Below are 57671 nucleotides of genomic sequence, written 5' to 3'. Positions count from 1 at the left end.
ATGATGTCATCTGCCACGGCTTCCCCAAGCATGAGGAACTGAAGGATGGAGATATTGTAACGATTGACATGGTAGTTAACTTAAACGGCTGGCTGGCTGATTCGGCCTGGTCCTATGGCGTTGGCACAATTAGTGAGCAGGCGGACAAATTGCTGACTACCACCAAAGAGTCAATGTTCAAAGGAATTGAGCAGGCGGTGGCCGGCAACCGGATCGGTGATGTCGCCCATGCCATCCAGGTATACGCGGAAGCTAACGGCTTCTCCGTGGTCCGTGATTTCATCGGGCACGGCATCGGCTCCGAAATGCATGAAAAACCGGATGTGCCTCACTATGGACCGGCTGGCAAAGGCCCGCGCATTAAGGAAGGTATGGTATTCACCATTGAACCTATGCTGAACACCGGGAGCTACAGGACCAAGATCGATGCGGACGGGTGGACAGCGCGTACCTTTGACGGCGGATTGTCGGCACAATATGAGCATACGCTGGCGGTAACTCCGCAGGGCACAATTATTTTGACAGAGCTGTAAGATCAGCTTCTGCCTGCAATATTATGAAGAATGTAAGGTAAAACCCGGACTATGGTCATGTTTTCATGCCGCAGTCCGGGTTTTTCTGTCTAACTGTGTCGGAATTCACGGCTTATCTCAGATCTATTGAATATAATGGAGACTTAAAAGCTGAAGAGAATAGAGGCTTGTGAAATGGCAACAGATAAACCGTGTAAGAATCTGCATCGCTCCCCCAGCCCGGCACAGTGCATGGAGCATTATGGCTGCATCTATGAGAATAATCATCTCATTACATTGCTGGTGGACCCGGAGAACGGCGGAATTGCTGATGCCAACCGGGCAGCATGCGAATTCTATGGCTACAGCATCCGGCAATTCAGACAGCTTCTGATCTGCGATCTGGCGGCTGACCGGAAATCGGGGGTTCAGGAATTTGTACAGAAGGCGCTGCCTGTGGGTAGTGAGGAGAAGAACCGGGTGTTCATCGACCGGCATGTCCTGGCCAGCGGGGAGCCCATTGATGTGGAGGTTCATACCGGCATGATGACGATGCTGGGCAAAAACTGTGTATACACCGTAATTCACGATATCAGCGAACGTGTCCGTTCGGAGCAGCGGCTTAGAGAAAGTGAAGAACGGTACAGAGATCTGGTCGAGCTGTGCCCGGAGGCTATTCTGGTCTACAGCGGCGGCACCATCCTGTTCGCCAATAAGCAGACAGAGCGGATGTTCGGCGCCAAGAAGCAGGAACTGATCGGCAAAAGGATTGAGGATTTCTTCAATGAGGTGTACTTCCAGAGTGCGGAGCATAACAAGCTCAAGACAACGGGTCTGCTGAAAGAACGCTTCCGCATTGAACAGCGGCTGATCAGGCGGCAGGACAACCGTATCTTTGATCTTGAAATTTCCGGAGTGCCGGTAATATATGAAGAAGCGAAGGCACTGCAGCTGGTGTTCAGGGATATCACCGAGAGTAAGAGGGAAGTGGAGCGGGCGGTCCGGCTTCAGGAGCACCGGCACGCGGTATCCTTTCCGCTGGACAGCAAGGCGGTCCTGGAGAAGCTGTACATTCCGGCCAGAACCTTAAGCGGCGATTTCTTCATCTTCCATAAAGTCAATGAGGAGCAGGTCATTGGCATTATCGGCGATGTGACCGGTAAGGGGATTACTGCAGCGCTGAATATCTCGGCCCTCCGCGTGCTGTTCATGGACAGCCTATCATGCACACAGGACCCCGTACAGGTACTGAACGATCTGAATTACAAAGCACTGCAGCATCTGGGCGAGGATTATATCGCGGGCTGCTGCTTCCTGCTCGACTTCGAAGCGGGACTGCTCAAGGCAGCCGGAGCCGGAATTAACGAGTTTCTCTATGTTCCCCGCGGCAGGGACTGCGAGAGGATTACCGTTAAAGGGGCTCCACTCGGCATGTTCGAGAGCAGTGAATTTGAGGAGAAGACCATCCCGTTTCGATCCGGGGACCGCTTTTGCTTCTATAGCGACGGGATGGAACTGCTGTTTGACAGTGATGAGCTGGGACGGGAGTATGGTTATCTGCTGGAGAGGTTTGCCGGGGCAGCGCTGCAGGATGACTGCACCTGGCTCGGTTTGAATATCAAGTGACGGACGGATATTCCTGCTGCAAGGCTGTGCTTTGACAGAAACATCAGCAGAGCGGTGATTACAGAACTTTTAAGGAGTGAGTCATGGGAGCTGTTCATAAGGAAGTGATGCTTCACGGGCTGGAGCGTCATCAGATGGTCATTGACGGCATCATTCAAGAGCTTGAATTAGAAGCCTATGCGTTTGATATCCGCCTGATTCTGATCGAAGCGGTAACCAATGCCTATTACCACGGGAACCTCAGTGATTGCAGCAAACCGATTACCATACGCTATCTGCTGATGGATCAGCTGCTGAAGCTGCAGATAGAGGATTCGGGGGCCGGGGATGGCAAGCTGGTGTTCCCGGAGGCGATCGGGAGCGATGAGTTATTGGAAGAAGGGGGAAGAGGATTGTACCTGATCCGCTGTTTCTCGGACAGTGCAGAGATGATACATCATACGATGTACATCAGCAAGAGTATCTGTCCCTCATAGATTTACAAAGGGGAGAATTCGGTGAAATTAAGTTTGAAAGTCAAAATGAGTATCCTGTTATTTCTGATTATCAGTGTGCCGCTGAGCATATCCGGCGTTGTATCCTTTCAACTGGCTTCCGGTGCCTTACAGAAGACGATTGAAGAGGAACTAAGGGGAACCACTAATTCCTCAGCCAGAGCGGTGGATGCCGAGCTTGAAGCGGCAGGCAATAGTCTGGGTATCGCCAGCAAGAACAACGTACTGGCTGAATTCGCCGCGGATCCTTCTGCCGCATCACTAAAAAGCACAGCATTTAATTATGTATCCGGTGTGCAGAAGGACAACGCCAAGCTGCTGGAATCGCTGATCATCGCGGATACAAACGGTAAGGCGCTGATTACCAGCAGCTCTGAATCGCCCGAGCTTGATGTGCTGGACCGTGAATACTTCCAGGAAGCGCTGCAAGGCAAAGACGCCGTCAGTGAAGTTATTCTGTCACGGGAGACGAATCAGTACATCATAGCGATTGCCAGACCACTGCAGGTAAATAATCAGATTACAGGTGTGTTAATCGGCACCGCCTTGTTTGAGAATATCGCTTCACCGGTAACCGAGGTGAAGATTGGAGAGCATGGCTACGGATATATGATTGACCGTACCGGCCTTATCGTCTCGCATCCTGAGCAGGACAAGGTCCTGAAGGAGAATCTGGACGGCAACAGCAATGCGGAATTGAATGAGCTGGTCCAGCTGATGAAAGCCGGAGAAACAGCCCACGGCTTCTACACCTATGAAGGCGTACATAAATATGTTTCCTTTCAGCCCGCAGGCAACTGGGTGGTAGCCACAACGGCAAATGTGCAGGATTATATGGCTCCGGCAGACGAAATCCGTAATACAACGCTGATTATTATTCTGGGCTTTATCGTCGTTGCCATGCTGGCTGCGTATTTCTTCACCACGCGTAATATTGTGAATCCGATCAAGAAGCTGGAGAGAGCCATGGGCCTGGCCGGGGACGGTGATCTGACCGTTCATACCTCAATCCGCTCCGGAGATGAGCTCCAGATGCTGAGTGAATCGTTCAATACCATGATTGACAAGCAGGAGGCCATTATCGAGAAGGTGAGAGCAGGTTCGGTATCCTTAACCTCCATGTCCGAGGAAATGGCAGCCTCCTCAGAGGAGATCAGCGCATCGATACAAGAAATCAGCTCCAGCACCCAGGAGATTGCTTCCGGTGCAGAGAACAACAATCAGTCGGTCGTCAATGCTTCCCAGGTGCTTGTACAGCTATCCAGTCTGGTGCAGCTGGCGCAGAGTAAAGCGTCGGCTACCTCCGGTAATGCGGACAACACGAATCAGGCGGCGCAGGAAGGCAGAGCCAGAGTGATTCATACGGTGGAAGCTATGGATACGATCCACAGCAGCACCAAAGAGACGGAAGAGCTGTTGCTGACGGTCAGCGGGTTGTCTGAGAAGGTATCTACAATAATCGGAACGATCAACAAGATTGCCCAGCAGACCAATCTGCTGGCGCTGAATGCTGCGATCGAAGCGGCCAGAGCCGGTGAGCATGGGCGGGGGTTCAGTGTTGTGGCTGGTGAAGTACGGAAGCTCTCTGATGAGACTCATGCACAGGCCGGCGAGATTACAGGTCTGGTCCGTGAGATGGTCTCGCGGATTACCCAGGCTGTAGATTCCATGAGAGGCGCTGCAGAGGCGGTGGAGAGCGGCGTGAGCATTGTGAATGAGACGGACCGCGCGTTCGTGCATATCATTCAGTCTGTTGAGATGATTACGGAGAATGTGCAGGAGATACTGGATATTACCAGGGATGAAGTAGCAACCTCCGATCAGATTATCAAGCTGATTGATTCCATGGGCACGATATCGGAGCTTGCAGCAGCGAACACAGAGAATGTATCCAGTGCAACGGAAGAGCAGGCGGCAACGGTCAATAATTTCGCGGCTTCTGCCCAGGAGATCAGTGCTATGGCCAATGAACTGGAGATTCTTGTTGAGAAATTTATAATCAGGGGTGAGTAGCTTGATCGAGATTAGGATTGAGATGCCGGAGCTGTTCTCGGTTGAGGAAGCCGGACATTTCAGAGAAGAAGTACGGAGTTACATCCTTGACGGCCATTCAAGCTTCCTGCTTGATTTCGGAGCCTGCCGTTTCATTGACAGCACAGGACTTGGAGTGATTGTCAGCTCGTACAAGAAATGTGTAGAGACAGGCGGTACTATAAGGCTGACGGGGATGAATGACAATGTCCGGAAGATTTTTGAGCTGACCCGCTTGACCAATGTATTTGAAATTATATAGATCTGTTGATTTGGCAAAAGGCAGGACCGTCCTTAGGACAGTCCTGCCTTTTGTCTGTGCTGCGGATGAATACCTGATTTCGTAATGCGGCGGGATGATGTTAATCGGTAATATTCCGGGTGTAATACTCGATGATATCCTTGCGGCGGATGATGCCGAGGAAGGTTCCGCTGCTGTCGACAACAGGCACGAAATTCTGGTCTGCAGCCAGTGTCAGCATATCCTCCATCTGGGCGTGAATCTCTACACTCTCGTTATGCACATGACGCTGAATGGTACTCACGGTCACTCCGGTCATATTCTCGAAACTCAGACCTTCGGTGTTCTTCAGTTTCCACAGCAGATCGCCTTCCGACAAGGTCCCAACATATTTGCCTTCTTCGTCAATAATCGGAATCGCGGAGTAATAATGATTCTCCAGCTGTTCCAGCGCTTCCCGCATGGAGATCGTGGAAGTGATATACGCCACCTGATCTTTGGGCAGCAAAAAAGAGGATATTTCCATAGGTTAGTCTCCTTTACAGTAGGATGTATACATAACGTTAGTTCAATTAAAACACATAACATGATGTAAGCGCATTAACAATTGGGTTACAACTTCGTAAGGGAAAGGGCTAAGAGCAAATAATAAAAGGATATGCAGCTCTCCCAAGGGGAAGATTCAACATATCCTTACCGGTGTCTTTGATATAAAAATGAACTTCAGGCGATTAGCCGTTCTGGCCGTTATCGTGGCTGAGCTGCCAGTAGATGCCGAATTTGTCCTTCAGGCTGCCGTAACATTGACTCCAAAAGGTCTTCTGTAATTCCATGCTGACCGTGCCGCCTTCTTTGAGCTTATGGAACCAGTCTTTGATCTTATCTTCATCCGTATCCATCAGCGTCAGGTTAATATTATTGCCTTCCACATACGGCATTCCGGGGAATACATCCGAGAACATTACTGTGCTGCCGGCAATCTTCAGGTTGGCATGCATCACCAGATGCTTGGCTTCTTCCGGCAGAGGGTGGGACGGGTTGGGCGGAGCTTCGCCGAAAGTCATCATATGCGGAGGTTCGGTCCCGAATACTTCAGCATAATATTCTACAGCTTCCCGGGTATTTCCGTTAAAATTCAGGTAAATATCGATTGCCATCTGCGTCACTCCTCTAGTGTTAATGTAAGGCAGGCACATTACTGTCATATTGTATCATGAGCCTGTCCATTTACAAATATACTTGGCAGACTCTAAGATAGGGAAGCCAAGCGCAGACATGAAAGTACAGGAGGACAATAATGTGAAAATATACGGCTGTGATTTCAGCGGGGCGAAGAACCCGGACGGCAAAATATACATTACCGAAGGGAACCTTGAGCAGGGGGAATTAACGGTTGAGCGGGTGTTCAGCTGTGAGGACCGGCTGGATCTGGCGTATTATATCCGCTCAAGCAAGGCCCCCTGGGGCCTCGACTTTCCTTTTTCCATACCGGACTATTATTTGCAGGAGCAGTATGACTCATCATGGGACAGATTTCTGCAGGGGGCTTATGACGATACCAGAGAGGACTTTAAGCAGCGGTTTGGGGTGATACACAGCGGCAGGAACAGCCGGGATCTGCGGGTGACAGACATTGCCCTGCAGGCCAAAAGTCCGGTCTCTTCGACGCCGATTGCCATGCACGGAATGCTGTACGGCGGGCGGAAGCTGCTGTTTAATTTGCGGGAGAAGGTATCCGTTTATCCCTTCGGTGAAGTCCGGGACAATGCTTCACGGCTGTATGAGGTTTACCCGAGCCACGGGTGGAAGGCACTGCAGCTCAAAAGCACCAGTCAGGACGCGCCCGGGGAGATTCCTGCCCGCTTCAACGCGCTTGTGGACGAAACGTTCGCGATAACGGTCACGGCGCAGGCTGCGCTTGGAACACTGGATGCCGGCGGGAAGCCCAATCCGCACGCCAGAGATTCTATGATGGCCTGCATACCGCTCGCGTATTGTATTTATAAATACGATCTGGAGAAGCACTGGCCTGTCCGGCCGCCATTTGCTACGGAAGGGGAATGGGCGGCCAGGGAGCGGGAGGGGCTTGCAGTCAGACTCTTTTGAAGCAATATTAAGCTTCAGAAGTTTCTATAGCTCCGGATAGAATGCCATCCACCCATGCATAGCAGCGTTCCAGCTGTTCTGTTGTGATAAGGTCAGAGCGGTGCTCGAACATGATCCTCACTCCGCTGTTCTCCTCTCGGATGATACGGAGATAGTCTTCGATGGGTGCCCAGCCGTCCGCGCGGCTTAATTCCGGCAGAGCCGGGTAATGGCTGTGCTGGACGGTGTCCTTGACCTGAACAGTCGACAGATGGATTAGTGCTGCGTATTTGGTGTATCTCCTCAGGAGCGCCCGGGCATCGAAATTGGGGTCAAACCTATCCTGCTGATACAGCCGGGCTGTATCTAGACACAGCTTAATATCAGGATACCTCACTAAAAGACGTTCCAGAAAATCCTCATTATAGACATAGCTGTTCAGTCCGTCGAATTCCAGAATAGGCTGGAAGTGATACTCGCGCCCTTTCCGGCTCAGCCAATCAAAGAGATACTCACTGTGCTGGATCAGCTCTTCCAGAGAGGTTTCACTCTCATAGATGTACTCCCTGCGGTCGCGAAACCGCCAATTGTGCCAGTCCACGTTGTCATCCAGAATGACCGGCTTCGGATAATGGAACAATACATCTCCGGACGGAGGGGGACCATATAGTCCAGCTCTTCCTGAATATGCTCAAAAGCCTCCGCGCGCTCCTGCGCATCCGGCGAGAGGAACAGGGCGTCCCGCAGCCGCGTAGCATCGGCGCGCAGCGGAAAGTGAACACCGGTGTGAAACTGGTGTTTCTGCGCCTCCGCGATCAGATTCCGGCAATCTTCCTCTGCCTTGAAGGAGCAGGCCTCGATGCCATAGAATCCGGCCTTGAAATCCTTATGGAATTTGCTGTAATCGAATCCACCATATTGACCAATCATAAATTGCTGCAAATGATTCACCCCTATCTTCGAAATCCTTCACTCTGTGAATAGTCCTGCACATAATACAACATTTTCCTCATCCTATCGGCCCAAATCCAAAATTGTTGTATAAAATGCAGGATTTCACTGTATCCAAGCGGCTTAGCGGGATTATTCTTGTATTTCATACAACAATCTTCCCGAACACCCGGCTACCAGTGGTTCAAAGTTGTAAAACGTACAACATTGTTGTCTACAGTGCTTTTTATTTAGGATGTATAATTCGCCATAATACAGTTTTTACCTGCAAAACAGTTATACTTGCGGATGTAAATTGCCGGCCGCTCTACCAGCAGCTTACTCATTGGAGATGGACAGCGGATAGGCAGTTACCTATACTGGAGGAAAGTGCCAGGGAGAGCAGAGGAGAATGATTGTGATGAGCAAGCGTATTGCCGATCAGCGGCTGATTCATCAGCGGATTCAGCAGCCTTCACCCCTTCAGCCCGGAGAAGTTGTGCGCGCGTTCGGGGCGATGCAGGCTCAGGATTACATGCAGGCCGTCTGGGCTGTAGGGCTGCGTACGCCATCAGCGGGATTGATCGAGGTTGAGCGGGCAATAGCAGACAGAAAGCTGCTGCTGACCTGGACGCTGCGCGGTACGCTTCATTTCGTGCCGCCCGAGAATACGAAGTGGATGCTTCAGCTCTGCGCTCCGCGCATTCTGCGTCAGGCTGCCGCCAGACTGACCCAGCTTGAGCTTGACGACAAGTTGCTGGAGCGTTGCCGGAAGATCATCTATACTGCACTGAAGGGCGGAAATCAGCTCACCCGCCCCGATCTGCTGAAGCTGCTGGAGGATCAGGGCATCAGCACCTCCGGCCAGCGCGGCTATCACATCCTGTGGCATAGCGCTTATAACGGTTTGATCTGCTTCGGTCCGCGGAGCGGCAAGCAGCAGACCTTCGTACTGCTGGATGAATGGGTAGAACACTCGCGCGAGCTTTCCTTCGAGGAGTCATTGAATGAACTGGCCGCGCTGTACTTCACGGCGCACGGGCCTGCGACTGTGCAGGACTTTGCCTGGTGGGCAGGACTGACGTTAACGGATGCTAGAGCAGGTCTTGAGGCCGTGAGATGCAGGCTGCAGTCGGAAGTGATTGACGGCAGCGAATACTTTATGCCAGAACCTGCAGCAATATCCGGCCCAGAACCTGCCGGTGTTCATCTGCTGGCCGGATTCGATGAATATATTCTCGGCTATAAAGACCGGAGTGCCGTGCTGGAGCCGGAGAGATTCCCGCTGATTGTGCCCGGCAATAACGGCATCTTCCTGGCGACGGTGGTGGCTGACGGCCGGGTAGCCGGAACCTGGAAGCGGACGATTAAGAGAAAAGGCGTCGAGCTGTTCATAACCCCCTTCGCTCCCCTGGAGCAAAAGGTGATAGAAGGAGTGCAGCGGGGCGCTGAGCGGTATGCACTGTTCCTGGGTCTGCCCTTAACCAAACTTGAATATCTCAAATTACCCGATTAACTGCAGCAGATTGATCACTACAACTATAACTATAACAATAACCGGACTAAGGAAGTGTTGATTATGGAAGACTACACCCCATTATTGGAACAGATACTTAAGCAGGAACAGGAGCTGCAGTTCAGCACATTCAGCAATCAGACAGCCATTCAAGTAGGCAGCGCAATCCTGGCCAGAGCCCAGGGCATGGACAAGCAGATTACGGTGGATATCCGTAAGAATGGAACGGTGCTGTTTCATGCCAAAATGGATGAGAACGGCCCCGGCAATGACCGCTGGATCGCCCGCAAAATCAATGTAGTGCATCATTTCGGACACAGCTCTTATTATATGAATGTGCTGTATAAATCATGGAATACCACGATTCAGGAGAATGCTTTTGTCGATCCGATGGAATACGCCGCCGAAGGCGGATGCTTCCCGCTTCTGATCCGGGGTGCCGGGGCAGTGGGAACCATATCCGTGTCCGGCCTTTCCGGTGAAGAGGATCATGAGATGATCGTTGCCGTGCTGGAGCAGCTGATTCATTAATGAGCTAATTCTATGAAGCAAAAGGCAGTGTCCGCGGGAAGAAGCGGAGCTGTCTTTTCTGTTTCCTGATGAAAATTAAGGGCGGATTGTCCCGCAAATTATTGGGCGAATTTCCCTAAATTATGCTATTCTAAGAGAGTTGCAGCAACCAGTCAGAATAAAGGAGACCTGCCGTATGACAGCTATCAGACAGTTAATGCCGGGAGAGGAGAAGCTGATCACTCCATTAATCCGCGAGGCGTTTGATATACATATTTCCGTCAACTACTCGGCGCAGGGGGTTATTGAATTCTACAGGTATATTGAACTTGCCGCCATCCGTAAGCGCATGCAGCAGGATCACGAGATATTCATCACCACCTCCGAGCAGGGAGTTACAGGAATCATAGAACTGCGCAACAACAATCACATCTCGCTGCTGTTTGTGAAGAATGTGTATAAAGGAACCGGTATCGGTAAAATCCTGCTGCAGCATGCGGTTGATAAAATGAAAGCAGACGGTGTCCGGCATATTACAGTGAATTCATCGCCGAATTCCACCAGCTTTTATGCTTCCCAAGGATTCGTGCCGCTTGGTGAAGAGGAAGAAGAGCGTGGGATACGTTCACTAAGCATGAGACTCGATCTGGAGGACTAACTGTATAGAAACCTCACACGGGATGTTCCATACGCCATGGAAGTGGACGTTGGGGCATCTTTTTGTGTGCCGTCAGCAGGAATAATCTGGAGTGTTATCGAATACTAGCGAATATCAACAAAATTCGACTTTTCAACTACATACATAAGCGGGGTATTGCACAATGAAAACATGGAAAAAGACCTTATTTCTCATCGTTACCTTTGGATTGATCTTTTTGCTTCCTTTATTAGGGAGTCTGGCGAAATGGCATGGCCTGCCGCCCGGTTATGGTGACTTTCCTGCACAAAAGGTAGAGGCTGACCCCGGGTTCAGCATGCTGTATTTCTCCCTGGCCTGTGTTGTAGCTCTGTTCATTACGCTGGTGCTGGTATTCCCCCGTCTGTTTGGCTTCAAGAAAACCGCGGAGGCTCCCCGGCAGGAGGGCTCAGTGACACCTTTTCCGGTCTGGTTCTGGTGGAGTCTGCCGGTCCTGGCGCTCAGCTGGTTTCTGATGTGGGCACGGATTAAGCTGTATGTTTCCTTGGAGTATTACACGTTTGTTCCGCTTTGGTGGTCATTCATACTGATCCTGGACGGACTGGTGTACAAAAGAAATAATGGGGCCTCGATTATCTCACGCAAGCCTAAGGTGATGCAGCTGCTGGCTGTGGTCTCCTGCTTCAGCTGGTTTGCCTTTGAATATCTCAATTTCTTCGTCCTCGAGAACTGGTATTATCCCAATAATGAAGTGTTCTCCAATTTCGGCAATGTGTTCTGGTTCTCCTTATCCTATACGACTGTTCTTCCGGCGATTTTCGAATGGTATTTACTCCTGAAGACCTTCCGGCTGTTCCGTACCCGGTATAGTAACGGTCCCAAACTGAAGGTATCCACAATTTTCCTGATCATCTATTATGTACTCGGCCTGATCCTGGCTTTTGGAATGGGCTATTATCCGTATCTGCTGTTCTGGGTACTGTGGGTCGCGCTTGTTCCCATGCTGTCTGCAGCGATGGCGCTTGCCGGCTACTGGACGCCCTTTACACCCATTAAGAACGGGGACTGGTCCAAGGTCATTCTGATTGCTCTGGCTACCGTGTTCAACGGATTCTTCTGGGAGCTCTGGAATTTCGGCAGTGAGTGGTTCCATGATGATGCTCCGACCAACCCGAATTATTGGAAATACTCCGTGCCTTATCTGGACAAGTTTCATATTTTCTCCGAGATGCCGCTTCTGGGATACTTCGGTTATTTATTCTTTGGGCTGAATTGCTGGATTATTTGGCTGATTGCCGCGTATGTGTTTAAATTCGACGCCGATATCGAAGTTACTGGAGAACAAAGCTAAAGGTGGAGTAGGAATGATTGTTAACGACAACTATCAGATACTGGAAACCATTTCAGATAATAATATAAAAGCGGTTTACAGGTGCAGCGAAGCTTCAACCGGAGCAACAGTCATTCTAAAAGTGTTGAAATCGGAATTTACCGGAACCGAAGCAGTCATCCGCTTCAAGCAGGAATATAAGCTGCTTACAGAGCTTAGCCATAGTGCGGAGGGGGTCATCCGGCCCCTGAAGCTGGAAGAGCGGAATGGCCTGTACATCATGGTGCTGGAGGATATCCACGGCCGTTCGCTCAAGAAGGTGCTGGCGGAAGAGAAGCCCGGGCAGGAGGCGCTGCTGAATCTGGCAATCAAGGTTGTGGATATTCTGGCTTCCATTCATGAGCAGAATGTGATCCATAAGGATATCAAGCCGTCCAACATTATCTGGAACCGGGAACAGGATATTGTCCAGGTGATTGATTTCGATCTCGCCGTGAAGCTGTCCAAGGAGAAACGGGAGTTCCAGAACAGCGGAGTGCTGGAAGGGAGCCTGCTGTATATCTCACCTGAACAGACCGGACGGATGAACCGCAATATTGATTACCGGAGTGATTATTATTCGCTGGGCGTCGTGCTCTACGAGATGATGACCGGCATTAAGCCCTATAATTCACAGGAGATGCTTGAGCAGATCTACTCCATTATTGCCAAGGAGGCGGTTCCTCCCTATAAGGCAAGCGGGGGCCGGGTATCCAGCGCTTTGTCGGCTATTATTATGAAGCTTATGGAGAAGTCTTCGGAGGACAGGTACCGCAGCGCTCACGGAATTAAGGCCGATTTGAAGAAATGTCTGGTCGGACATGAGGATTTCGTGATTGGTACTGAGGACCTGCTGAATACCTTCCGCATTCCGCAAAAGATTGTCGGCAGACAGCAGGAGCTGTCCCGCCTGGAGAATGCTTTCCGCAGCAGCCTCAAAGCGAGTTCGCAGCTGATGCTGGTATCCGGTGACGCAGGTGTAGGCAAAACGGCACTGGTCCATGAGCTGCACCAGACTATCAGCCAGGAGAAGGGGCTGTTCGCGGAAGGGAAGTTCGACCAGTATAACAAGAACATACCTTACAGCGCGCTGATCCAGGCTTTCCGCAGATTGATCAGCCAGCTGCTGGAGAGCCCGGATAAGGATTACAAGAGTTATATCGGCCGTTCGCTGAACAAGGCGCTGGCTGGAAACGGGAGTGTGATTACCGGGTTAATCCCTGAGCTTGCCGCCTGGATCGGTGTTCAGCCCGAGGTAGAGCCGCTGAATCCTGCCGAGGAGACGAACCGGTTCTTCCTGACCTTTGCCAAGTTTGTGGAAGGAATTACCCATAACGACAAACCGCTTGTACTGTTCCTGGACGATGTCCAGTGGGCGGATTACTCCAGCCTGCAGCTGGTGGAGAAGCTGGTGCTGGACAACCATCTGCAGAGGCTGTTTGTGATCTGTTCCTACCGGCAGAATGAAATATATGAAGGGCACCCTCTGTTTGCCTCAATCACCAAAATAGAGAAAAGCCGGGAGGTTGGACGTATCCACCTGCAGCCTCTGAATGAGGCGGATGTGCAAAGCCTTATCGCTGATACGCTCTACAGCAGCGAGGAGCGGGTGCAGCAGCTTACCGGGCTGATCTTCAAGCGCTCCAAGGGTAATTCCTTTTTCCTGACGGAGATTCTAAAGGATCTGCATAAGCGCGGGTATTTTGTTTTCGACAAGCAGGGCGGGGAATGGAAATGGGAGCTGGAACGGATTGAGGAGCTGCCGGTTAATGAGAATGTCGTTGATTTCCTGATGGGTCAGCTGCAGCATCTGCCGGCGGATGTCCGGAGTATCTTAATGTTAAGCTCAGCCATCGGCAATGTGTTCGATTATGGCATGCTGACACTGATTGGTGAAGAAACGCTGGAGGTAATTGCTGCTGCTATTGGCCGGGCGGTACAGGAGGAGTATATTCTCCCTGCGGACCACAAATATGCCATTTTCTCCGGTACGCTGAGTGAAGCAGGGGCGGAACCGTTACAAATGGGAGTCCGGCTGAAATTTGCCCATGACCGGATTCAGCAGGCCTTCTATCAGATGCTTGACGCTGAACGGGCAAAGAAGCTGCATCTCAGCATTGGACGGCTTTTGTTGAAGAATCTTGGCAACCGGGATGCCGAAGAAAGAATTATAGATATTGCGGCCCATATGAATAAAGGCCTTGAATTCATAAGCGAACACTCCGAAATTGAGGATGTGATCGCCCTTAATCTGCGTGCAGCGCAGAAAGCCAAGGCGGGTTACGGGTATGATTCGGCGTTCATCCTGCTAGAGGCGGCAATTACGCTGCTGCCGGAGAATTCTTGGCAGGCGGATAGGGAGCAGACTGCGGAGATCTACAGATTGTATGCGGAATGCGGCTATCTTACCCACCATGTAGAGCAGGCGGATCAGGCCTGTACCCTGTTGCAGAAACATACTACAGACCGAATCGCACTCGCGGAAATTTACGAAATGCAGGCCAACCATTATATGTATCTGGGGATGATGCCGGAATCGATCGCTGCAGGCAGACAAGGATTACAAGCGATGGGAATCCGGATTCCAGCTAAGGTGGGAATGGCCTCTGTACTGAAGGAGCTGCTGGTGATCAAGGCATCGCTGCGGGGAAGAACACCGGAAGGAATTTTTGCGTCCCCGGAAATGAAAGATCCGGAAATGAAGCTGGTTATGCGGCTGCTGATTAATTTTATCCCGCCATCTTTTATTTCAGGTGAGACTTCGCTGTTTGGTCTGGTCGTCCTCAAAAAGGTCGGCCTGACCCTGAAATACGGCAATTCCCCTGAGTCGGCACTTGCTTTTATCGGATATGCGATGCTCTTGTCCGGCTTCGGTGATACCAAGGGGGCATTTGAATTCGGGCGGCTGGGCATCAGAATTAATGACAAGTTCAATGACTTGCAGTGGAAAGGCGCGGCGCATGTGCTATATACGCTGTTCAGCCATTCCTGGACCGAGCCCTGGGATACCTTACAGGACTGGTTCGGCACCTCGATTGAAGCCAGTCTGCGGACCGGGGATCTGCTCTATCTCGCCCATTCCGCGTTCTATGTGAATCTCTGGAACCCGTCGATGGACATTGCGACCACGCTTCAGGAGAGCACCCGTACGATCTCTATGATTGAGAATACGAAGTATAAGGAATCGCTTGCCACAGCGCAGCTGGCCCGGCAGTATTTCCGCAGTCTTGCAGGCGAGCTGCCGGACCCGATTTCCTTCAACAGTGAGTCATTTAATGAAGTGGCCTATTTGAGCCAGCTGGAAGAAGCACGGTATTATTCGGGAATTGCCATCTATTATATATATAAAATGAAGCTGCTGTTCACCTATGAGAAGCATCATGAAGCGCTGGAGTATATCGAGAAGGCTTACCCGATTATCGGAACGCTTGCCGGTTCTGCTTTTATGGAGGAATTCGCCCTGTATACTTTCCTGAATCTGGCTTATGCCTATAAGGATTTAGGTGTGAACGGCAAACGTAAAGCCAAGTCCAGAATGCGCAAAGAGTACGGGAGGGTCCGTAAATGGGCCAGGAATGCGCCGGGAACCTTCCGCCAGCATGAATATCTGATGAAGGCCGAATGGGCGAGAATCGCGGGGAACGACAACCAGGCAAGCCACTATTATGATTTGGCGATAGAGACCAGTGAGCAGGGAAGCTTTGTACGGTATAAGGCACTCAGCAATGAGCTGGCCGCCCGGTTCTATTATCACAAGGAATTCAATGAGTTCGCCGCTTATTTGCTCAGACAATCCGTGTACTATTATTCGGTCTGGGGGGCCAAAGAGAAGATTAAATTCATTAACGACCGCTACTCTTCCATTGTCAAAAAAATTAATACGAAGGAATTCCTGCATGGCCGGACGGTTACGGACTACACCGAGAGCATCGACCTGAACTCAATGATCCTGGCCTCCCAGGCGATCTCCAAGGAAATCGAGCTGAACAATCTGCTGGAAGCGCTCATGGAAATAGTCATCAAGAATGCCGGAGCCCAGCGGGGCTGCATTCTGATGACCTCCCAGGCGAATCTTCTGGTGGAGGGTGAATATAAAGCCGATGTTGACAGAATCTCAGTGGCTGTTCATGAGTCGTCACGGCTGGATAATCTGCCGGTCTCAATTATCAGACAGGTGGAAGAGAGCCGGGAGAGCTTAATCTACAATGATGCTTTTTCGGAGACGCCGTTTGTGAACGATCCTTATATTGTGAAGCATCAGCCGAAATCGATGGTCTGTATGCCGCTGATCAACCAGAATAAGACGATTGCCATCATTTATCTGGAGAATAATCTGGTTACCGGTGTGTTCACCAAGGAACGGATGAGGATCATCAATCTATTATCCAGGGAAATGGTGTTCTCGCTTGAGAATGCCAGCCTCTATACAGAGCTGGAGCGTTCGGAAGAGAAGTACCGTGAATTGGTGAACAATCTGCAGGACGGAGTTTTTATTACCCAGGATAAGCGGTGCACATACGTCAATGAGGCCCTGGCGCAGATGCTGGGGTATGAGATGGACGAGATGCTGGATCAGCCCTTCGAGAACTTCATCAGCCCCTCCGAGAAGGCGAAGGTGATGCACTATTATTCCAGAAGGGTTGAAGGCAAGCAGGTACCTGATGAATATGAGACCAAGCTGGTTCACAAAGACAAGGCCCGTGAAGTCATCGTGATCCATAAGGTGGTCCGGATTATGTATATGGACAAACCGGCCATTCAGGGAACGGTCAAGGATATTACCGAGCGCAAGAAGGCGGAAGAAGAGCTGCGGCGGCATAAGGAGCATCTGGAGGAGCTCGTGGTGGAACGGACCAAGGAATTGGAGTTTAACAACGAGGAATTGAACAAATATATCGGTCTGATCGAGCAAATCTCGATTACCGACGAACTGACAGGACTGTATAACCGCAGATACTTCAATAAGCTGTTCCTGGACGAGGTAGACAAGGCAGCTGCAGACAAACGGCATTTGACCTACCTGATGCTCGATATTGACTATTTCAAAAAGTACAACGATACCTACGGCCATTACGAGGGAGATACCGTATTACGGAGAGTCGGCCAGCTGCTGAAAAATCTGGCTGAACGGGCGGACGGTGTCGCGTTCCGGCTGGGCGGAGAGGAGTTCGGCATAGTCGTGACCGGGTTCACCCCCCAGCAGTCGCGGGAATATGCCGAAGCGGTCAGAAGAGGCATCGCGGAGCTGCGGATTCAGCATGATCTTAGCCCGGAATACGGAAGAATTACCGTATCCATCGGCGTAGCAGCCGTTCTTGTAGACGGACTCCGCGAGGAGGATATCTATAAGCTGGGTGACGACGCACTGTATCAGTCCAAAGCGGAAGGCCGCAATTGTGTCACGCTGTTCGAGAGATAAGGGAGTGTAATCAGAGGCTGACCCGGTGTGCCAAGAAATGGCCGCCTGGGCCGGCTTTTTTATTATCGGATTCAAGGCTCAGGCTGCGGTGTCAAAATGTTCCTCCCCGGCATACAGTATCTGGACGAATGCCCAGCTGAGCCTGGGCTTACCAAACTTAAGCTTATAGGAGGAACATTAATATGCTGGATCCAGTATTGCAGGCCCCGGACGTGAAGCTCGCAGCCGATTCAAACCAGGTACTTAACTATAAAAGGGATGCCAATAATTATATTACACAGCTTTTTGGCGAGCAGCTTCCGGCGATCCGGAACGGGTTCTTCAATGCGCATATGAGCAAGGGGTTTATTGTTCAGCCGCACTGGCACACGAATGTGACGGAGATGGTGTTCGTCATCAGCGGCGAGCTGATTACCTCAGTGTTCGATCCGTTCACCCAGAAGCTGATGACCTATCATCTGAAGCCCGGACAGGTGTCCATCTTCCCCAAGGGCTGGTTCCACTGGATTCTGGCCGAGAGTGACCAGGTCCATTTCCTGACCATCTTCGATGCGCCTACGCCTGATATTGTGTTCGGGTCAGACTTCCTGCGTGCGATTCCCAAAGAGGTGATCCAGCGGGCCTATTGTATCAATGAAGAGGACTATGCCAAGGCGGTTGCCCCGCTGAAGGAATCGGTGATTCTTGGACCTCCTCCGGGATGTGTGGTTTCCGGTGCCGCAGAGAATGGCGTTCATCCCAATGCACAGGCGATGCCTTATAACGGTATGACGGAAGGTATGAACACGGGCAAAGCCGCCAAGGGAATGCCTTCATACACAGCCCAGCAGCCTGCGGCGGCATTTTATCCATACCCGATGTATCCGCGCCGCTAGGTGCTGCAGATGATTTAAACGGCAGTTGCGGACACAGAAGGCCTTATTCAGTCGAAATCAGCTGGTTTTTGAAGCTTGCGGACCTGAGGGCCGTTATTCCCGCGGATTCAGGCCTGGAGCAGGAGGATTTCAAGTGATAAGGTCACCTGTGTCCGTAAGAGCTGGAAGTCCCTTTTTGCCATTGCGATAACGGCACCGGGTCCGCAAGCATGAATAAGTCAGACTCTTTTGGCTATGCAAGACACACGGCTGCCAACAGGTTCATCATTGTTGACCGAGGCAGTTTGGCTAATTTCCCCGGAAAATGCAGATACTTCTGTTATCTCAAACCGGGAGGCAGGATTATGGAGGAAGGGAAGCAAGGCAATCAGGTGAAGCGTGAGAAGCTGGAGAAGCTGGCGAAACTGGAGAAGCTGGACAAGCTGGAGAAGATACAGAAACTGCGTGAGACCGGGCATCCGGGGAAAAAGGGGTTATCCGTATGGCAGCTGACGATGCTGGCGCTGGGGACAGTGGTCGGCGGTTCATTCTTCCTGGGGTCTTCCGTGGCGATCCGGGCGGCAGGACCGTCTGTGCTGCTGGCCTATGTAATCGGAGGTGTCCTGGTCTATCTGATCCTGTCCGCCCTGTCGGAAATGACAGTGGCGAATCCGGCACCGGGCTCGTTCCGCACGTATACCGAGCAGGCGTTTGGCCGGGGAGCGGGATTTACAGTCGGCTGGGTATACTGGACAGGCCTCGTGCTTGCGATGTCCAGTGAAGCAACAGCAGTATCCATTCTGCTGCAGGGCTGGTTCCCTGCTCTGCCGCTGGCGCTGGCCGGCACGGGAATCATCATTCTGGTAACGCTGCTGAATCTGCTCGGGGCAGAACGGCTGGGGAAGCTTGAGAGCGGATTGGCAGCCTTCAAGCTGCTGGCCATTGTAGCTTTTATTGTGATCGCGGTGGCTATTGTAGCGGGTATCGGAAGCAGGGGGGCAGGAGCCGCAGGAATTAATGTGGTGCGCAGCCAGAGCTTTTTCCCCGGGGGGATTGCCGGTATCGCGGGCAGCATGCTCATGGTGATGTTTACATATGCTGGATTTGAAGTGCTGGGCCTGGCTGCCTCGGAAACAGGTAATCCCGGAGTCACTGTTCCAAGAGCGATCCGGCGGACAATCCTGCTCCTGGTCAGCCTCTATCTGGCTGCGATGGCCGCACTGTTTCTGCTGCTGCCCCGGGCTCTGGTCTCCGAACAAATCAGTCCGTTTGTGTCTGCGCTCAGCCTGTATGGGCTCGGCTGGACCGGGACGGTGATGAATATCGTCCTGGTTTCCGCTATTTTGTCTACGATGCTAGCCTCAGTATTCGGCCTCGGCCGGATGCTCCGCTCATTGGCGGAGGAGGGACATACTCCGGGCTGGATGCGGGACCGCTCGGATATTCCATACCGCGGTATAATCATCTCCGGCAGCGCAATGCTGGCCGGTCTGGGGCTTGGCTTGCTTTTGCCGCAGGGAGTCTACTTGTTTCTGGTCAGCTCCGGCGGCTTCGCGCTGCTGTTCTCCTATTTCATTATCATGGCCAGCCATTACAGGCTGCGCCAGCGCAATGGGGGACCGTTCACCGGACAGCGCGGATTACGCGGCTATCCCTACAGCTCTTGGATTGCCATGGGGAGCCTGGTAGCCATTCTTGCCAGCATGCCGCTCATTCCCGGACAGGGCGGAGGTCTGGCAGCGGGAATTATGTTTGTTCTGCTGTTCTCGGGCATTTATGCGGTGGGGGCACTGCGCAAGAGGAGAGAAGCCGGTGGAAGGCCGCAGCCTTCCCTGCAGGTCAAGGTACCCGGAGCCAGAGCACAGATGGAGGCTGCGGAGGAATTGACAGAGGGTCATCAGGGACGATCGGAAGAACGTCATAATCACCCTGCGAAGGGCAATAAGCATTCCAGCCAAGGCCGGAAAAAGTCTGGAGGCAAGCAGAAGAAGCGGAAGCGAAAGTAGTGGTGGAGGTGAGGAGCGCAGAAAGGCTGCGCTCCTTTTTGTTTATGTTGGAAATTATGATATTCGTCTGTTGTGGATAAAACGTGCATAAAGCCCTGGATACTTTTCATTGGAAATTGGAGCAGATCCGTTTCCGACTGAAGGAAGAACTTGTTCTTGAATCAGGGATCCACTGAATCCTCCAGAAGTCAGCAGTATGCAGAAATCAAAGGGATAAATCCCTCTAATTTCAATAAATGTTGCCAAAAGGAGGATATGAAGAGCAAAATTAGTGTACTTGATTTCACACCTGGACTACTCAAGAAGTAGTCTGAATGGAGCAGTGTGAAGTGGCCGTAAATCTGCATAAGCTGCACAGATCGCATAAGCCCTGCTTGATTCACCCTTTAGGGTGATTTTGTTCAAATATAAGAATTTATATGCTTTGCCTGATAACTTATCCTTCTATTTCTCGCTGAAACGCACCATCCTTTAAAGGACGGCGTAGCCGTTTCCGCTTCTTATGTTGACTCTGCCTGAGGCTGGAAAGAATGTGCTGCCTGCCGGGCGGGGGAGAACCATCAGAAGGTTTTGAGCGAAATCAGCTTCTCACTCTCCGCCAGCGGCAGTTAACAAGGAGACTCCGTTGTTCATCAAAGGTACTAATCTGCCGGCCAGGGCAGAAGGAGATTCATGCCGTCCTTCCTTATTCCAGCGGTAGGTTACTCCGTAGATGGACCAGCTTAACAGAGTAGCAGCCGTTTGCAGTGTGCGGTTATCTGCAGTGCTGTTTGCCCCGCTTAGAAGTCTTTTCAGCAGCTGCTCCAGCTGCATCTTAATATTCTCTTCAATAATCAGCGCCAGAGAATCATATTTCTTCAGGCAGTGATGGCTTGATTCATGGTAATCGCAAAGAGCGGCAACCAGCGTATGAAGTGTTTCCTCCGTCAGGGTTGCCTGGTCATCGATTTTGCGGAGGACAAGCTCCGTGAAAGCATCTGACAGAAAAGATTCGAGCAGTGCGTATTTGTCAGGGAAATGAGCATAGAATGTGGCCCGGTTAATCGTAGCTTTTCTCGTGATATCCTGTATGGTGATTGCATTGAAGTCCATAGTATTTAACTGCTCGGCGAATGAGTCCAGAATTAACTGGCGTGTCCGGATGACGCGCGGGTCGTTCGGGTTCGGTGAAAGAATACTGGGCATCCTCTATCCATGCTCCTTTCTGCAAACTAATGATTTAACGTTTTGAACTCTTAATAACCAACAATATCATTTTTCATTTCGTTTAAGCAACAGAAGGCGCGGATTGTTGGTTGAATGAGGTTGGGCGCATTGCTAATATTGCAATCGTACCCCATCAATCGGGGAACCAAAATCATATTGGAGGTGCGCTGCATGACTCATCTGCAGAACAACAATCATTCCGTACAAGCCTTGTTTCAGCCTTATACTATACATCAATTGACCCTGCCGACACGAATTGTCATGTCGCCGATGGCCCGTGCCTTCTCGCCTGAAGGTGTGCCGGGACCGGATGTAGCCGCTTATTACCGTCGCCGTGCCGAGAACGGTGTCGGTCTTGTGATAACCGAAGGTGCCATAATTGACCATCCGTCAGCAACCAGTGAGCCCGGTTTACCTAAGCTTTATAGTGAAGCAGCATTGAACGGCTGGGCTGAAGTGGTCAGACAGGTGCATGAAGCAGGGGGCAGGATTTTCCCGCAAATCGTGCATATGGGTATGATCCGGCCGAATGGTTCCCAGCCTAACCCGGAAGCCCCGTCAATCGGTCCTTCAGGATTGGATCTGGAGGGTAACAAGGCAGGAGAGCCGATGACTGAAGAGGAAATAGCGGATGTTATTCAGGCTTATGCCTCTGCAGCACTTCATGCCAAAGAAGCCGGCTTCGACGGCATTGAGCTTCACGGAGCCCATGGCTTTCTGATAGACCAGTTCTTCTGGGCGAAGACGAATCAGCGGACTGACCGCTACGGCGGTGATCTGGTAAAGCGTGCCCGGTTTGCGGTTCAGGTAGTCGAAGCGGTCCGTGCTGTCGTAGGTCCGGATTATCCCGTTGCCATGCGTCTGTCCCAGTGGAAAATGGGCGATTACACTGCCAGGCTGGCGGATACTCCTGAACAGCTGAAGGACCTGCTGAACGTGCTGGTGGACGCCGGAGTAGATATCTTCCACTGCTCGGTACGCCGTTTCTGGGAACCCGAGTTTGCCGGCTCAGACCTTAGCTTTGCCGGTTGGGTGAAGAAGCTGACAGGCAAGACAACCATTACTGTCGGATCGGTTGGCATGGACAGTGATCCATCCGAAGGGGAAGGACAGGATCATCCGGGACTTCCGGGACTTGTGGAGCGGCTGAACAACAACGAATTTGATCTGGTGGCAGTGGGACGGGCGCTTCTCGGAGACCCTGCCTGGGCAGTCAAAATCCGTGACGGACGGCTGAGTGAGCTTCAGGCGTTTACACCTGAATCGGTAGCAAATCTCATCTGAGTGATTAGGAAATGATCTCTCGCCAATAACACAAGAACAGCCGGATTGTCCTTAAACGGACAATCCGGCTGTTTCTGATTAATATATCTCCGCTGGTATAGCTGCGCTATACCGTGCTTACTTTGCCTCTTCTAGCTTTCTTGTGAGCTCCTTGTACTGTTTCAGCAGTCCGGCCAGTGACTGCTTGACCGCAGCGGCATCTTTGGATTCAACGGCTTCAGCCAGTGCAGCCTGTGCCTTGAAGAAACCGTTGTCTTCTGTCATTGGCAGCAGAGCCGGAGCTGCAGCTGCTGTTATGGCTACGGAACCTGTGAGTCCGGCGGATGAGAGGCTGCCAGGGACTGCGAATACGGTGTTATCTGCAACGGCTGGAGCGGAAATTCCCGCTACGGAGTTAGTAAATGTTCCGCCTGCACCGGCAATTTGGGTGATCTCTTTCAGTTCAACTGCGGAGGCCGGAAGAGTGGCTGCCGGCACAGAACCGGCAATGGACGGAATGGCTGCTGTCAAGACTACAGGTGTGGCTACTTGCACAGCTGTAGCGGTAACTTCTCCTGCAGGTTCAAGATTAAGAACCTTAACATTAACGCGGGCAGCTTTACTGTATTTGCTGAGTGTATCGGTCCAGTCTTGAACTGTTTCCGGTGCATAGCTTTCCGCCAGGGCTATTAAGTCAGGATAAAGCGGAGCAATCAGGATACTTCCTTGCACAGGTGCGGAGGCAGCGCTTAAGGTGACAGCGGCAGTCTGTGCCTGTGGCGGAGTGCGGTCTGCATTGGCGAATACGGGGGTTGCGATACTGGACAGCAGCAGGGCGGACAGGGCGATTGGTCTTAAGAATAAACGGTTCATGAATTAACACTCCTCATATAGGTGGTTTGTCTTACAGCTCTCAATATAGCGTTCTACTGTGGCAGGAAATTGGTGGATTTGTGGAAAAACAATGGCAGAGCCCTGCCGCCACCGGCAGCTTGTTATAATGGAGCAGACAAAACTGTGGAGGGTTCCGGATGAACAAGCAAACGGTCATTGCCGTTGTAGACGATGATGAGAATATACGCAATTTGGTAGAGGCTTATTTACATAAGGAGAATTTCCGCACCATTGGCCTGGGAAGTGCCGAAGAGGCCTGGGAGCTGTGGACCAACGATCCTCCAGGCATGTGGGTGCTCGATATCATGCTTCCGGGGATGGACGGGTATGAGCTATGCAGGCGCATCCGTGATGAAGCAGAGGTGCCGATCATTATGATCTCAGCCAAAGATAATGAAGTTGATAAAATACTGGGCCTTGAGCTGGGCAGCGACGATTATCTGGTCAAGCCGTTTAGTCCCCGTGAGCTGGTAGCCCGGATCAAACGGCAGCTGGAGAGGTGGGAACGGCTTCAGCAGCCTCTGCCCGCTGCTGCACCTCTGCCTTTCCCTCCAGGGATAGGGCTGGGCGGGCTGCTGCTGCTGCCGGAAGAAAGAAGAGCCTTCTGGCACGGATCAGAGGTGGAGCTGACAAGTAAGGAATTCCTGATGCTGAAGGTGTTTGCCGGACATCCGAACCGGGCATTTACGCGGGAGGAACTGTTGGGCCAGGTCTGGGGTGATGATTATTTCGGCAGTGACCGCGCAGTGGACCATCTGATCAAACGCATCCGCAAAAAAATCGACGGATTGCCGCTGGAATCGGTCTGGGGACACGGCTACCGGATGAGAGAAGGGCAGGAAGGATGAGTATACTGATGAAGCTTAACGTGCAGCTGAAGCAGCTGAAGCTGGTGCACCAGATTAATGTGGCCTTTGTGTTGTCTCTGCTGTTTGTCCTGTCCATCACCGGAGTGATGATCCATTATGTACTGATGGACCATTTCATCGGCAAGGAGCAGGAGGGACTGCGGACGCTGGGAGCTACGCTGACAGCCAGCATAGAGCAGCAGCCGGTCACGGCAACTCGTGCAGTCCCTATGGAAGAAAGTGAATTGTTTCCGGTTTCCTATGCTACGCTTTCAAGCGGAGTACAGGCTATTGTGACGGATCAGCAGGGGAATGTGGTGTCGGGAACCCTTCCGGCAGCACCCGTACAAGCGGAGGCTGTTACCGGCATGGCGGCTGTAGAGGCGGGCAGCCTGCAGAACTTATGGGACGGCAACGACCCGCGCTATCTTGTGCAGGTAAATGCGCTGCCCCAAGGCAAACTGACCCTGCTGACCCCTGTCAGCAGAATCAAAGCCATCGAGCAGGCATTGCTCAAACGGCTGATTCTTGTTTTTGCCGCTGGTGCAGCCGTGATGCTCCTGTTCAGCCTGTTTATTACGAGGAAGCTGATTGATCCGCTCATCAGCCTGCGTGAGGAACTCAAAAAAGTGAAAAACCGCCGGTTTGCCGAGGTGAATCTGATCCGGGCAGGAGGGGAGATCGGTTCTGTAGCCCAGACCGTATACGAAATGGCCGGTGAATTGCACAGGTTCAACCGGGTACAGAAGCAGTTCTTCCAGAATGCCTCGCATGAGCTGAAATCTCCGCTGATGTCGATATCCGGTTATGCGGAGGGCATCAGGGACGGGATTTTTGAAGGTGAAGATATCCGTAAAGGTCTGGATATTATCCTCGGTGAAAGCGGACGGCTAAGGGACCTGGTGGGCGAAATGACGCTGCTGGCCAAGCTGGACAGTGAGGAGGATATATTCCGGGCGGTGGAATGCGATCTGGCAGAGCTTCTCACCGAGGCGGTAGAGCGGGTCAATCCGCTGCTTACTGTAAGAAAGCTGTCGCTGCACACTGAGATCTCCGCAGACAGCGGGCTAATACTGAGGGCTGACCGCGATAAGCTGCTGCAGGCACTGCTGAACGTCTTATCCAATGCTGCACGTTATGCGGACAGGAGGATTGATATCCATGGCTATGTAAGCAAGGGCCTGATTACTTTAAAAGTTTCGGATGACGGTCCCGGCATTCCGCAGGAGCTGCTGCCTAGTCTATTTCACAGGTTCGTCAAAGGTAAAAATGGTGATTCCGGGCTGGGTCTGGCCATCGCGCGCGCCATTGTGGAACGCTGCGGCGGAAGCATTACCGCCCGGAACTGCCCGGAAGGCGGTGCCATCCTTACCTTTGAATTTCCGTCCGCAGCAGGCTGACAGGGGCGATCTCAAAAGATTATTGGCGAGCAAATAAACTAACAATGGTCCGTTCGCGTAGCGTTCACTCAAGTGTACACGTTGATCCTGCTCAAAAAAGAGGGTGTCCCGGAAGCCATTATAAGGCTTACGGGACACCCCCTTAGAGTGATATCTAATGTTAATATTCGTTGAACATTGCGGCAATTTCGTCGTAGCCGGTGGTTTGGGTCAGCGCCAGGGAGAGCAGAATTCTTGCTTTTTGCGGCACCAGACTGTTGCAGGGAATAGAATTGGCGGACAGATCGATGTAGGAGTCCTTGAGCGTGATTCCGCTTGAAATCCGCGAGCAGCGGACCACAGGGATGTTATTGTTCTTAAGCTCGCCTACTTTATCAATCCACGGTTTGCTGTAGATGCCTCCGCCTGCTCCGGCGATCACAATGCCCTTGGAGATCGTCGCGAGATAATCCAGAATACCGGGATCGGCATCGACATGGAAGTAGGCAACGGATACTTCAGGCAGCTCCGTCATGGCCGATACATCGAACTGTGCTGCAGTCGTATGCCTTTTGAGGGTGCGGGTATAGAAGAAGGCATGACTGTCGCGCATGTAGCCCAGGCAGCCGAAATCACGCTCATCGAAAGCGTTGGCCTTGAAGGTGTTCACCTTCTGCACATCCCGTCCGCTGTAGATGCCTTCGGCGAAGACAACCATCACACCCTGTCCGGACGCATCCGGATTGGCCGCCAGTGCAACGGACTGATACAGATTCAGCGGTCCGTCCGCACTGATCGCCGTCGCCGGACGCATGGAGCCGGTAATAATCACCGGTTTATCGGTCTTGATCACCAGGTTGAGGAAATAGGAGGTCTCATCCAGAGTGTCGGTGCCGTGGGTAATTACGAAGCCGTGCACATCCTCCCGGAGGGCGAGCGTGTTGATGTAAGCAGCGAGTGTAAGCCAGTGTTCGCTGGTGATATCTGCACTGCACAGATTGCTGACCTGCACGCCGGCACAATTGGCAAGGCGTTCCAGATGGGGCACGCTATCAAGCAGATCCTGCACGGGCAGGGCGCCGGGTTCATAGTTCAAGGTTTTATGCGCTTCGCCGCTGCCGGCAATAGTGCCGCCGGTGGCAAGAATAACTACATTTTTGAGACTGGGATTATAAAATGGGGAAGCAGTAAAATTCACTTCTGGTGCTGGAATAATCATAGATCGTTTCCTTTCAGTTCAAATCAGAATGAAGGTAGCAGAAATACATTGAATGTATTATAACATAGGAATTCCGGGGACAATGATCTGTTTTTACTCCTGTTTTTCCCTGCAAATAATTAGTCAATAAGTGCATGCCATATTAAGGTATAATAAGTAAAAATATAAATGGGAGGATATGTATGTTCACGGTAGAGGAAGTAGCACAGGGAGTGTGGGCAGCGATTGTTATTCCGGGCCGGGGAGCGGTAGGCAATGCGTCCATTATAGATCTTGGGGAGTTCACAGTAGTGGTGGATACCTTCAGCCTGCCCGGGGCAGCGGGACTTCTGCGGGAACGGCTGAGCAGCTGACGGGGAAACCGGTCAAATACATAGTGAATACCCACTATCACGGGGATCATCATTACGGGAATATGGAGTTTGCCGACTGTGTCATCATTTCCTCGGAGCTTACCCGTGAAGTGTTGACAATGAATGGTCCGCCAGAGCTTGGGGAATGGCAGGGAGGTCTGCAGAAGCAGATTGCAGCGCTGCAGGAGGTTCGTAGTTCTGCTGCAGAACCCCGTGTACGTGAAGCCCTGGGATATGAAATAACGGAGAAGCAGGCTTTGCTGGAGGCAACACCTTCGATCCGCAGAGTGACGGCAGCGGTGACGTTCAAGGATACGCTGAATATTCACGGGTCCGGAAGGTCCATACAGCTGTTTACATACGGCGGCGGCCATACCGTCAGCGACACCATGGTATACATTGCTGATGTTCAGGTGCTGATAGCAGGGGATCTGGTGCTGAACAAATCCCATCCGGCTATGCTGCATGGCTTCCCTGAAGCATGGGCCGTAATTGTGGAGCGGATCGGCCGCGAGATTGAATTCACCCGGCTGATCCCCGGACATGGAGGTGTTGCCGGACGTGAGAGCATCGCTGAAATGTTAAATTATCTTCAAGAAATTCAGGCCTATGCTGCAGCGGCTGCCCGGAGCGGGGAGAGCGCAGATTTCTGGCTCGCAAAGGGAATTCCGGCACCGTTTGATACATGGGAGGGCTCTCATATCTTTGAGTGGAATTTCCGCTGGCTGTACGATACATATAATCATTCCTGAGAAAAGAGGAGAACATTATGCTGAAGCTGGATAGCCGGGACTATGCCCTGGCTCTGCCGCTGTTAAGTCAAGTGAAGATCAACACCTTGTTTGCTGAAGCTGTACTCAAGGGGCAAACTACGGGCAATGTTTATGTGGACTCTCTGCAGACCCCCCGTACCTTTTATGTGGCACATGATTACGGGATGTCGCTGGTCTATGGGGATTCGGGCAATGAGGCGTTTAACCGGAGCTTATATGATTATATTACTAACAAGACAGGGGACAGGCATTCTCCGGAATGGCTGCAGGGTGATCCGGCAGGAGGCTGGTCTCCGCTGATTGAGTCTATGATTACTGAGTATAACGCACTGCTGAATGCGGCAGAGCCCGATCCTGAAACGGCTGATAAACGGAGAATATACACCAATACCAGAGTGAATTTCACCTTTGACCCGGAAGTCTACCATAGTGCGAAGGAACAGTGGTTCCGGCATGATGCAGAGATTGTACAGATGACCGGCGAGTTGTTTGACGGGCAATCCGGCGCCGTGATTCCACGGTATTTCTGGCGGGATGCAGAACACTTCCTGAATACAGGCGCAGGATACACCCTGCTCTGGGAAGGGGAGAATGCCTCGAGTGCGTTCTCGGCTTACCGTACGGAGGAGCAGCTGGAGATTGGGATTGAATCGGCAGCGGGCCACCGGGGGAAGCGGTTTGCCTTCTCGGTATGTTCTGCATTAATTGATTACTGCCTGGAGCATGGTCTGGAGCCGGTGTGGGGCTGCCGTCTGGAGAATGAGGGATCTTACCAACTGGCTCAGAAGCTGGGCTTCAAGCCGTCACTGACCATCCCCTATTACCGTTTGGCCGAGTGAATAACAGATACGCAGAATAACTTGTCAATTGTTTGGTGAGAAGAAAGGATTAGACTAGACGGAGTTACTGATTTATCGCGGTTTTTGAGCGGATGAATCGTTAGCTTTTGAAAATAAGGTTTAAACCGGTCAATCAAAAGAAGCAGCGGCATCTAAGACTTTTAGACTGCCGCTGTTGTTTTTAACTAACGTTTCCCGTTAGCTGAATGACTTCTCCGTAAAAAATCAATGAAGGCATCCAATACGTTAACCGCTAATCGATATTGTTCAGAATCTGACTGGGTACACAACATATCCGTAATTATTGCAATGTTCGTTTGCTGTATAAATCAAAACACTTGCTCCATTCAGCAATGGTGGCACTGTCAAGTTATTCACCTGCTTTCGAAAATGAATGCTTTATTCACTTACATAGATTTCGATTCTTTCTTTCCCTCGCCCAATATTGTTACGCTTCAACTTAATTTCGCCAACTTCGCCTGTTTTCTTCAAGTGAGTTCCACCGCAGGAAACCTTTGAAAAACCTTTAACTTCCCAATATCTTCTTCCGTTTCCTTCGTCACTGAAATCACTAATGATGTCGAGGTTTGCCACAATGATCTCACGAGATTCTTTCTCGATCAAAGGAAATGATTTTGAAATGTTCTCGTGCCACACGAAATCTATTCGGGCTTTATCTTGAGCGATATGAGCGCCTATTTTCTCGATACTTTTCAAATGTTTATAAGCTAATTCTAATACAACCTCCGCAGCAAAATGAAGTCTCATAAGTCTGTAACGACGATCCCAATCTATGGCCATCGTCACTTGATCACCAACTTTTAAATCATGCCCTTCTTCAACTGTATAAATGATATCATGACCATCTTTCTTTGCTTGATGTACGGAATATCCGCCAATCAATCCTGTATCACTTTCTTGTCCACCAGAGAAAGCATAAAAGATGGTTCGTTCCACTGTAATGTCATTGCCATTTACACTGGCTATGCGAGTATCTAGTTTTGTTAAGTATGGGGTTGCCCAAAATACTTTTTCAACCATATCAGCACTTCCTTATCACATCATGAATTACATCCCAGTTTTACGATTCAGGATAATGCATGACAACTTGTAGGATGACATCTTCATCCGTGTCATTTATATATTTGTGTGTAACGTTTCCTGCAAACCGAATAGCGCCTCCTGTAGGAAGGGTATACTCGTCATCCCTAACCATGATTTTAAATTCCCCTGTAACAACAGTAATGTACTCTTGGACACCCTCATTGTGGGGTGTGGAAACATAATTCCCTTTAGGTTTTAATACAATCGTGAAAATTTCAATTTGAGTTTGCGGATGGAATGGAAATAATAAATAGACTAGAAAATTACCGTTATCCTCCGTTATATCTGGTACTTCTTTTCGATTAACGATTGATATTGTAGGTTTGTCGTCTTTAATTAGGGATGAAAAAGAAATATTAAGTCCCGTTGCAATTTTCCAAACGGTGGTCACTGTTGGCTGTGTGTCCCCTCGCTCAATTTGATGTAGCATACCTTTGCTGACCCCAGTTAAATTTGCCACTTTATCTAAGCTTAACTGCCTTTGCTTTCTCACACGTTGCAAGTTGTGTCCTATCCTGATATGAATAGCATCCAAGAAATAACCCCCTTGCGTTTAGTATATTATACAAAAATAACACTATGAAATACAAATCGAATAGGACTTTAGTTACGCTAAACTGCCCGTTAGCTTAATGAAGCCTTGTAAATCAAACACTTTATTTTTCAGTCTGGAACTTTATTGAATTTTGTCATCAATCCAGTGAAGAGCACCGGTTGGCGTTCTTTTTTATTGAGTTTTTCACAGATAATGATTATCATTATCGCTATATGGCTGATATTCTGCAGCGGCCGCACCTGCTGCGGTCTGCATTACAATAAGACAGTATATAAGAGCGGAGGAATACGAATGGAGCGGGAACAACTGCTGGAGGGCAGTCTGCAGCCTGGCAGTGAACGGATGGACCTGACCATCATCCGCGAATACATAGCGGAGCATTATCATGAACCGCTGACCCTTAATCAGCTGGCAGGCATGGCCGGACTGCGGCCGAAGTATTTTGGCGAATTGTTCAAAAAAACGTTCGGACAGAGTACCATGGACTATCTGACCGGACTGAGAATCAGCAGAGCGAAGCAGTACCTGCAGGAGTCGGATTATCTGCTCCGTGAGATCGCTCAAAAAGTCGGCTACAGCGATGAATTCTATTTCAGCCGCAAATTCAAAAAGGAAACCGGAGTCCCTCCTTCGTCGTTCATCCGTCAACATAAACGGCGGGTTGCCGCCTGTTCAGCAGCTGCTATCGGACAACTGCTGGCCCTGGACATCATCCCGGTGGCTGCGCCGCTGGATGCCAAATGGACTTCTTATTATTTCAACAAATATTATGACCTGATTGAGACACATCTGCGGGTGGACCTGATGGACTCGGAGCTGGAGCGGGACAAGCTGATTAAGTCCAGAACCGATGCGATTATCGGCCATGATGCCTGGGATACGCAGTGGGAAGAGCATCTGCTGCGCAACAGCCAGAACCTCTTCATTCCCGGGGAGCAGGACCGCTGGGATGTTCAGCTCCGGGCAATCGCTGCTTTTCTGGGAAGAGAGGGGCAGTACAGCCAGTGGATGCAGCGTTATGGCGGTAGAGCCCGCTATGCCAGGGAGCAGGTGGCCGCAGTGGCGGGTGAGGAGAGCTGTATGGTGCTCCGCCTGTACGAAGATCATCTGCATGCTTACTGCAACAGGGGGATACGTGATGTGGTCTTTGGCGACCTCGCGCTGAAGCCGGCATATACAGGTTCGGATGCGGTGTATAATGAGCCGATTTCGCTTGCGGAAATCAGCTTATTGAATCCGCAGCGGATCATGCTGATCATCTGCCCCGATTTCGCTACCAGAAGGCACTGGCTGTCTCTGCAGCACAGCGGCAGCTGGCGCAGCCTTACAGCGGTTCAGGCGGGGAAGGTAGATTTGCTGCCCTCAGATCCCTGGTTCGAGTACTCTGCGGTTGCCCTGGACCGGATGCTGGAGGAGGCAGTGCTGCTGTTTACAGGAAATAGTCCAAGCCCGGAGCAGGATGTTGTCCATGGTTACCCTTCAGTTTATCCTCTATAATCCCTAGTAATGAGAATGATTATCACTAGGGGGAGAGAACACATGCAAGAGCACAAGGTAAGTTCAAGAAACAGAAAGAAGCTAGCAATCCCGGCATTGTTACCGCTAATGCTAGTAATTATGCTGCTGGCAGGCTGCGGGAACAATTCAGCGGCTGACAATGGGGCCCGGAATGGAGCAGCTCAGGTAAACGCCGCGGCGGCAACTCCATCACCGTCTCCCGAAGAGGAGCCGGAAGCTACAGAAGCGCCGGCAGCACAGGCCTATCCGCTGGTTGTTCAGGATGAATTGGGACATGAGGTTACACTGAACGCTGCTCCAACCAAAGTATTTGCGCCATATATGGAAGACTCTCTAGTTGTGCTCGGTGTCAAGCCGGTCGGTCAATGGTCCAATAAAGGGCAGGGGCAAGGATACCTGCAGGATCAGCTAGGTGATGTTCCATTGGTTGATTTCACCAATGGCCAGCTGCCTTCACCAGAAGTGGTTATGTCACTGCAGCCGGATTTCATAGTGCTGCATAACTCCTACTATGCAGAGAATGGGGTCTACGAACAGTACTCCAAGATTGCCCCGACCTATGTCTTCCAGCAGGCTGCAGGTGACCTGGACAGCTCCGTAACTAAACTTGGAGAGCTGCTCGGCAAGCAGGAGGAAGCGGCGAAAGGCCTTGCAGATTACCGCAAGAAGGTGGAGGAAGCCAAGACAGCTCTGGCTCCGCATATCCAAGGCAAGAAGGCGCTTGTTATCCGGTTCAATTCACGGGGCATGTTCCTGATGGGCGGAGTTTACGGCGGGTTTGTACTGGCTGAAGAGCTGGGAATTACCAAGAGCGATCTTGTTGCTGCCGAGAACAGCGTGGATTTGTCGCTGGAAGTATTGCCGCAGATTGATGCCGATTATATCTTCCTGGCTAACGATACAGCTAATACCGGGGAGACCTTCTATAAGGAACTGACTGAGAGTGCACTCTGGAAAAGCATCCCTGCCGTCCAGGCCGGCAGGGTCTATGATGTGGATGACCGTTACTGGCTGGGCGGGGGTATTGTTGCCTACAGCAATGTCATTGACGATGTACTGGAGATCATCGTGCCATGAGTACAACAAGAGAACTGAGCTATCCGCATCTTGGCTGTGAGGAGCATGTGATTTATGCCGGAGCACGCCGCCTGGAGTACCGGATTCTGATCTCGCATCCGTCCGGAGAAGCCCCGCCGGAAGGGTATCCGGTCATCTACGCTCTGGACGGCCATGCCGTATTCCATACCCTGGCAGAATCAGCCCGGCTTCAGACCCGTAAGCCGCATGGCTACGATCCTGTAGTGGTCGTGGGCATAGGGTATCCGTCCGGAGAACCCTTTGACATGAAGCGCCGCTGCTATGATTTCACCATGCCGGCTGAGGAGGAGCAGCTGCCGAAACGGCCGGATGGCAGCCAGTGGCCGGAGAGCGGAGGGGCCGACAGCTTCCTCGACACGCTGCAGAAGGAGATTATGCCGCTGGTCTCGGGCCTCTTTCCTGTGGACACCCGGCGCCAGGCGCTGTTCGGCCACTCGCTCGGCGGCCTGTTTGTACTCCATGCGCTGTTCAACCGTCCGGAGCTTGTTACTCATTATGCGGCTGGCAGTCCGTCTGTCTGGTGGAATGATTATGCCCTGTATTCAGAACTGGAGCAGTTCGCAGCGGCTTACCCGGCTATGAACCTGCAGCGCAAGCTGATGATTACGATCGGAGCCGAAGAGCTGGAGCATATGGTCGAGGATGCTGCGAAGCTTCCCGGACTGCTGGCCCCGCTGGCGGAGCATGGCTTGCAGACGAGTCTTAACGAATTCGCCGGTGAGAGCCATGTCAGCGTACTGCCTGCGGCACTCAGCCGTCTGCTGAGATTCGCCCTGGAGAAGGAATGAGGTCTTAGAACAAGCGTAAAGATCATAGATTCCACGTAAAGAAGAGCAGCACATCTCCCGTTAAGGTGAGGAGTGCTGCTCTTCTTTACGTTAATACACTTTAGATCAGCCGGGCATCCACGAAGCAGTGCAGATGCAGCGGGGACAGCACCTTCAGACCTTCTCCAAGCTCGAAACCCTTACCTTCAGCGAGCTGGCGGCCTTTCTCACGGAAATAGATCCGGTACATCGCCAGAGTCTCCTCACTGAATTGGCTGCTGTGCAGGGCCAGGGCGGCGAACTTCCGCTCGAAGTGGTCGGTGATGTCAATTACTGTATTAGGCTCCGAGGTGAAGTAGAAACCAATCGCCTTCGGCTGCCAGGGGCGGGTGCTTGTCCCTCTGGGATACAGCGGAAGTCCGGACGACAGGAAGGCCTGGGCTGCGGCTCTGCCGGTAACAATATGATCATAATGCGCCTCGTAGGTCAGCCACGGATCAGGACAGAGGATAACATCCGGCTTCACGGTACGGATGATCCCGGCAATCTCTTCTGCCAGTGCCGGAATGTGCTCCAGGGTGCCGTCGCCGTGGGCCAGCTGATGGAACACCGTGGCGCCCAGCGACCGCCCTGCGGCTTCCAGCTCACGTGCGCGGACGGCTGCAATCTCGGCAGAAGACATATGCTCGTCCACCGCACCAAGATCCCCGTTCGTCACGGTCAAATAATGAATCTCGCAGCCCCGCTCCGCCAAAGAGGCGATTGTCCCGCCGATGCCCACTTCATTATCGTCCGGATGGGGCTGAATGCATAATAGGGTGCGGCAGGCAGAAAGATCGGGCGGGGACATCAGCGCCGCCATAGTAGATATATCCATGTTCAAAATCGCTCCTCAGTATGAAATAAATTAGGCAGTCCAGTCTAAAGACTCCGGGTATGCTCCAGATCGCTGAGAATCTGCCGCCTCTGCTTGTCATTGATATTGTAGAACAGAATCGGCAGAATTGCGGCCAGGAAACACAGCGCGGGCAGCAGAAACATCACGAAGCTGAGTCCATTCTGAAGTCTTGGAGTCGATTCCTGATTCTCTGCATAGCTTAGCAGACCCAGACTTGCACCGATGATGAGCCGTGACAATGCTCCGCTGAATTTGGTGACAAAGGTGTTCGTGGAGAATACAATCCCCTCGCCCCGGAAGCCCAGCTTCCACTCCGAATAATCAATGGTATCCAGCAGCATGGACGTGCTGACAATGGTAGTCATGCCGGAGAAGAAGAAGCTGACCGCGAAGAATACCAGAGTAGTCAGAATATTGTGGTCACCGAGAAAATAAGGCAGGATGCAGGACAAGCTCCCCAGCACACAGGACAGGATGAATACCTTCTTCTTGGAAAAGCGGCGCAAAAGCGGAGGCGTAGCCATCATTCCCAGCAGCATGCCTACAACGAGACTAATTCCGACCTGTGTTGCGTAACCGGCATCCCCCCAGACATAGACCACATAATACAGCTGGATGCTCTGCCGGATGCCGTTGACCAGGTTAACAATCAGCAGCGAGGCAAGCAGGGTGAGCAGCGGTTTGTTCTTATAAACCGTTTGCAGATTTTGACGGAATGAGACTTTCACAGGAGAAGGGGCGACCCTTTCCTTAGTGAGGATTCCGGTCAGGAAAATAGATAACGCAGCAATAATTCCTATAATAATTGCAGAATACAGGTAAGCCTGCGTACTCCGCTCACCGCCGAAGGCCAGCAGCAGCTGGATACCGCCGACTGTAATCACGACCGCGCCGAGGGTGCCGCCGATTTTGCCCAAAGTGACGAACAAGGTCCGTTCACCCGGATCAGTGGAGATAACGGACGATAAGGCCCAAAGCGGCGTATCACAGACCGTATACAGCATGCCCCAGAGCAGATACGATACGGTGGCGATCACCAGTGTCATCGCAGAGGAACCGCTGAAGTCCCAGAAGCAGACGATGGTTGCCAGTGCGATCAGGAAGGGGGCGAACAGCAGATAAGGCCTGAATTTGCCCCACCTGGAGCGTGTTTTGTCGGTAATCATGCCCATGAGCGGATCCAGACAAGCATCGAAGATGCTCGCCACTACCAGAATGACACTGGCGGTAGTCGCCGGAATGCCCAGCAGATCCGTGTAGAAGAACAGAATATACATCGACATGAAGCTGTACAGCATATTCTGGCCCAGCAAACCGCCGGAGAACACCATTTTCTCAGCCAAAGGTACTTTTGTTGTCAATGGGCAGTCCTCTTTTCGTTGTGTATATGTAGGGTTGTACCATTTGCTAATTATGTTTATTTATAACTTTTTTTGATGTTCTGTCAAGCTGAATATAGCTAGTGCGGCTGGCTGGATAACCGTCACCTATATACAATGTGAAAGCGCATTACAGAAAATAAATTAAAAAATAATTAAAGCAAAATATTTATATTAAAGTTTTAACGAAAAATGTCGAAATATAGCTAATGATGTCCAATCGGCAGATGGGGGAGTGCTGAAGGGTTTACCGACGGGAAGGACGCTAAGATGTTAACCTCAGGGGGAATTCAAATGAAATGGTTCGGAAACTTGAAAACAGCAACAAAAATTATCTCAGCTTTTATGGTTGTCTCTTTAATTCTGGCGGGCCTTGGAGCATACTCGATATTCACACTTCGCAGCAGCAATCAGAATATGAAAGAAATGTACAACAATAACCTGATCTCAGTGAGAGACTTATCCGCTGCTGAAATCAGTTATCAGGTCAACCGGGTATATACGCGGGATATGAGTAACACAACAGATGCAGCAAAAATTGCGGATTATCAGGAAAAGATTGCGTCTTCCCGGCAGGATATTGCCGAGATGGTGGACAATTATCGGCCGCTGGCGACAACTGCCAAAGAGGTGGAGCTGCTTAGCGCTTTTGACAGGGAATATGAGATGTATCAAAAGCTGTTTGATGAAGCGCTCGTTCTGGCGGAACAGGATGACCCGGCTGAATTTAATACATTCCTGACCACACAATTATCTGTGCAGGGTGAGAAAGTGCTTGACAACCTGGACGGGCTGATCGGAATTAACGTGCAGCTGGCCGAGGAAGCAAACCGCCACTCGCAGTCTGCTTATTCTTCCTCCCTGGTGCTTACCATTATAGTTATCGCGGCTGCAGTTATCATCAGTATTCTCATCGGTTACCTGATCGCCAGATCCATCTCCAAACCGCTTCTGCAGATGCTGCACCTGGCCTCAGAGGTGGCGAACGGTGATCTGACTCAGCAATCCGATATTTCCACCAAGGATGAAGTAGGCCAGCTGGCTGCTGCCCTGAACCGGATGGTTCATAACCTGAAGGACCTGATCAACGGGATCGTCATGAATTCACAGAGTGTTGCCGCGTCTTCCGAGCAGATTTCGGCTAGCACACAGGAAATCGCCGGTACCAGCACTAACCAGTCTGCGGCCGCAACAAATATTACTGAACTGTTCAAAGAGCTGTCGCTGGCGATTGATTCCGTAGCCTCCAGTGCCGAGGAAGCAGCAGAGCTGTCGAATGAGACTGTTCGTACGGCCCGGGAAGGCGGATATGTGGTTGAGACTTCGCTGCAGGGAATGCAGACCGTTAATCACCAGATGAAGCAGCTTGAAGAGGACTCCAGCAAAATCGGAGACATCATCGAAGTGATTGATGATATAGCCGAGCAGACCAATCTCCTGGCGTTGAATGCCGCGATTGAAGCTGCACGTGCCGGAGAGCAGGGCCGGGGCTTCGCGGTGGTGGCGGATGAGGTCCGCAAGCTGGCAGAGCGCAGCAGTGATGCTACGAAGGAAATCACGAAGATCATCAAGGCGATGCAGGAGAATACGAAGCAAAGTGTCCGGGCTGTAGCAGAAAGCGTAGAACAGTCTTCGATGACCAGCCAGGCTTTTGAACAAATTATCAGTATGGTTAATAATTCTTCACTCAAAGTCAATGAGATTGCTGCCGCATGTGAAGAGGAATCCGCGCAGGCGGCCGAAGTAATGAGCTCGGTCCAATCCATTGCCGCCTCCAGTGAGGAATCCGCAGCGGCTTCAGAGGAAACGGCAGCTACCTGCCAGGCTTTGGCCCTGTTATCCGAGGATTTAGCCCAGTCCGCAGCCGCGTTCAAGACTCATTAATTCTACAGACTGAAGGTGAAGCCATGTCAACCTTACAGAAGGAACAGTATATCGAGCTTGCTGTAGGAGCCGAAACCTGTGCAATCCGTATCGAAGAAATTCATGAAATTATCAAAATGCTCAGCATTACAGATATCCCGTTCACCCGTAATGAAGTGAAGGGTGTGGTCAATCTGCGCGGTAAAGTAGTCTGCGTAATGAGCCTGCGCAATCTGCTGGGGATGGCTGATGAGCCGTACACCCGGAATACAAGAATTATTGTGGTTAACTACCGGGAGGAATTCGTGGGTCTCATTGTGGACAAGGTTAATAAAGTGACTACGTATGCCGAGATCCATCCTCCGGCAGGCGGACACAGCCGCAGCCGCGAAGCGGTCTTCCACGGAATTGGTCAACGGGATGACCAGCTGATTGGCATTCTGAAGCTCGAGGAAATATTGGGCGGTTAGGAAGGGGAACTGGTAATGATGATGGAACTGTCTGCCTACCGCGATATTTTCATAGAAGAGCTGAATGAGCAGTTGGAGCGGATCGACCAATCTCTGCTCACCTTGGAGCAAGCTCCGGCACCTGAGCTGGTCCAGACAATATTCCGTGCAGCCCATACGATCAAAGGGTCGGCCTCAACCATGGGCTTCCGTGAAATGAGCGATCTGACGCATGAGGTTGAATATGCCCTTGAATGGGTCCGGGAGAAGAAACCGGAGATTACCGGAATTTTGATTGATACGCTCTTCCGGGCGCTTGACGCCATGAAGCTGCTGCGCACGCAATATATCAGCGGCGGAGAGTACGACGACTGCAGCGCTGTTGTTGCGGAGATCAAAGCATTGATTAATCTGCCCGCTGAACCGCAGCCGGTCCGGCTGCCGGTCTTAAGTCCAGCGGAGATGCTTCAGGCCGAAGAAGCTGCGGCTGCCGGATATTCGCTGCTGTCCCTTGCGGTAACGCTGAAAGAGGAATGCCAGATGAAGGCGGCGCGGCATTATATGCTGCTGCAGCGTATTGAAGACGTAAGCGGAAAGATCATTGCTGTCGCGCTGCCGGCAGCGGCGGCCGCGGGAGCAGATGAAGACTCGCGTTACAGCCGGTTTGCTGTAGTAGCAGCTGCCGGCAAAGAAATTCAGCAGGTAACCGAACAGCTGGCAGGTGATTCAGATGTCCAAAGTATTGTCATCACTCCATTCGTGCCCGGTCCTTCAAGCGTTACTGGCGGAGCGGCGGCGGTTGAACCGTTACTGGCGGGGCCTCCGTCTTCCCTGAACAAGGAACAACGGGGGAGCAGCGCCCAGCCGACGGTACGGGTCAGCGTGGAACGCCTGGATCATCTGATGAATCTGGTAGGCGAGCTGCTGATCGAGCAGACTTCTCTGGCTGATCTGAGCGCAGCCGGGCAGCGGAACGATCCGGCTAAGGTATTGCCGGGTATAGGCGGAGTATCGGATCATATGGGCACTATAATCAAAGAGCTGCAGGAAGGTGTAATGAAGACCCGGATGCTGCCGATAGATCAATTATTCAACCGTTTTCCGCGCCTGGTCCGGGATCTCGCCCAAAAGCTGGGGAAGGAGATTGAGCTCGTGATCCAGGGCGGCGAGACCGAACTCGACCGGATGATTATCGAAGAGCTGAGTGATCCCTTGATCCATCTGATCCGTAACAGCACGGATCACGGGATTGAAAGTCCGGAGGTCCGGGCAGAGCGGGGGAAATCTCCCAAGGGGACGATCACGCTAACCTCTTACCACGAGGAGAATCAGGTGGTTATCCGTCTGGAGGACGACGGGCAGGGGATAGATGCCGGCAGAATCAAAGCTTCTGCGCTCAGCAAAGGAATCATTAGCGAAGAAAAGGCCGGGTACTTAACGGATCAGGAAGCCATCCACTTGATCTTTGAACCAGGCTTCTCAACGGCTGCCGAGGTAAGCGAAGTATCAGGCCGGGGCGTGGGGATGGATATCGTGCGCAGCCAGATTGGACGGCTTAACGGCATCATTGATATTGAAACGGTGCCGGGCAAAGGCACTGTGTTCATTATCCGCCTGCCGCTTACACTGGCCATCATTAAGGGGCTGCTGGTGAATGTTTCCGGCCGGGTACTGATCCTTCCCATGTACAACGTGGCGGAGATTGTGCGAATCTCACCGGATGAGATTCAGGTTGTTCAAGGTGAACAGGCCATTATCAACCACGGGCGGATTGTGCCGCTCTCATGGCTTAGAGACAAGCTGCATTACCCGCGGACCGAGCGCAGCTCCAAGACCATCCCGCTGGTAATTGTCCGGTCTGTAGACCGGATCGCCGCTCTCGCCGTCGATGAGATTATTGGGAATCAGGAGGTGGTGATCAAGTCGCTGGGTGCGTATCTGGGGACGATGAACCATCTCTCCGGCGCAACGATTCTGGGGAACGGGCGGGTTGCGCTGATTTTGGATGCCTCCTATCTGGTCAGCCATTGAGATGTTTTCCAAGCCGGGAAGAACGCCGGATTGCTGTAATTAAATCAGATACGCAAAAAACCGGAAGATCCGCAGCACACTGCGATTCTTCCGGTTTTTTGCGTGCCGCCAGCTGTAAAGCGGAGTTACTTCCTGTGCGGTACTGCCCTGGGGCACTTGATCTGCAGCTCGATGGCCTGCTGATTCATCTGCAGCTCATCCATATATGCCTTGACCTTCATCTGCAGCTTGTGCAGCATTTCAATATGCATATCATGAATACGGTCTTCGATACAGAATGCCGAACAAGCCAGATATCCATCTGTGTAGGATTTGGTATCATCCACTACCGTATTCATTTTTTCTTTGTAAATCCGCTTTACTGGGCCGCTTTCGGGTTTGATTTCATAGTAGCGGTTCGTTTCCACCAGCAGTCTCCAATGACTGGCCTCGACATCATATTCATCCTTCTCCAGCTGTACGGTCACTTTAAAGATTTTAATAGGACTGTTCATGTTGATAGAAACCTCCTGCAACCCCAATACTTATGTTCAATTCTCATTATAGGACTCAGAGATTATAGCATGCGCCAGCCGTTTTTCCCACTGGAATATTAGGTAAGGGGATGTACTGAAATGTGATAGCAGCAGCGAAAATTGTAGTATATTTCCAAGGGATCGTTTACAATAAATCCATTATTGTCCTTGATTGACAATGATGAAACCAACTCATAAAAGGAGATAAAAGATGAAGAACACCGCTGCAAAAGGACACCCGGTCATTTTCTCGCTGATGCTGGGAGTTGTCCTGACCCTTCTCGTTTCAGTAGCATCTGCAGTAGCATCCATTCAGGAGTTTGAGGACATGGGGGTAAGAAATGCCCAGGCCTGCGCCTTCCTGGTTATGGCCGTCATCGTTACTGTATATATGAAGCGGAGGGATTCCTCACTGGAGAGATTTGGCTTCCGCAAGCTTGACGCCAAGCAGGCCGTGCCTGTGCTGTTCTACATCCCACTGTTGATTATTGCGGTAGCCCAGCCGGTTATGTCTGGAATCAATGTCGAGATGACGGCTGCTGAAGTGATCAGTATCGTGATCATGACTATGCTGGTGGGTTATACTGAGGAATCCATTTTCAGAGGAATCATCAGAGATAAGCTGAAGCATAAGGGTCCTGTATTTTATATTGTTTTCTCGTCTGTATTCTTTGGTGTTCTACATATGGCCAACGCGTTTGGCGGAAAAGATATCATAAGCACGCTTCTCCAGGTTGCCAATGCCCTGCTGCTTGGCTGTGTACTCGCCCTGCTGATTGAGGCAGGCAACAATATTATTCCGCTGATTGCCTTTCATTTCATTTATGATGCTCTGGCGTTGGTCAGCAATGACAATGTGGTGCAAGAGGTTCTGCTGGTGGGTATTCTGAATATCATGTACCTGCTGTATGGCATTTATTTAGTAATTGAATTAACCCGGCGGAATAAAAATCATAGCCTGTCAATGTAAAATTAACCGGCCGGCATTCAGGAAGTTATCCCGGATGCCGGCCGGAAATCCGACTAATGATAACGCATACATGACATAGAGACAGCATGCGGGAGCAAATAATATTTACAAAGAGTAATCGTTAGACATGGGCTTTCTGCTCATAAAGAGTAGGGAATATCAGGAATTATGGAGGGATATGCAGTTTTTTGAAGTTTTAAATTTTATCGATCCCAGTGTATAATGTAGACATCACCAAAGGAACCACAAGCAACAATTCACAGGTGGTAACCATAGGTGATTGCCTCATTCCTAAATTTAGCAATGAATGAAGGAAAGGAGAGAATCCCGATGTACTAGCGTTAGCGAAGCGTGCCGGAATCGGCTGCTGATAGGAAGGTGGATGATAACATCTTCTGGCAGATCGTGGGTATGCGGGAACCCAAGAGCAAATCTTTGAAGGTGAACCAAAGCTATTCATTCAAGCAAGAGTGATCTTGCGGAAGAAAGAGCGTGATTCCGTTGAAAAAGGTTAGCGAAGCGTACTAATACGATTGTTCACAGCAGGAAAAGCGTCCGTGAAAACGTTTTTCGTGAAATCGTGTACGCGGGAATCCACCCCATATGCAGGACATGGAGCAACACTCCGAAGAGGAGCGAACGGGCAACACGGTAATATGAAATTAGAACAATCACCATGTCAGGGATATGGCTTTGTTATCAGGAGGAAACGATTGAAGTGAATACAGGAATTAACACATAAATCCCCGTGCCTCAAGCAATCAGGCAGCGGGGATTTATGCGTATATACATAAGTGCTCCATTTCGCCAGTCCGGCTGAATTGGAGTTTTTTTGTTTAGAAATTAACCCTGTTAGGCAACACTAGACTCCATAAGTTAGAGATATCAGCAGCAGGGAGACATCAGCATGAAATTTTTACCAGCAATTCTTTCCCATTGCTTTGGTACTGCTGGTAATGCTGCTGCTCTCACTTATATATGGGGCGGACTGGAGCAACTTTCTGCCTGTGTTTGAGAAGGGCGTTCATCCTGTTGTTGAAGGTACAATAAATTTCATGGCTTATCCCAACAGTGAGGTTGCGTTAAGTCTGTTCCTGGTCCCATTGATGAAGAATAAACAAGCTTATAAAAAGGCACTGATCCACAGCACGTGGATTACCGGCATCACCTTAGTATTACTTACGGCACTATACCGGACTCCTGATACCGCTGGCCCTGGCCAGTATTCCGCTGGCGATGAATGTCTGGGATAATCCTTCCGTGATTGCCGAGCTTAATGAAGTCTGGTATCTGAATGTATTTAAGCAGGGGGCGGAACCCAATGTCTGATCCGATTAAAGCTCAGGTCCAGCAGCAGTTTGCCAGAAATGCCGGGAAATATGTGACCAGCAGCCATCATGCCCAAGGGGAAGATCTGGCGCTGCTCGTAGCTGCTTCACAGGCTCACGGAGATGAACGTGCTTGATATTGCCACGGGCGGCGGGCATGTCGCAAATGCGCTGGCTCCGCTGGTTAAACAGGTGACAGCCTTTGATCTGACTGAAGAAATGCTGAAGTCGGCAGCTGCCTTTATTCAGGGAAACGGTCATTTGAATGTTCATTTCGTCAGAGGAGATGCAGAGGCGCTGCCATTCGCTGCGGATACCTTCGAGCTGGTCACCTGCCGGATTGCAGCCCACCACTTCCCGGAGGTTCAGGCTTTCATCTCCGAAGCTTACCGGGTGCTGAAGCCGGGCGGAAGGCTCCAGCTGATTGATAATGTTGTGCCGGAGGACGAAGCGCTGGGCGGATTCTATAATGAGGTGGAGAAGCTGAGAGATCCCAGTCATGTCCGGGCCCTGCCCAAATCGGAATGGATTCAGAGGCTGGAGCATTCAGGCTTCCGTCTGGAAGCGTTAATATGCTTTGCCAAGCCGTTTGAATTTGCCTCCTGGTGTGAACGGGCAGGTCTTACGCAACTGGAGCGGGAACGCGTAGAAGCCGCCTTCCGGCAGTCACCACAGGCAACCTGGGATTTCTTCAGCGTACGCGAAGAAGGCGGGGAGCTGCTTGGTTTCACCGGAGAAGCGGCTTATTTGCAGGCTTCTAAAATCCCTCTGGATTAACTAGCAGAGGTGCGATATACTCGCCGAATACGTCAGGCGGCGGGTTGTTACGGCCCCGCATATTGTCCCGGGTCAGCACGACCACCGTCTCGAGCTCCGGCAGTACATATACAAACTGCCCGGCATAGCCCCGTGCATAATAATAATCCACAGCAGCAGACTCTCCGGTTCTGGTATCACCCGTTATTGTGTCTGTCCACCAGTGCCAGCCGTATCCGCCATGGCGGGGCGGCTCAGTCTGCATAGCGGGCTGTGCCGAACGTGCTACCCATTCGCTGGAAATAATCTGCGAATTCTCCCAAACTCCCTGCTGTAGATACAGCTGTCCGAAATTCAGCAGGCCGGTGGGCCGCAGCTTCAGCCCGTAGCCGCCCGTATGGATGCCTTGGGGATCAGTCTCCCATTCATACTCCGTAATTCCGAGAGGTCCGAAGAGATATTGTTCCGCGAATCTTGCTGTGCTCATTCCCGAAGCCTGCACCACAATAGACGACAGCAATTGCGAAATCCCTGAGTTGTACTCCATCCGGGTACCCGGTTCATCCGCGAGCGGCTGCTCCAGCACATAGTTCACCCAATGGGGGGAGCGGGTCATCTTGGGGAAGGAATTCGCTCCGCCGAACTCGGTCCAGCGAAAACCGGCAGACATGGTGAGCAGCTGTCCGATTGTAATTTGCTGCTTGCGTGTATCAGCATCGCGGCTGAGCTGCGGGAAGAACTCGCTGAGTGGAGCAGAAGGACCGGAAAGATGACCCTGGTCCATCGCGATACAGACCAGCGCTGACAATATGCTCTTGGTGCAGGAGTTGATCTTGGCAATCTCGGAACAGGTGCGCTGATCTCTATAATGTTCAAAGATCAGACGGCCTTGCTGCTGGATCAGACAGCTCCGCAGATTCAGTGGTTCTAGTGAGGCAGATAATGCTGACAGATTCATGGTAGTGTCCTTTCGGTATGTCGTCCGGGTAGCTTTTATATCATGCTGCCCATGATGCTGCCTTCCTTGTTTTATGATTTGCAGTGATCTTGGATAGATTCGGCTTAATTATCTCAATCTGTAGTGAAGAAGTCCAACTCACCCGTCCGGCTGAAAGATTTCTTGTACCGACAGCTTAATTAGGAAGTGCAATAGAATCAGAGACAACTCCGAAAGTTGATCCTTTGATATAAGCCTGGTTCTGCAGAGCTTCCAGCTGTTTGGCGGTTCCTGTGACGACGGCGCCAATGATTGTGATATCGCCCGGCTCCAGAATATCATTATCCCCGGCCAGGCTTTCATGAACCTGATCTGCTTCCCAGGTGAAGTTCTTACCGTGCTTGCGCAGCTGCTCGACACTGTTAATGAAGGAGTTCACACCACCGTAAGGGGCGAACTGCTCGCCATGAAATCCGTAGATAATCATCGAATCAGCCGCGATGGTTTGCCGCGTTTCCTTCAGGTATTTTTTATAAGAGGGGGTATATGCATCCGTCCATAACCAGACAGACTGCACCCCGGCAGGCAGAAGCTTCTGGGTCTCTTCAAGCGTATAGGCTTGGTCAAAAGACAAAGCGAGCTCCACGAGAGTATCGTCTTCCAGCTGCTTCAGCTGGCTGATGCTGTCCTCATATGAATCATAGGCAATCTCCGGATGGTAAAAGATCATTTCCCGGTCCCCTGTGGCAGAGTTATAACGGTGCGGGGAAGCTGCACTTAGCTGCTCCGGCAGAGAAATCGCTCCGAATGCGCCATACCTGCCGGTGGAGCGGCCCAGCAGATTATAAGTTTCCTCGATGGGCTGCCAGATATAAGGTTTGTTTCCCAGCCATTTGTAAGTCTGATTGTAGGTTTCGCCTCCAAAGCTATCCAATTTGACCGACTGGTTGCTGATGTGGACATTGGGGGCGCTGATCTCATTTTTCCAGAGAATCTCTGATTGCACCTTGCTGCCCTGAGCCAATCTCAAATGATAGAGGCCATACCAGATAACGGCGAGTATGATGGGGGTTACGACAACAATGATGCCAATGGTCTTCAGGGTGGAGCGGAGTCTGGCTTTTTGAATGAGCTGCTGAGTCTGCTTCCCTCCGAAAATAAACTGGTCCTGCTCCTGATTCTGATCCATTTAATATTCCTCCCCATAGTGTTTGATAAATTGGTTTTTGGCGCGTGTGACATGGGTCTTCAGCGTGTTCTCATTCATACCGTACAGGGATGAGAGCTCCTTGTAGGTCAGGCTCAGCTCATATTTGAGAATCAGCAGCTCCTGATGCTGCTCAGAGAGCCGAGACAGTGTGTCGCGGATATTCTGGGCGGTTTCCCGCCTCAGCAGCTGGATCTCCGGCAGATGGGTTAAAGAAAGAAGTTGAATGTCTTCAACATCGACCGTGGGATGACGTTTATCTTTCCTCTTGAGATCATAGAACTGATTGGTCGCGACACGGAACATCCAGCCCATGACTTGTTTCGGGCCGATGCCATCCTGATAGATTAAGTATTTATAACAGGTGTCCTGAACGATATCTTCAGCATCCTCGCGTGCGAGTCCGCGTTTTCTTAAGTACCGGTATAGTAAAGTTCCGGCTTGCTGCAGAAATTGATGAATGGTTTCTTTGGCCATGTCCTGCCCCCTTCCCCTATACAACGCTAAGCTCCGTGAAAAGTTTACAGCAGCCGTTACATCCAGTATTCCTTAATTATAAATGTTCACTACCAGCAACAGCTTCAGCAGTTCAGTTAATATAATAACAGTATGTAAAATATTAGCTGCAACGGAGGGTATCTATGTATCAGGATAAGGAATTGGTGATTCGGCCCATAGCTGAAGGGGATCTGCCTAGACTGTGGGATCTGGTGTATAAGGAAGAAGTGCCGGAGTGGAAGAAATGGGATGCGCCTTATTATGAACACAAGCGGATTCCGTGGGAAGCGTATTACGCGAACAGAGCCGAGATTGTTGGATGCGGGAATAATTGGGTAATAGAAATAGAGGGCGTGGTAATAGGCGACGTCAGTTACTATTGGGAGCATGAACCCTCCCTATGGCTGGAAATGGGCATTATCATCTATGATCCGGCATACTGGAGCAACGGTTACGGGACGAGAGCCCTCAAGCTATGGATCGGACATCTGTTCAATACGTATCCGTTAGTCCGTGTAGGCTATACCACCTGGTCGGGAAATGAGCGGATGATCAGGACAGGAGTCAAATTAGGCATGACAATGGAAGCGAGGCTCCGGAAATGCCGGTACTACGACGGGAAGTTCTATGATTCGATCCGCATGGGACTGCTTAGAGAGGAGTGGGAGGCGTAGGATGGAAACTGTCAGCCGCTGGAGCAGCTGAAGATTCACCTGCAAAATTAGACAAATAAGTATGTAATTGCTGTATTTTGCATGAAATGAAACAATTAAAATGCTTGTTTGTGAAAAAAGACACAATATTGTGAAAATTATCACGTTGTTATCATAAAATTTTAATATATAATAAAGTTAATTAAAAGAAACAGGGGGAATTAAAAATGAAATTATTCAAAGTTCTAGTAGTAGCAGGGGTATCAGCAGCATTGTTGTCGGGTTGTGGATCGAATGATAATAACGCAGCAAACAATACTGGTGCAGCAGCAACAACAGCTCCAGCCACTGAGCAGACGGATGCCGTAACAACAGCTTCGATCGTTAACCAGGCAGATGCCTTCACTGCTGCTGTAAGCGAAAGCGGCAACTGGATTGTAGCAATCCTGAATGATCTGACCGTTGATAAAGATGTTGTTGTAGCCGGTGAATTCCATGACAAAGGCGACGCAACTGCAGCGATCTACCGTAAGCTTGCCCTGTATGCACAGGATGCAGACCACAAGGTAACAGCTACTTACACGCTGACAGCACCTAAAGTAACTGTACAGAGCGAGAACTTCCGCGTTCAAGGCGGTACCATCAAAGGTGACGTATATGTAGAAGCTAACGGATTCAACCTGTACAAGGATGCTACCATTGACGGCAACCTGTACTATGCAAGTGAAGATGTGAAGGCTACTGCTGTGATCGAAGGTACTGTAACCGGAGCAAACGAAGTTAAATAATTTAATCTAATAGAGTAATTGCAATATTTTATTGATTACACACAGCCTGTAGACAGGTCCTTAGGGGCTTGCTCTATGGGCTTTTTTGTATTCTGTCCGGAAATATTCTATAGTATTATGGAAGGTATTGTAAGCGCAAACACATGGGATGGACAGGGGATGGAATGATTCATGAAGAATAGCCGGAGATTGGGCATTGCTGCCGGAGTGATTCTAGCTTCCGTAGCCGTACTCTATTTACTATTGTATATGTATGAAAGACCGGGAGGATGGTCAGACCAGAAGATGTCCCGCTCACTTGGAATGGACCAGACACTCCAGATTCCGCTTGGCCAAAGTCCTGAAGAAGCTGTCCGGCTGTTCCGCGGCTCTGACTCAATGACAGTCATTCACCAGGAGCCTGCGGCCAGAGGAGAGCTGGTATTTCTTACCCGGGCAGGCCAGCAGGATAGCAGTAACCTTCAAGTAGAATATGTCCGCAAAACCTGGATCGGATGGAAGTGGGTATGGGGAGGCGGCTACGGAATGGGCGGAGATCCGGACAGCTCTGCAATAAATTATATGTGTTTTCCTGAATTGGAGCATATTTCAACGCCTTTTCCCATGGTGATCGGAGACGTTCTGGACCCGGCCATTCAGCATATTACAGTCAAGCAGAAGGAGGCAGGGACGGATAAATCTGAGGCGAAGCTTATTAAAGTCGGATCAGACCGGACGATTTGGTTCGCTTTCCAGCCGGCTACGGCGGGTGTTCCGTTTGAGATTGAAGGACTTGATGATGCGGAGGGAATGATTGCCTCCAAAATAATAACAGACGCAAGAGACAGCGGGTCAATTCCGCTTGGTGAATGAGAATAAAAAAGTGCGGGGGCTTCGCACAACCTTCTATGGTGGAAGTGTTGCACGAAGTACAACAATTCCCTTGTAATATCAGCCTTAACCGCAAATTGTTGTACGAAATGCAGCATTCCTCCGTCATCACGCCGATAGATGGGTGAATTCCTGTATTTCATACAACAATCCTCCCAAACACTCAGTTATCATAAGCCCGAGTTGCAAAACGTACAACATTTCTATTTGAGCCTGAAAAGCAGACTAAGACTCCGGCAGCCGTGCGGACACGGACTGCCGGGGTCTTCGTCTGTATTTGTGATCTGTTCCCAAGAATAACTAATGTTATGTTATGCCGGCAATACAGAAGTGAGGGATTCCGTATAGGGTGCGGATTCCAGTTCTTCAACCGGAGCTGCTCTAAACTGTAAATGATACAGATCCGCATAGAGTCCGTTCTGTTCCATGAGAGAATCATGTGTGCCTTCTTCGACAATTGCCCCATGATCCAGAACAATGATCCGTGAGGCTTCACGCACTGTTGACAGCCTGTGGGCTATCACAAGGGTGGTCCTGTCTTTCATCAGCAGATCAAGCGATTGCTGAACCAGCCGTTCGGACTCATTATCGAGTGCCGAGGTCGCTTCATCCAGCAGCAGAAGCGGCGCATTACGCAGAAAGGCTCTGGCGATAGCAAGGCGCTGCCGTTGACCGCCTGATAGAGTAGAGCCGTGTTCACCGATCAATGTGTCGTATCCTTCGGGCAGACGCATAATGAATTCATCTGCACCTGCAAGGCGGGCAGCTTCCCTGATTGCTTCATCGCTGGCATGATCAGCGCTGAATGCGATATTCTCCCGGATGCTGCCGGAGAATAAGTAGGGATTCTGCGGCACGTAGGAGATCATCCGGCGGGCCGCTTCGAGCTGATCGTGTACGGAATTCCCGCACACGGTAATGCTTCCGGCCTCCGGTTCGTAGAGTCCGCAGCACAACCGTACAAGTGTCGTCTTGCCTGAGCCGCTGGGGCCGACAACAGCAACAGTCTCGCCATGCTTCAGCTCAAGATGGATCCCGCTCAGGCAGCTTCCCTCCTTGGACTGGGGGCCTGCGAAGCTGTAGTGCAGCCCCTGTATATGTAGCACCGGAGCTTCACTGGAAGCTGCAACTGCTGCTGCTGCTGCTGCAGTAACTGGAGCCTGCCCGTAACCAGAGGATTCTCCTTCCCGGGGAGCATCAAGAATCTCGAATACACGGTCAGCCGCACCAAGTGATTCCTGTACCCCGCCCCAAGTCTGCGACATATGGACGAATGGCCACTGTACACGCCCCATCAGGATGATGAAGGCAAGCACTTCACCCGCTGAGGTCTCTCCCCGCAGCGCCGACCTGGCAATAAGGATCGCGCAGCTGATCATTACAACATTGTTGATGAATGCAGAAGAATGCCAGAGCAGTGCGTTCAGCAGCGTTTTTTGCTTCTGCAGCCGGTTCAGCTGCCCGCGTTCTGCTGCATACCTGCTCAGCAGGGTATTCTCCAGTGAAAATGAACGGATAACCTTCATGCCCTGGAGGGTCTCCTGCAGGATTCCCCGCAGCAAGGCTTCCTGGGCATAGATTTGTGTGTATAGCTTGCGCAGCCTGCGGTCAAAGAAACGTCCGGACAGAAATACAACAGGGCCCGTGCCCAGCGCAAGGAGTGCAAGCCAGACATCCATATGGGCCAGATACAGAAATGCAACCAGGCAGAGCAGCAGATTATAACCCAAATCGTAGACCAGGCTGCTGATCATCCCCATGGCAGCTCCGGCATCCTTGGTGTTGCGTGAGGTCAAATCTCCGGAATGCATGGTTTCCAGCTGGCGGTAAGTGAGCCGGTGGCTGGCATCAAACAGCTTCGTCCGGAAATCCCAGGCGATCCGGCTGTGCACTGTGAAGCGGAGGTAATGCTGAAGCATAAGACAGACAATGATCAGGAAGCAGGCCAGCGAACAAATTAGGGTTATCCGTGTCAGTGACTGCATATTGGTACTGTTAATTGTATCTATGAAAACCTGCTGAATCGTAGCAAACCCGACATCCAGGGCAAGCCTGGCCATTAGCAGCAATATAGCTGCCAGGAAGCCGATCCGGTATGGCTTGACATAAGGAAGCAGCCGCTTGAGGGCTACCCGGAGCCGGATTCGGCCGGATGAAGATGAGTTAATATTCATTAGATATTCCTCCTCCGGCGGCAGCCTCTGTCTGGACGCCCGCCTGGGCCATAGCGTGATATTTGCCCTGCAGAGCCATTAGCTCCCCATGTGTACCCTGTTCAACAATTGCTCCATCCTCCATGAAGTAGATATGATCCGCGTGCCTGATGGTTGACAGCCGGTGGGCGACCACAACCGTTGTCCGGTTCGTCATCAGTACGCGCAAGGCCTGCTGGACAATCTCCTCATTATGGCTGTCAAGCGCAGCCGTAGGTTCATCCAGCAGCAGCAGTCCCGGCTCACGGACGAAAGCCCGGGCAATGGAGAGCCGCTGGCGCTCACCTCCCGACAGCGTAAGCCCTCTTTCTCCGATGACCGTCTCATACTGCAGGGGAGTCCGCATAATGAATTCATGGATGCCTGCATTCTGCGCGGCGGCGATCACCTCTTCACGGGAGGCTTCCGGCCGTCCCCAGACAATATTCTCGTATAGTGTTCCAGAGAACAGATAAGGCTCCTGGGATACATAGGCGATACGGCTGCGCCAGCTACGCGGCGGAATGGCTTGTAAGGACACACGGCCATGATGAATGCTTCCTCCGTCAGGCGCATAAGCGGCAAGCATAAGCTGAAGAATGGTGCTCTTGCCGCTCCCGCTGGCTCCGGCGAAGGCGGTAACCTTTCCCGGCTCAATCCGCAGATGAATATCCGTTAGCACCTTCGTTTGTCCATAACCGAAGCTGACATTGCTGAATGTAAGCGGCTGCTGTCCGGCAACGGTCAGATTGACTCCCTCAGTCCATGCTTCATCCTGCATTCCTGCCGTCTTAAGACCAGCAGAATTGCCGTCTTCTTCAGATAAATCCATCACCTCAAATAAACGTTTCCCCTGTGCCAATGAAGACTGCAGTTCAGTCCAAAGGTTAGCAAGCTTCGATACCGGATTCGAGATTTGCTCGAAGCAGATCAGAAACGCGGCAACGGCACCCACATCCAGCCGGCCGCCGATGACCAGGTAACCGCCATAGGAGAGAACGTACAGCAATCCGCCAAGAATAACGGCCAATGGCATATTGTAACCTACAGCCTCTATCCGTGAGACGGGCAGGTGAACGGTGTTGAATTGCCGGACTCTGCCCGTGAACTGCCGGAGCAGACGGGGGGCAAGGGAGAAGGCACGCACGACCTCAGCACCCTGTATCGAATCCTGGACGAATGCCTGCTGAGCGCTTTCAATACTCTGCCGCTGTTCATTCATCGTACGAAGGCGGGAAGTGAAGGGGAGCATCACCAGCGGGACCAGGGCACAGATAATAATTGTCCCCAGTGTTAGAGCGAATTGCAGGGACAGAAGATAAGTGAGCAGAAATGTGATTTGCAGCAGATTGCTGATCAGGTCAATCGTCTTCCGGTTTATCCCCTGCTGTGCGGCTGGAGCAGAGTCATTCATCCGGCTGATCAGATCGGCGGAATGATAACGGTCCAGATCCTTCATCTGAACATTCAGTATTCTTGTCAGCATGGAGATCTGAAGCTTAGAGGTGGATTTGATCTCCAGCAGCCCTGAGAGATATGTATTCAGAAAGTTGGCTCCGGCATCCGTAATTACGATGACAGCAGCAAAGGCCATTCCCGCTGTCAGACCGGAAGTATTGTGGTTGGTTGCCGCATTGATAATCCGCCGCAGCGACTCAGCCAGACCTACAGTTGTGAGTGAGATGACTGCTGCCAGAACACACAGAATGATGTACCAGCCTGTATAGGGTTTGCCGAGCTTCAGCAACCGGATAAATGTATTCTGGGCAGCGGCGGGCTGTTCATTCAGCGGCGTTGTCCCGGTATTCGTAATCCCGTTCAAGTGGACCCCTCCCGTGTTATCCATTTATGAAATAGTCTTTGTCCAGCATAACTTTAGCCGTCAATGCTAGCAGACTGCGCAAAGTATCGGTTCTAAGCACGTAATACAGCCGGTGATCCATCCGCTGGATGTCCAGCAAATCCAGGAAGAACAGGAAATTGGAATGATATTTCACAGCAGCAGGTGTAATACCGAGGGCTGTGGCAATTTCCTGGCCATAGTGTGGACGCTGCTTCAATAACATCAGGAAGTCCAGCCGCCGTTTATCCGAGAAGGTTTTGAGGAATAATTCAGTTTTCTCCCTGTCTGCTGCAGGTCCGTATACCCGGTCATTATGTACGCCGAAAATGACCCAGCCGACCCGTCCGGCATCCGTATGGAACTGTAAGAAGCTGTTGTTGACCTGTGAGACAAAGCTGACATGGAAAGTGGTAGGGATGTCGAACAGTGAAGGCTCATTCTTGTGGACTTCACGAATGAAAGCCTCCGGATTGCTAAGGAACTGGGCCTCATACTTGCGGGAGGCCTGCTCGGAAAGCTCACGGATCCGTTCTTTCCAGTGAGCAAAAACATCCTGGTTGAATTGACGCAAAAGCTGCAGATACCGCAGCTTGGTCTCCTGAGGATGAGCAAGACATTCAAGCAGCGGCGCATGAGCTTCTGCAACCTCCGGTTGAGGTTTTGTGTTGGACACCAGATCTGTAAGCGCCACAAGATCCTTTTTGACAATCTCCCAATCGTTGCCTTTCAATAATGCCTCCATATTATCGTTGTAGACGCCGTAGACCATCTCTGAAACGATATGCTCCGCAGAGCTGTTCTCCAGCCGGTTAATCAACTCCTCTGCGGTCAGCGCTTCCCGGTGAGTGAAGACTGATTCGAATAAGGGGAAATCCAGGGCATTATGAAAGAAGTCATACCGGAAGAAAAACATCAGCTCACGGGTGAAGTGAGGTGACAATAATCTGCGTGCATCCTCGAAGTAGGTTCCCAGCAGCTCATCGGTTTCGATTTTGTAATCCTTGGCCAAGTCTGCCACCTGGTCTTCACATGCAAGCATTGCCATGGAAACCACAAGCTCGACAGCTTCGTTGTACGCAAAACGGATATTCTTCAGTAAGGTCTCCTGCAAAGTATCATTCATAAGGCTAAGGTCCTCCAGTTCAGTGATTAAATTTAATATTAAATATTAGGTTGAAGTCGTCAACATTTAATGACGACTTAATGTTAAAATAAACCATATGCAAGAACTTGTAAAGTGAATATTGTGTGTGCGGACGCCAATCTTCCGGATGGAGATTTATTGATATTGTGGAAGAATGATGAATGGAGGTGTAGAATACATAGGAGCTGTCAGTTCAGAAATAAATATCTGAGAGGTGTTCTCATTGAGGAAATGGATTATTATTGCCCCGCTGCTGCTTAGCTTAACCGGTACGGCGACAGGCTTCGCTGCTCCGGCTGTACAGCCGGGGGTTACGGTTACAGTCAACGGCCAGCTGGTGAATTTCGATGTGCAGCCGGTAAATGATCAGGGGACGGTGTATGTTCCCCTCCGCTTCGTGGCGGATGAGCTGGGCGGGATGATTGTTCCGGGGAACAATAAAGCAATCATAATCTCCAAAGGAACCATTACGCTGAGTATAACGGCGGGGTCTACCGCAGCCTACAAGAACCAGCAGCCCTTCACGCTGGCAGCCGCTCCGAGACTGGTGAATGGAAGAATGCTGGTGCCGCTCCGGGTGCTTTCTGAGGTTTTTGAAGCAACGGTCACCTACGCAAACGGTCAGGTCGAGATCACGCAGGAAGAATCCGTACAACCCGCCGGTCCTGGTGTAACAGGGAATTCGGTGGGCAATCTCAACAATTGGGGCTTGTATGCGGCGGACAATGAATGGATCTATTTCAATAATCCGCAAGACTCGGGGAGGCTCTATAAACAGAAGAAGGACGGTACTGATCTTCAGAAGCTCAGCGATGACGAATTTGCAGCTTATATTAATCTTGTAGGCGGAAAGCTGTATTATACGGGCGACAACAACAAGCTGTTCAGCATGAATACGGACGGGTCGGAACGGACGATGATTCGGGATTTTGCCGTCGGGAAGAACCTCGTGTCGGTTGTTGATGACTGGATCTACTTCACGCAGGGGAACTCCTCAATGAATAAACCGCTATACCGGATGAAGACCGACGGCAGCTCCAGAACGGTGCTTGAACAGTACGGGGTATCCAGCCTGGCGGTGTATGGCGGCAAGATCTACTATACGATTGACTTCAGCAAGCTGTTTGTCATGGATCTTGACGGGAGCCACAAGAAGAAGCTGCTGGATGGCGGATACATCACTAATATAGTGATGAAAGATGATATCATGTACTTCAATTACAAAGAGCATGTATATACGATGAACATAGATGGAACCGGATTAACTCAAATTTCCGCTTTGAATGGCAGGGAGATGAACCTGAGCGGAAACTATTTGTACTTCAGCAATTACTCCGAGTACAGCAAGAAGCTGTTCCGGCTCAATCTTAGCGATTATACCAGCGAGAAGCTGGGCGATGACAAGACCTTATATATCCATATCGTGGATAATAAGCTGTATTATATGAATGCCGCAATCAACCGCTTTGTAGAAGTTGACATCGAATAGATGAAGGGATGATTACAATGACCATGGCCGCAAATGCACCTGATCTTACATCCAGACTGTTTAACCTGAGTGTGGATCGCCTGATGACAGCCTCACCCGAAGTCCTGTACAAGGCTTGGACGAAGCAGTTCGACCGCTGGTTCGCGGCGCCGGGAACGCTGATCATGGAGGGCCTCGTGAATACTCCGTTCTTCTTCGAGACCAGGCATGAGGAACAACGTTACCCGCATTATGGGCGGTTTCTGAGCCTTGAGCAGGACCGTCTGGTGGAATTGACCTGGGTTACAGGTGCGGGAGGGACGAAGGGGGCGGAAACGGTGGTCCGGGTAGAGTTTGAGATTCAAGGATCTGCCACGCTGCTTCGCCTGTTCCATGCCGGCTTCCCGGATGCGGAATCCAGGGACCGGCATGAGCAGGCGTGGCCGATGGTGCTGGCGCAGCTGGATAAGGTGATGGCGGCAGAGTAACAGAGTGGGATGCTGCACTCAAGGCACCGGTAATATTGAGGGATGCGCGGATTAAGCCAGCTGTGACATGTATTCATAGGCTGTAAGGCCGAAGACACTTTTGAAATGGCGGTTCAGGTGAGTCAGGTCTGTGAAGCCGCATTCCGCTACTGCCGAATAGACATCTTTGGTCTTCTCGATCGATTGTCTGGCATGCTCAACCTTGCAGTTCAGGAAGAATTGGTAAGGCGAGATGCCTGTATGTGATTTGAACTCGCGGATGAACTGGTATTTGGACAGGCCTAACTCCTGTGAGATGTGATCAAGCTTAAGCACTTGGCCGAGGCTGTAGTACATCATTTCCTTGGCCTGCTGAACAAAGGCATTATCGGTATGCATGGCGGCTTCGATTTCGGTGTGGGCGGCCAGATGGGCCAGCTGTAGCAGCAGTTCACTGCAAAGTGCGCTGTCAGCGCCATTCTGGACCGCTTGATTCAAGGAATAGATGGATTGCGCCAGCTCCCTGTCATAGACGATAGGCGAGGTGAACCGCAGTTCCTGCTTGCCCAGAATCTCTGCAAACATGTCCGGCTTGATATAGAGCATGACATAATCAATACCTTCTCTATCATAGGAATTGCCGTCGTGGTACTGTTCGGGGTTAAACAACATGACACCGCCCGGATGGGAGGAGTGCAGGCTGCCGGCCAGATGGTATTGCTGGATACCGCGCAGTGTTACGCCCAGGGCATATTCTTCGTGACAATGCTTTTTGTAAGTGAAATCCGTCATGCTGGCCGATAAGGCGAGAATCTCTGCAGACTTTCTATAATTGAATTGTTCCACCTTAATCACCGCCCTCTATATAATTCCGGATACCATTACAGCAGAGTATACTAGAAAAAGTGCCATGATACTATTCATCACCCGCTGATGCCGCTGCAGAAAGCTCTTGAATATGGAGCCGAATATGACCCAGGTAGTGAATGCCAGAAACCCGATCACAGTAATTACCATAACGAAGATGAAGGCTGCTGCGGGTGAACTATAATAAGGCATAACATATCCCGGGATAACGGTCAGCGTGAACAGCAGCACCTTCGGATTGGCGAATTGCATCAGCAGCCCGGAGACGAAGCCTGAGGATTGCTGAGCTGCGGACTCGTTACGGCCCATCCTGTAGACCTGATAGGCGAGATAGAGCATATACAGGCTGCCGATGATCTGCATAACGTCGAGAATATGCGGAATGAAGTCTGCAAGCATGCGGTTCAGCAGAGCGGAGGCGGCAAGCAGCAGTCCGAATGCCACGGTGGCTCCTCCAACGTAACCCATCGTTTTTCTGGCCCCGTGATGCTGCACGGAGGA

52 protein-coding genes and 1 pseudogene (2 of these 53 only partly in view) are annotated in these 57671 nt (G+C 51.1%); 33 read left to right on the top strand and 20 right to left on the bottom strand.

Translation table 11 applies throughout. The annotated features are described in order from the left end of the window. The 5 genes from map to PBOR_RS21710 all read left to right on the top strand — a co-directional run. Positions 1-533 carry the 3' portion of a type I methionyl aminopeptidase gene (gene map / locus PBOR_RS21730; RefSeq protein WP_042215272.1) on the top strand. The gene continues 214 nt to the left of window position 1, outside the view, so only the last 533 of its 747 coding nucleotides appear in the window; its start codon lies off the left edge, out of view; its stop codon occupies positions 531-533. A gap of 174 nt (positions 534-707) precedes the next feature. Beyond that, the gene (locus PBOR_RS21725) at positions 708-2138 is read left to right on the top strand and encodes a SpoIIE family protein phosphatase (protein WP_052429593.1); all 1431 of its coding nucleotides are present in this window, start codon (positions 708-710) and stop codon (positions 2136-2138) included. A gap of 83 nt (positions 2139-2221) precedes the next feature. Continuing rightward, the gene (locus PBOR_RS21720) at positions 2222-2614 is read left to right on the top strand and encodes an ATP-binding protein (protein WP_042215270.1); all 393 of its coding nucleotides are present in this window, start codon (positions 2222-2224) and stop codon (positions 2612-2614) included. A gap of 21 nt (positions 2615-2635) precedes the next feature. Then, a complete protein-coding gene (locus PBOR_RS21715) occupies positions 2636-4645 on the top strand; it encodes a methyl-accepting chemotaxis protein (protein ID WP_042215267.1) in 2010 nt (669 codons plus the stop codon). A gap of 1 nt (position 4646) precedes the next feature. Further along, complete coding sequence (locus PBOR_RS21710; protein WP_218918847.1) at positions 4647-4925, top strand: STAS domain-containing protein; 279 nt, start codon at positions 4647-4649, stop codon at positions 4923-4925. 100 nt (positions 4926-5025) lie between these two features. Here the strand turns inward: PBOR_RS21710 and PBOR_RS21705 are convergent, their stop codons facing one another. Both PBOR_RS21705 and PBOR_RS21700 read right to left on the bottom strand, forming a co-directional pair. Continuing rightward, on the bottom strand, positions 5026-5430 hold the full coding sequence (locus PBOR_RS21705; RefSeq protein WP_042215264.1) for a CBS domain-containing protein: 405 nt from the start codon (positions 5428-5430) through the stop codon (positions 5026-5028). Positions 5431-5635: 205 nt separating this feature from the next. Continuing rightward, positions 5636-6061 carry a VOC family protein gene (locus PBOR_RS21700; RefSeq protein WP_042215262.1) on the bottom strand — a complete coding sequence of 142 codons (426 nt, stop codon included), beginning with the start codon at positions 6059-6061 and terminating at the stop codon, positions 5636-5638. Between the two features lie 142 nt (positions 6062-6203). Between PBOR_RS21700 and PBOR_RS21695 the strand changes: the two genes are divergently transcribed. Then, the gene (locus PBOR_RS21695) at positions 6204-7010 is read left to right on the top strand and encodes a hypothetical protein (protein ID WP_042215260.1); all 807 of its coding nucleotides are present in this window, start codon (positions 6204-6206) and stop codon (positions 7008-7010) included. A gap of 7 nt (positions 7011-7017) precedes the next feature. Here PBOR_RS21695 and PBOR_RS38500 read toward each other — a convergent pair whose 3' ends face one another. Both PBOR_RS38500 and PBOR_RS38495 read right to left on the bottom strand, forming a co-directional pair. After that, positions 7018-7590, bottom strand: a complete 573-nt coding sequence (locus PBOR_RS38500; RefSeq protein WP_342671075.1) for a hypothetical protein — start codon at positions 7588-7590, stop codon at positions 7018-7020. Next, positions 7515-7931, bottom strand: a complete 417-nt coding sequence (locus PBOR_RS38495) for a hypothetical protein (RefSeq protein WP_342671074.1) — start codon at positions 7929-7931, stop codon at positions 7515-7517. Before PBOR_RS38495 ends, PBOR_RS38500 begins: the two co-directional genes overlap by 76 nt. A 409-nt stretch (positions 7932-8340) precedes the next feature. On the opposite strand from PBOR_RS38495, the gene PBOR_RS21685 reads away from it, so the two are divergent. The 7 genes from PBOR_RS21685 to PBOR_RS21655 all read left to right on the top strand — a co-directional run bounded on the left by PBOR_RS21685 (position 8341) and on the right by PBOR_RS21655 (position 20230). Then, positions 8341-9435 carry a winged helix DNA-binding domain-containing protein gene (locus tag PBOR_RS21685; RefSeq protein ID WP_245647860.1) on the top strand — a complete coding sequence of 365 codons (1095 nt, stop codon included), beginning with the start codon at positions 8341-8343 and terminating at the stop codon, positions 9433-9435. A gap of 63 nt (positions 9436-9498) precedes the next feature. Next, complete coding sequence (locus tag PBOR_RS21680; protein WP_042215252.1) at positions 9499-9966, top strand: heme-degrading domain-containing protein; 468 nt, start codon at positions 9499-9501, stop codon at positions 9964-9966. A 175-nt stretch (positions 9967-10141) separates the two neighbouring features. After that, the gene (locus PBOR_RS35630; protein ID WP_052429592.1) at positions 10142-10603 is read left to right on the top strand and encodes a GNAT family N-acetyltransferase; all 462 of its coding nucleotides are present in this window, start codon (positions 10142-10144) and stop codon (positions 10601-10603) included. A 163-nt stretch (positions 10604-10766) separates the two neighbouring features. Next, complete coding sequence (locus PBOR_RS21670) at positions 10767-11933, top strand: hypothetical protein (RefSeq protein ID WP_042215250.1); 1167 nt, start codon at positions 10767-10769, stop codon at positions 11931-11933. 13 nt (positions 11934-11946) lie between these two features. Further along, positions 11947-17370: a diguanylate cyclase gene (locus PBOR_RS21665; RefSeq protein ID WP_042215248.1), complete on the top strand. Its 5424-nt coding sequence runs from the start codon at positions 11947-11949 to the stop codon at positions 17368-17370. Positions 17371-17552: 182 nt separating this feature from the next. Next, entirely contained in the window at positions 17553-18245 is a 693-nt protein-coding gene (locus PBOR_RS21660; protein ID WP_081972140.1) for a cupin domain-containing protein, read from the top strand. Positions 18246-18589: 344 nt separating this feature from the next. Then, positions 18590-20230, top strand: coding sequence for an amino acid permease (locus tag PBOR_RS21655; RefSeq protein ID WP_081972139.1), 1641 nt, complete (start codon positions 18590-18592; stop codon positions 20228-20230). Positions 20231-20818: 588 nt separating this feature from the next. On the opposite strand, the gene PBOR_RS21650 is transcribed toward PBOR_RS21655, so the two are convergent. Further along, positions 20819-21415 carry a TetR/AcrR family transcriptional regulator gene (locus PBOR_RS21650; RefSeq protein WP_042215246.1) on the bottom strand — a complete coding sequence of 199 codons (597 nt, stop codon included), beginning with the start codon at positions 21413-21415 and terminating at the stop codon, positions 20819-20821. Positions 21416-21607: 192 nt separating this feature from the next. On the opposite strand from PBOR_RS21650, the gene PBOR_RS21645 reads away from it, so the two are divergent. Further along, positions 21608-22720, top strand: a complete 1113-nt coding sequence (locus PBOR_RS21645) for an NADH:flavin oxidoreductase (RefSeq protein WP_174479826.1) — start codon at positions 21608-21610, stop codon at positions 22718-22720. Positions 22721-22837: 117 nt separating this feature from the next. Here the strand turns inward: PBOR_RS21645 and PBOR_RS21640 are convergent, their stop codons facing one another. Continuing rightward, positions 22838-23572 carry a hypothetical protein gene (locus tag PBOR_RS21640; RefSeq protein WP_042215245.1) on the bottom strand — a complete coding sequence of 245 codons (735 nt, stop codon included), beginning with the start codon at positions 23570-23572 and terminating at the stop codon, positions 22838-22840. A gap of 158 nt (positions 23573-23730) precedes the next feature. Between PBOR_RS21640 and PBOR_RS21635 the strand changes: the two genes are divergently transcribed. Both PBOR_RS21635 and PBOR_RS21630 read left to right on the top strand, forming a co-directional pair. Beyond that, the gene (locus tag PBOR_RS21635) at positions 23731-24441 is read left to right on the top strand and encodes a response regulator transcription factor (RefSeq protein ID WP_042215242.1); all 711 of its coding nucleotides are present in this window, start codon (positions 23731-23733) and stop codon (positions 24439-24441) included. Further along, entirely contained in the window at positions 24438-25841 is a 1404-nt protein-coding gene (locus PBOR_RS21630; protein WP_245647859.1) for a sensor histidine kinase, read from the top strand. The genes PBOR_RS21635 and PBOR_RS21630 overlap by 4 nt, the downstream gene beginning before the upstream one ends. 160 nt (positions 25842-26001) lie before the next feature. Here PBOR_RS21630 and PBOR_RS21625 read toward each other — a convergent pair whose 3' ends face one another. Continuing rightward, a complete protein-coding gene (locus tag PBOR_RS21625; protein WP_042215241.1) occupies positions 26002-27039 on the bottom strand; it encodes an asparaginase in 1038 nt (345 codons plus the stop codon). Between the two features lie 182 nt (positions 27040-27221). On the opposite strand from PBOR_RS21625, the gene PBOR_RS37455 reads away from it, so the two are divergent. Genes PBOR_RS37455 through PBOR_RS21615 form a run of 3 tightly spaced genes read left to right on the top strand, consistent with a single transcriptional unit; the run spans position 27222 to position 29004 of the window. Further along, on the top strand, positions 27222-27392 hold the full coding sequence (locus PBOR_RS37455) for an MBL fold metallo-hydrolase (protein ID WP_167549563.1): 171 nt from the start codon (positions 27222-27224) through the stop codon (positions 27390-27392). A 23-nt stretch (positions 27393-27415) separates the two neighbouring features. Beyond that, positions 27416-28144, top strand: coding sequence for an MBL fold metallo-hydrolase (locus tag PBOR_RS21620; protein WP_167549562.1), 729 nt, complete (start codon positions 27416-27418; stop codon positions 28142-28144). Between the two features lie 17 nt (positions 28145-28161). Then, on the top strand, positions 28162-29004 hold the full coding sequence (locus PBOR_RS21615) for a GNAT family N-acetyltransferase (RefSeq protein ID WP_052429591.1): 843 nt from the start codon (positions 28162-28164) through the stop codon (positions 29002-29004). Positions 29005-29403: 399 nt separating this feature from the next. On the opposite strand, the gene PBOR_RS21610 is transcribed toward PBOR_RS21615, so the two are convergent. Both PBOR_RS21610 and PBOR_RS21605 read right to left on the bottom strand, forming a co-directional pair. Further along, positions 29404-30045 (bottom strand): alanine--tRNA ligase-related protein, encoded by a 642-nt coding sequence (locus tag PBOR_RS21610; protein ID WP_042215239.1) that lies wholly within the window; start codon positions 30043-30045, stop codon positions 29404-29406. A 40-nt stretch (positions 30046-30085) separates the two neighbouring features. Beyond that, complete coding sequence (locus PBOR_RS21605; protein ID WP_042215238.1) at positions 30086-30643, bottom strand: helix-turn-helix domain-containing protein; 558 nt, start codon at positions 30641-30643, stop codon at positions 30086-30088. Positions 30644-30955: 312 nt separating this feature from the next. Between PBOR_RS21605 and PBOR_RS21600 the strand changes: the two genes are divergently transcribed. The 3 genes from PBOR_RS21600 (at position 30956) to PBOR_RS21590 (ending at position 34068) form a co-directional block, all read left to right on the top strand. After that, positions 30956-32161, top strand: coding sequence for an ABC transporter substrate-binding protein (locus tag PBOR_RS21600; protein WP_052429812.1), 1206 nt, complete (start codon positions 30956-30958; stop codon positions 32159-32161). 108 nt (positions 32162-32269) lie between these two features. Next, complete coding sequence (locus PBOR_RS21595) at positions 32270-33259, top strand: ABC transporter substrate-binding protein (protein ID WP_245647858.1); 990 nt, start codon at positions 32270-32272, stop codon at positions 33257-33259. Further along, entirely contained in the window at positions 33256-34068 is an 813-nt protein-coding gene (locus tag PBOR_RS21590) for an alpha/beta hydrolase (RefSeq protein ID WP_052429590.1), read from the top strand. The genes PBOR_RS21595 and PBOR_RS21590 overlap by 4 nt, the downstream gene beginning before the upstream one ends. A 100-nt stretch (positions 34069-34168) precedes the next feature. Here the strand turns inward: PBOR_RS21590 and PBOR_RS21585 are convergent, their stop codons facing one another. After that, positions 34169-34924 carry a PIG-L deacetylase family protein gene (locus PBOR_RS21585; RefSeq protein WP_042215233.1) on the bottom strand — a complete coding sequence of 252 codons (756 nt, stop codon included), beginning with the start codon at positions 34922-34924 and terminating at the stop codon, positions 34169-34171. 44 nt (positions 34925-34968) lie between these two features. After that, complete coding sequence (locus tag PBOR_RS21580) at positions 34969-36306, bottom strand: MFS transporter (protein WP_042215230.1); 1338 nt, start codon at positions 36304-36306, stop codon at positions 34969-34971. A 312-nt stretch (positions 36307-36618) separates the two neighbouring features. Here PBOR_RS21580 and PBOR_RS21575 point away from each other — a divergent pair, with 312 nt between their 5' ends. From PBOR_RS21575 to PBOR_RS21565, 3 genes are read left to right on the top strand one after another with little or no spacing between them, the layout of a single operon-like run. Further along, the gene (locus tag PBOR_RS21575; RefSeq protein ID WP_042215227.1) at positions 36619-38208 is read left to right on the top strand and encodes a methyl-accepting chemotaxis protein; all 1590 of its coding nucleotides are present in this window, start codon (positions 36619-36621) and stop codon (positions 38206-38208) included. A gap of 23 nt (positions 38209-38231) precedes the next feature. Then, positions 38232-38657: a chemotaxis protein CheW gene (locus PBOR_RS21570; protein ID WP_042215224.1), complete on the top strand. Its 426-nt coding sequence runs from the start codon at positions 38232-38234 to the stop codon at positions 38655-38657. Between the two features lie 15 nt (positions 38658-38672). Then, positions 38673-40667, top strand: coding sequence for a chemotaxis protein CheA (locus PBOR_RS21565; protein ID WP_245647857.1), 1995 nt, complete (start codon positions 38673-38675; stop codon positions 40665-40667). A 125-nt stretch (positions 40668-40792) separates the two neighbouring features. Here the strand turns inward: PBOR_RS21565 and PBOR_RS21560 are convergent, their stop codons facing one another. Continuing rightward, the gene (locus tag PBOR_RS21560; RefSeq protein ID WP_042215221.1) at positions 40793-41161 is read right to left on the bottom strand and encodes a hypothetical protein; all 369 of its coding nucleotides are present in this window, start codon (positions 41159-41161) and stop codon (positions 40793-40795) included. A 232-nt stretch (positions 41162-41393) separates the two neighbouring features. Between PBOR_RS21560 and PBOR_RS21555 the strand changes: the two genes are divergently transcribed. From PBOR_RS21555 to PBOR_RS35070, 3 genes and pseudogenes are all read left to right on the top strand, one after another. Next, positions 41394-42152 (top strand): CPBP family intramembrane glutamic endopeptidase, encoded by a 759-nt coding sequence (locus tag PBOR_RS21555; protein ID WP_042215219.1) that lies wholly within the window; start codon positions 41394-41396, stop codon positions 42150-42152. 935 nt (positions 42153-43087) lie between these two features. Next, on the top strand, positions 43088-43405 hold the full coding sequence (locus PBOR_RS21550) for a GerAB/ArcD/ProY family transporter (protein ID WP_281192359.1): 318 nt from the start codon (positions 43088-43090) through the stop codon (positions 43403-43405). 68 nt (positions 43406-43473) lie between these two features. Next, positions 43474-44257 (top strand): annotated as a pseudogene (locus PBOR_RS35070) (class I SAM-dependent methyltransferase). Here the strand turns inward: PBOR_RS35070 and PBOR_RS21540 are convergent. The 3 genes from PBOR_RS21540 to PBOR_RS21530 all read right to left on the bottom strand — a co-directional run bounded on the left by PBOR_RS21540 (position 44238) and on the right by PBOR_RS21530 (position 46857). Then, positions 44238-45194: a serine hydrolase domain-containing protein gene (locus PBOR_RS21540; RefSeq protein WP_042215214.1), complete on the bottom strand. Its 957-nt coding sequence runs from the start codon at positions 45192-45194 to the stop codon at positions 44238-44240. The pseudogene PBOR_RS35070 and the gene PBOR_RS21540 overlap by 20 nt on opposite strands. A 175-nt stretch (positions 45195-45369) precedes the next feature. Continuing rightward, on the bottom strand, positions 45370-46362 hold the full coding sequence (locus PBOR_RS21535) for an anti sigma factor C-terminal domain-containing protein (RefSeq protein ID WP_042215212.1): 993 nt from the start codon (positions 46360-46362) through the stop codon (positions 45370-45372). After that, a complete protein-coding gene (locus tag PBOR_RS21530) occupies positions 46363-46857 on the bottom strand; it encodes an RNA polymerase sigma factor (protein ID WP_042215210.1) in 495 nt (164 codons plus the stop codon). It lies immediately after the preceding gene. Between the two features lie 164 nt (positions 46858-47021). Between PBOR_RS21530 and PBOR_RS21525 the strand changes: the two genes are divergently transcribed. The 3 genes from PBOR_RS21525 (at position 47022) to PBOR_RS35065 (ending at position 49171) form a co-directional block, all read left to right on the top strand. Further along, the gene (locus tag PBOR_RS21525) at positions 47022-47552 is read left to right on the top strand and encodes a GNAT family N-acetyltransferase (protein ID WP_042215207.1); all 531 of its coding nucleotides are present in this window, start codon (positions 47022-47024) and stop codon (positions 47550-47552) included. A gap of 206 nt (positions 47553-47758) precedes the next feature. Then, positions 47759-48319 carry a polymer-forming cytoskeletal protein gene (locus PBOR_RS21520; RefSeq protein ID WP_042215205.1) on the top strand — a complete coding sequence of 187 codons (561 nt, stop codon included), beginning with the start codon at positions 47759-47761 and terminating at the stop codon, positions 48317-48319. A 171-nt stretch (positions 48320-48490) separates the two neighbouring features. Beyond that, on the top strand, positions 48491-49171 hold the full coding sequence (locus tag PBOR_RS35065; RefSeq protein WP_245647856.1) for a hypothetical protein: 681 nt from the start codon (positions 48491-48493) through the stop codon (positions 49169-49171). Between the two features lie 329 nt (positions 49172-49500). Here the strand turns inward: PBOR_RS35065 and PBOR_RS35625 are convergent, their stop codons facing one another. From PBOR_RS35625 to PBOR_RS21500, 3 genes are read right to left on the bottom strand one after another with little or no spacing between them, the layout of a single operon-like run. After that, positions 49501-51363 (bottom strand): ABC transporter ATP-binding protein, encoded by a 1863-nt coding sequence (locus PBOR_RS35625; RefSeq protein ID WP_052429589.1) that lies wholly within the window; start codon positions 51361-51363, stop codon positions 49501-49503. Beyond that, positions 51353-53203 carry an ABC transporter ATP-binding protein gene (locus tag PBOR_RS21505; protein WP_042215203.1) on the bottom strand — a complete coding sequence of 617 codons (1851 nt, stop codon included), beginning with the start codon at positions 53201-53203 and terminating at the stop codon, positions 51353-51355. The genes PBOR_RS35625 and PBOR_RS21505 overlap by 11 nt, the downstream gene beginning before the upstream one ends. Before the next feature lie 16 nt (positions 53204-53219). Then, positions 53220-54347, bottom strand: a complete 1128-nt coding sequence (locus tag PBOR_RS21500) for a winged helix-turn-helix domain-containing protein (protein ID WP_042215201.1) — start codon at positions 54345-54347, stop codon at positions 53220-53222. Between the two features lie 244 nt (positions 54348-54591). Here PBOR_RS21500 and PBOR_RS21495 point away from each other — a divergent pair, with 244 nt between their 5' ends. Together PBOR_RS21495 and PBOR_RS21490 are read left to right on the top strand one after the other, a co-directional pair. Next, complete coding sequence (locus PBOR_RS21495; protein ID WP_042215199.1) at positions 54592-55857, top strand: DUF5050 domain-containing protein; 1266 nt, start codon at positions 54592-54594, stop codon at positions 55855-55857. A 23-nt stretch (positions 55858-55880) separates the two neighbouring features. Next, a complete protein-coding gene (locus PBOR_RS21490) occupies positions 55881-56324 on the top strand; it encodes an SRPBCC family protein (protein ID WP_425415549.1) in 444 nt (147 codons plus the stop codon). 51 nt (positions 56325-56375) lie between these two features. Here the strand turns inward: PBOR_RS21490 and PBOR_RS21485 are convergent, their stop codons facing one another. Together PBOR_RS21485 and PBOR_RS21480 are read right to left on the bottom strand one after the other, a co-directional pair. Further along, positions 56376-57149, bottom strand: coding sequence for an AraC family transcriptional regulator (locus PBOR_RS21485; RefSeq protein ID WP_042219746.1), 774 nt, complete (start codon positions 57147-57149; stop codon positions 56376-56378). A gap of 15 nt (positions 57150-57164) precedes the next feature. Beyond that, positions 57165-57671, bottom strand: partial view of a LysE family translocator gene (locus PBOR_RS21480; RefSeq protein ID WP_042215195.1) — the 3' portion only. It continues 75 nt past the right edge of the window; 507 of the gene's 582 nt are visible here — the last part of the coding sequence; its start codon lies off the right edge, out of view — the gene reads right to left on this strand; the stop codon is at positions 57165-57167.

It is taken from the genome of Paenibacillus borealis (assembly GCF_000758665.1).
Lineage (GTDB): Bacteria > Bacillota > Bacilli > Paenibacillales > Paenibacillaceae > Paenibacillus_AQ > Paenibacillus_AQ borealis.
This window is presented reverse-complemented; position numbering and strand designations above follow the sequence as displayed.

Excerpts from the sequence above, each read along its gene's own strand:
- PBOR_RS21725 (WP_052429593.1), top strand. The coding sequence starts at position 708 with ATGGCAACAGATAAACCGTGTAAGAATCTGCATCGCTCCCCCAGCCCG.
- PBOR_RS21720 (WP_042215270.1), top strand. The coding sequence starts at position 2,222 with ATGGGAGCTGTTCATAAGGAAGTGATGCTTCACGGGCTGGAGCGTCAT.
- PBOR_RS21705 (WP_042215264.1), bottom strand. The coding sequence starts at position 5,430 with ATGGAAATATCCTCTTTTTTGCTGCCCAAAGATCAGGTGGCGTATATC.
- PBOR_RS21700 (WP_042215262.1), bottom strand. The coding sequence starts at position 6,061 with ATGGCAATCGATATTTACCTGAATTTTAACGGAAATACCCGGGAAGCT.
- PBOR_RS21685 (WP_245647860.1), top strand. The coding sequence starts at position 8,341 with ATGAGCAAGCGTATTGCCGATCAGCGGCTGATTCATCAGCGGATTCAG.
- PBOR_RS21680 (WP_042215252.1), top strand. The coding sequence starts at position 9,499 with ATGGAAGACTACACCCCATTATTGGAACAGATACTTAAGCAGGAACAG.
- PBOR_RS35630 (WP_052429592.1), top strand. The coding sequence starts at position 10,142 with ATGACAGCTATCAGACAGTTAATGCCGGGAGAGGAGAAGCTGATCACT.
- PBOR_RS21670 (WP_042215250.1), top strand. The coding sequence starts at position 10,767 with ATGAAAACATGGAAAAAGACCTTATTTCTCATCGTTACCTTTGGATTG.
- PBOR_RS21665 (WP_042215248.1), top strand. The coding sequence starts at position 11,947 with ATGATTGTTAACGACAACTATCAGATACTGGAAACCATTTCAGATAAT.
- PBOR_RS21660 (WP_081972140.1), top strand. The coding sequence starts at position 17,553 with ATGCTGGATCCAGTATTGCAGGCCCCGGACGTGAAGCTCGCAGCCGAT.
- PBOR_RS21655 (WP_081972139.1), top strand. The coding sequence starts at position 18,590 with ATGGAGGAAGGGAAGCAAGGCAATCAGGTGAAGCGTGAGAAGCTGGAG.
- PBOR_RS21650 (WP_042215246.1), bottom strand. The coding sequence starts at position 21,415 with ATGCCCAGTATTCTTTCACCGAACCCGAACGACCCGCGCGTCATCCGG.
- PBOR_RS21645 (WP_174479826.1), top strand. The coding sequence starts at position 21,608 with ATGACTCATCTGCAGAACAACAATCATTCCGTACAAGCCTTGTTTCAG.
- PBOR_RS21640 (WP_042215245.1), bottom strand. The coding sequence starts at position 23,572 with ATGAACCGTTTATTCTTAAGACCAATCGCCCTGTCCGCCCTGCTGCTG.
- PBOR_RS21635 (WP_042215242.1), top strand. The coding sequence starts at position 23,731 with ATGAACAAGCAAACGGTCATTGCCGTTGTAGACGATGATGAGAATATA.
- PBOR_RS21630 (WP_245647859.1), top strand. The coding sequence starts at position 24,438 with ATGAGTATACTGATGAAGCTTAACGTGCAGCTGAAGCAGCTGAAGCTG.
- PBOR_RS21625 (WP_042215241.1), bottom strand. The coding sequence starts at position 27,039 with ATGATTATTCCAGCACCAGAAGTGAATTTTACTGCTTCCCCATTTTAT.
- PBOR_RS37455 (WP_167549563.1), top strand. The coding sequence starts at position 27,222 with ATGTTCACGGTAGAGGAAGTAGCACAGGGAGTGTGGGCAGCGATTGTT.
- PBOR_RS21615 (WP_052429591.1), top strand. The coding sequence starts at position 28,162 with ATGCTGAAGCTGGATAGCCGGGACTATGCCCTGGCTCTGCCGCTGTTA.
- PBOR_RS21610 (WP_042215239.1), bottom strand. The coding sequence starts at position 30,045 with ATGGTTGAAAAAGTATTTTGGGCAACCCCATACTTAACAAAACTAGAT.
- PBOR_RS21600 (WP_052429812.1), top strand. The coding sequence starts at position 30,956 with ATGGAGCGGGAACAACTGCTGGAGGGCAGTCTGCAGCCTGGCAGTGAA.
- PBOR_RS21595 (WP_245647858.1), top strand. The coding sequence starts at position 32,270 with ATGCTAGTAATTATGCTGCTGGCAGGCTGCGGGAACAATTCAGCGGCT.
- PBOR_RS21590 (WP_052429590.1), top strand. The coding sequence starts at position 33,256 with ATGAGTACAACAAGAGAACTGAGCTATCCGCATCTTGGCTGTGAGGAG.
- PBOR_RS21585 (WP_042215233.1), bottom strand. The coding sequence starts at position 34,924 with ATGGATATATCTACTATGGCGGCGCTGATGTCCCCGCCCGATCTTTCT.
- PBOR_RS21575 (WP_042215227.1), top strand. The coding sequence starts at position 36,619 with ATGAAATGGTTCGGAAACTTGAAAACAGCAACAAAAATTATCTCAGCT.
- PBOR_RS21570 (WP_042215224.1), top strand. The coding sequence starts at position 38,232 with ATGTCAACCTTACAGAAGGAACAGTATATCGAGCTTGCTGTAGGAGCC.
- PBOR_RS21565 (WP_245647857.1), top strand. The coding sequence starts at position 38,673 with ATGATGATGGAACTGTCTGCCTACCGCGATATTTTCATAGAAGAGCTG.
- PBOR_RS21560 (WP_042215221.1), bottom strand. The coding sequence starts at position 41,161 with ATGAACAGTCCTATTAAAATCTTTAAAGTGACCGTACAGCTGGAGAAG.
- PBOR_RS21555 (WP_042215219.1), top strand. The coding sequence starts at position 41,394 with ATGAAGAACACCGCTGCAAAAGGACACCCGGTCATTTTCTCGCTGATG.
- PBOR_RS21540 (WP_042215214.1), bottom strand. The coding sequence starts at position 45,194 with ATGAATCTGTCAGCATTATCTGCCTCACTAGAACCACTGAATCTGCGG.
- PBOR_RS21535 (WP_042215212.1), bottom strand. The coding sequence starts at position 46,362 with ATGGATCAGAATCAGGAGCAGGACCAGTTTATTTTCGGAGGGAAGCAG.
- PBOR_RS21530 (WP_042215210.1), bottom strand. The coding sequence starts at position 46,857 with ATGGCCAAAGAAACCATTCATCAATTTCTGCAGCAAGCCGGAACTTTA.
- PBOR_RS21525 (WP_042215207.1), top strand. The coding sequence starts at position 47,022 with ATGTATCAGGATAAGGAATTGGTGATTCGGCCCATAGCTGAAGGGGAT.
- PBOR_RS21520 (WP_042215205.1), top strand. The coding sequence starts at position 47,759 with ATGAAATTATTCAAAGTTCTAGTAGTAGCAGGGGTATCAGCAGCATTG.
- PBOR_RS35065 (WP_245647856.1), top strand. The coding sequence starts at position 48,491 with ATGAAGAATAGCCGGAGATTGGGCATTGCTGCCGGAGTGATTCTAGCT.
- PBOR_RS35625 (WP_052429589.1), bottom strand. The coding sequence starts at position 51,363 with ATGAATATTAACTCATCTTCATCCGGCCGAATCCGGCTCCGGGTAGCC.
- PBOR_RS21500 (WP_042215201.1), bottom strand. The coding sequence starts at position 54,347 with ATGAATGATACTTTGCAGGAGACCTTACTGAAGAATATCCGTTTTGCG.
- PBOR_RS21490 (WP_425415549.1), top strand. The coding sequence starts at position 55,881 with ATGGCCGCAAATGCACCTGATCTTACATCCAGACTGTTTAACCTGAGT.